General features: G+C 75.4%; 54 protein-coding genes and 1 pseudogene (1 of these 55 running past the window's edge). 26 read left to right on the top strand and 29 right to left on the bottom strand.

Features of this window, described 5'->3' with window-relative positions:
- Positions 1–2027, top strand: the 3' portion of a protein-coding gene (locus ACGFIZ_RS17870; RefSeq protein WP_393420500.1) for an elongation factor G-like protein EF-G2. Its footprint begins 136 nt before the window's first position; only the last 2027 of its 2163 coding nucleotides appear in the window; the start codon falls outside the window, past its left edge; its stop codon occupies positions 2025–2027.
- A gap of 129 nt (positions 2028–2156) precedes the next feature.
- On the opposite strand, the gene ACGFIZ_RS17865 is transcribed toward ACGFIZ_RS17870, so the two are convergent.
- Positions 2157–2669 carry an HIT family protein gene (locus tag ACGFIZ_RS17865; protein WP_393420595.1) on the bottom strand — a complete coding sequence of 171 codons (513 nt, stop codon included), beginning with the start codon at positions 2667–2669 and terminating at the stop codon, positions 2157–2159.
- A gap of 186 nt (positions 2670–2855) precedes the next feature.
- Between ACGFIZ_RS17865 and ACGFIZ_RS17860 the strand changes: the two genes are divergently transcribed.
- Entirely contained in the window at positions 2856–3593 is a 738-nt protein-coding gene (locus ACGFIZ_RS17860; RefSeq protein WP_393420498.1) for a D-Ala-D-Ala carboxypeptidase family metallohydrolase, read from the top strand.
- Between the two features lie 51 nt (positions 3594–3644).
- Here the strand turns inward: ACGFIZ_RS17860 and thrS are convergent, their stop codons facing one another.
- Together thrS and ACGFIZ_RS17850 are read right to left on the bottom strand one after the other, a co-directional pair.
- On the bottom strand, positions 3645–5651 hold the full coding sequence (gene thrS / locus ACGFIZ_RS17855) for a threonine--tRNA ligase (RefSeq protein WP_393420496.1): 2007 nt from the start codon (positions 5649–5651) through the stop codon (positions 3645–3647).
- A gap of 239 nt (positions 5652–5890) precedes the next feature.
- The gene (locus ACGFIZ_RS17850) at positions 5891–6811 is read right to left on the bottom strand and encodes an ADP-ribosylglycohydrolase family protein (protein WP_393420494.1); all 921 of its coding nucleotides are present in this window, start codon (positions 6809–6811) and stop codon (positions 5891–5893) included.
- Positions 6812–6884: 73 nt separating this feature from the next.
- On the opposite strand from ACGFIZ_RS17850, the gene ACGFIZ_RS17845 reads away from it, so the two are divergent.
- Both ACGFIZ_RS17845 and ACGFIZ_RS17840 read left to right on the top strand, forming a co-directional pair.
- On the top strand, positions 6885–7574 hold the full coding sequence (locus ACGFIZ_RS17845) for a response regulator transcription factor (RefSeq protein WP_393420492.1): 690 nt from the start codon (positions 6885–6887) through the stop codon (positions 7572–7574).
- 29 nt (positions 7575–7603) lie between these two features.
- Positions 7604–9007, top strand: coding sequence for an ATP-binding protein (locus tag ACGFIZ_RS17840; RefSeq protein WP_393420490.1), 1404 nt, complete (start codon positions 7604–7606; stop codon positions 9005–9007).
- 242 nt (positions 9008–9249) lie between these two features.
- Here ACGFIZ_RS17840 and ACGFIZ_RS17835 read toward each other — a convergent pair whose 3' ends face one another.
- Together ACGFIZ_RS17835 and ACGFIZ_RS17830 are read right to left on the bottom strand one after the other, a co-directional pair.
- Positions 9250–10272, bottom strand: a complete 1023-nt coding sequence (locus tag ACGFIZ_RS17835) for an adenosine deaminase (protein WP_393420488.1) — start codon at positions 10270–10272, stop codon at positions 9250–9252.
- The gene (locus ACGFIZ_RS17830; protein WP_393420486.1) at positions 10269–11063 is read right to left on the bottom strand and encodes a trans-aconitate 2-methyltransferase; all 795 of its coding nucleotides are present in this window, start codon (positions 11061–11063) and stop codon (positions 10269–10271) included. Before ACGFIZ_RS17830 ends, ACGFIZ_RS17835 begins: the two co-directional genes overlap by 4 nt.
- Before the next feature lie 238 nt (positions 11064–11301).
- Between ACGFIZ_RS17830 and ACGFIZ_RS17825 the strand changes: the two genes are divergently transcribed.
- Positions 11302–11499, top strand: a complete 198-nt coding sequence (locus ACGFIZ_RS17825) for a hypothetical protein (protein WP_393420484.1) — start codon at positions 11302–11304, stop codon at positions 11497–11499.
- A 288-nt stretch (positions 11500–11787) separates the two neighbouring features.
- Here ACGFIZ_RS17825 and ACGFIZ_RS17820 read toward each other — a convergent pair whose 3' ends face one another.
- The 7 genes from ACGFIZ_RS17820 to ACGFIZ_RS17790 form a co-directional block, all read right to left on the bottom strand.
- Positions 11788–11991 carry a cold-shock protein gene (locus ACGFIZ_RS17820; RefSeq protein ID WP_011905669.1) on the bottom strand — a complete coding sequence of 68 codons (204 nt, stop codon included), beginning with the start codon at positions 11989–11991 and terminating at the stop codon, positions 11788–11790.
- Positions 11992–12320: 329 nt separating this feature from the next.
- On the bottom strand, positions 12321–12593 hold the full coding sequence (locus tag ACGFIZ_RS17815) for a DUF4235 domain-containing protein (RefSeq protein WP_347669182.1): 273 nt from the start codon (positions 12591–12593) through the stop codon (positions 12321–12323).
- Positions 12590–12931, bottom strand: a complete 342-nt coding sequence (locus tag ACGFIZ_RS17810; protein WP_347669183.1) for a DUF3618 domain-containing protein — start codon at positions 12929–12931, stop codon at positions 12590–12592. Before ACGFIZ_RS17810 ends, ACGFIZ_RS17815 begins: the two co-directional genes overlap by 4 nt.
- Complete coding sequence (locus ACGFIZ_RS17805) at positions 12928–13362, bottom strand: phage holin family protein (protein ID WP_347669184.1); 435 nt, start codon at positions 13360–13362, stop codon at positions 12928–12930. Before ACGFIZ_RS17805 ends, ACGFIZ_RS17810 begins: the two co-directional genes overlap by 4 nt.
- Before the next feature lie 252 nt (positions 13363–13614).
- On the bottom strand, positions 13615–14808 hold the full coding sequence (locus ACGFIZ_RS17800) for a mechanosensitive ion channel family protein (RefSeq protein WP_393420481.1): 1194 nt from the start codon (positions 14806–14808) through the stop codon (positions 13615–13617).
- Positions 14809–14887: 79 nt separating this feature from the next.
- Positions 14888–15706 carry a DUF1206 domain-containing protein gene (locus ACGFIZ_RS17795; RefSeq protein WP_393420479.1) on the bottom strand — a complete coding sequence of 273 codons (819 nt, stop codon included), beginning with the start codon at positions 15704–15706 and terminating at the stop codon, positions 14888–14890.
- A 60-nt stretch (positions 15707–15766) separates the two neighbouring features.
- A complete protein-coding gene (locus ACGFIZ_RS17790; protein WP_393420477.1) occupies positions 15767–16135 on the bottom strand; it encodes a hypothetical protein in 369 nt (122 codons plus the stop codon).
- A gap of 84 nt (positions 16136–16219) precedes the next feature.
- On the opposite strand from ACGFIZ_RS17790, the gene ACGFIZ_RS17785 reads away from it, so the two are divergent.
- On the top strand, positions 16220–16504 hold the full coding sequence (locus ACGFIZ_RS17785; RefSeq protein ID WP_393420475.1) for a GNAT family N-acetyltransferase: 285 nt from the start codon (positions 16220–16222) through the stop codon (positions 16502–16504).
- Here the strand turns inward: ACGFIZ_RS17785 and ACGFIZ_RS17780 are convergent.
- Positions 16491–18032 carry a glycoside hydrolase family 3 protein gene (locus tag ACGFIZ_RS17780; RefSeq protein WP_393420474.1) on the bottom strand — a complete coding sequence of 514 codons (1542 nt, stop codon included), beginning with the start codon at positions 18030–18032 and terminating at the stop codon, positions 16491–16493. The two genes, ACGFIZ_RS17785 and ACGFIZ_RS17780, sit on opposite strands and share 14 nt — an antisense overlap.
- A 148-nt stretch (positions 18033–18180) precedes the next feature.
- Between ACGFIZ_RS17780 and ACGFIZ_RS17775 the strand changes: the two genes are divergently transcribed.
- From ACGFIZ_RS17775 to ACGFIZ_RS17750, 6 genes are all read left to right on the top strand, one after another.
- The gene (locus tag ACGFIZ_RS17775; protein ID WP_393420472.1) at positions 18181–18303 is read left to right on the top strand and encodes a hypothetical protein; all 123 of its coding nucleotides are present in this window, start codon (positions 18181–18183) and stop codon (positions 18301–18303) included.
- Positions 18304–18414: 111 nt separating this feature from the next.
- Positions 18415–19365 (top strand): TIGR03557 family F420-dependent LLM class oxidoreductase, encoded by a 951-nt coding sequence (locus ACGFIZ_RS17770; protein ID WP_393420470.1) that lies wholly within the window; start codon positions 18415–18417, stop codon positions 19363–19365.
- A 309-nt stretch (positions 19366–19674) separates the two neighbouring features.
- The gene (locus ACGFIZ_RS17765; RefSeq protein ID WP_393420468.1) at positions 19675–21303 is read left to right on the top strand and encodes a RecQ family ATP-dependent DNA helicase; all 1629 of its coding nucleotides are present in this window, start codon (positions 19675–19677) and stop codon (positions 21301–21303) included.
- Between the two features lie 56 nt (positions 21304–21359).
- Positions 21360–21863 (top strand): hypothetical protein, encoded by a 504-nt coding sequence (locus ACGFIZ_RS17760; RefSeq protein WP_393420466.1) that lies wholly within the window; start codon positions 21360–21362, stop codon positions 21861–21863.
- Between the two features lie 182 nt (positions 21864–22045).
- Positions 22046–22723, top strand: coding sequence for a helix-turn-helix domain-containing protein (locus tag ACGFIZ_RS17755; RefSeq protein WP_393420464.1), 678 nt, complete (start codon positions 22046–22048; stop codon positions 22721–22723).
- A 73-nt stretch (positions 22724–22796) separates the two neighbouring features.
- Entirely contained in the window at positions 22797–23855 is a 1059-nt protein-coding gene (locus tag ACGFIZ_RS17750) for a helix-turn-helix domain-containing protein (RefSeq protein ID WP_393420462.1), read from the top strand.
- A 198-nt stretch (positions 23856–24053) separates the two neighbouring features.
- On the opposite strand, the gene ACGFIZ_RS17745 is transcribed toward ACGFIZ_RS17750, so the two are convergent.
- Genes ACGFIZ_RS17745 through ACGFIZ_RS17710 form a run of 8 tightly spaced genes read right to left on the bottom strand, consistent with a single transcriptional unit; the run spans position 24054 to position 32868 of the window.
- Complete coding sequence (locus tag ACGFIZ_RS17745) at positions 24054–25037, bottom strand: DNA topoisomerase IB (protein ID WP_393420460.1); 984 nt, start codon at positions 25035–25037, stop codon at positions 24054–24056.
- On the bottom strand, positions 25021–26019 hold the full coding sequence (locus ACGFIZ_RS17740; RefSeq protein WP_393420458.1) for a glycosyltransferase family 9 protein: 999 nt from the start codon (positions 26017–26019) through the stop codon (positions 25021–25023). Before ACGFIZ_RS17740 ends, ACGFIZ_RS17745 begins: the two co-directional genes overlap by 17 nt.
- On the bottom strand, positions 26016–26717 hold the full coding sequence (locus ACGFIZ_RS17735; protein WP_393420456.1) for an SDR family oxidoreductase: 702 nt from the start codon (positions 26715–26717) through the stop codon (positions 26016–26018). The genes ACGFIZ_RS17740 and ACGFIZ_RS17735 overlap by 4 nt, the downstream gene beginning before the upstream one ends.
- Entirely contained in the window at positions 26714–28180 is a 1467-nt protein-coding gene (locus ACGFIZ_RS17730) for a PfkB family carbohydrate kinase (protein WP_393420454.1), read from the bottom strand. The genes ACGFIZ_RS17735 and ACGFIZ_RS17730 overlap by 4 nt, the downstream gene beginning before the upstream one ends.
- On the bottom strand, positions 28177–28983 hold the full coding sequence (locus tag ACGFIZ_RS17725) for an SIS domain-containing protein (RefSeq protein WP_347669204.1): 807 nt from the start codon (positions 28981–28983) through the stop codon (positions 28177–28179). The genes ACGFIZ_RS17730 and ACGFIZ_RS17725 overlap by 4 nt, the downstream gene beginning before the upstream one ends.
- Positions 28983–30197, bottom strand: a complete 1215-nt coding sequence (locus ACGFIZ_RS17720) for a glycosyltransferase (protein ID WP_393420452.1) — start codon at positions 30195–30197, stop codon at positions 28983–28985. The genes ACGFIZ_RS17725 and ACGFIZ_RS17720 overlap by 1 nt, the downstream gene beginning before the upstream one ends.
- Positions 30182–31156 carry a glycosyltransferase gene (locus tag ACGFIZ_RS17715; protein WP_393420450.1) on the bottom strand — a complete coding sequence of 325 codons (975 nt, stop codon included), beginning with the start codon at positions 31154–31156 and terminating at the stop codon, positions 30182–30184. Before ACGFIZ_RS17715 ends, ACGFIZ_RS17720 begins: the two co-directional genes overlap by 16 nt.
- A complete protein-coding gene (locus tag ACGFIZ_RS17710) occupies positions 31153–32868 on the bottom strand; it encodes an HAD-IIIA family hydrolase (RefSeq protein WP_393420593.1) in 1716 nt (571 codons plus the stop codon). Before ACGFIZ_RS17710 ends, ACGFIZ_RS17715 begins: the two co-directional genes overlap by 4 nt.
- Positions 32869–32992: 124 nt before the next feature.
- Between ACGFIZ_RS17710 and ACGFIZ_RS17705 the strand changes: the two genes are divergently transcribed.
- The 3 genes from ACGFIZ_RS17705 to ACGFIZ_RS17695 all read left to right on the top strand — a co-directional run bounded on the left by ACGFIZ_RS17705 (position 32993) and on the right by ACGFIZ_RS17695 (position 35332).
- The gene (locus tag ACGFIZ_RS17705) at positions 32993–33442 is read left to right on the top strand and encodes an SRPBCC family protein (RefSeq protein WP_393420448.1); all 450 of its coding nucleotides are present in this window, start codon (positions 32993–32995) and stop codon (positions 33440–33442) included.
- Positions 33439–34440 carry an SDR family oxidoreductase gene (locus tag ACGFIZ_RS17700; protein WP_393420446.1) on the top strand — a complete coding sequence of 334 codons (1002 nt, stop codon included), beginning with the start codon at positions 33439–33441 and terminating at the stop codon, positions 34438–34440. Before ACGFIZ_RS17705 ends, ACGFIZ_RS17700 begins: the two co-directional genes overlap by 4 nt.
- A 124-nt stretch (positions 34441–34564) precedes the next feature.
- Positions 34565–35332, top strand: coding sequence for a polyprenol monophosphomannose synthase (locus ACGFIZ_RS17695; protein WP_347669209.1), 768 nt, complete (start codon positions 34565–34567; stop codon positions 35330–35332).
- 614 nt (positions 35333–35946) lie between these two features.
- Here the strand turns inward: ACGFIZ_RS17695 and ACGFIZ_RS17690 are convergent.
- The gene (locus ACGFIZ_RS17690) at positions 35947–37587 is read right to left on the bottom strand and encodes a phytoene desaturase family protein (protein WP_393420444.1); all 1641 of its coding nucleotides are present in this window, start codon (positions 37585–37587) and stop codon (positions 35947–35949) included.
- Between the two features lie 72 nt (positions 37588–37659).
- Here ACGFIZ_RS17690 and ACGFIZ_RS17685 point away from each other — a divergent pair, with 72 nt between their 5' ends.
- Entirely contained in the window at positions 37660–39093 is a 1434-nt protein-coding gene (locus ACGFIZ_RS17685) for an aldehyde dehydrogenase family protein (RefSeq protein WP_393420442.1), read from the top strand.
- Between the two features lie 17 nt (positions 39094–39110).
- On the opposite strand, the gene ACGFIZ_RS17680 is transcribed toward ACGFIZ_RS17685, so the two are convergent.
- Positions 39111–39512: a ChaB family protein gene (locus tag ACGFIZ_RS17680; RefSeq protein WP_393420440.1), complete on the bottom strand. Its 402-nt coding sequence runs from the start codon at positions 39510–39512 to the stop codon at positions 39111–39113.
- Between the two features lie 299 nt (positions 39513–39811).
- On the opposite strand from ACGFIZ_RS17680, the gene ACGFIZ_RS17675 reads away from it, so the two are divergent.
- The 4 genes from ACGFIZ_RS17675 to ACGFIZ_RS17660 all read left to right on the top strand — a co-directional run bounded on the left by ACGFIZ_RS17675 (position 39812) and on the right by ACGFIZ_RS17660 (position 42218).
- Complete coding sequence (locus ACGFIZ_RS17675; protein ID WP_393420438.1) at positions 39812–40792, top strand: YihY/virulence factor BrkB family protein; 981 nt, start codon at positions 39812–39814, stop codon at positions 40790–40792.
- A 114-nt stretch (positions 40793–40906) separates the two neighbouring features.
- Positions 40907–41323, top strand: a complete 417-nt coding sequence (locus ACGFIZ_RS17670) for a DUF2795 domain-containing protein (protein ID WP_393420436.1) — start codon at positions 40907–40909, stop codon at positions 41321–41323.
- Positions 41324–41377: 54 nt separating this feature from the next.
- Positions 41378–41839, top strand: a complete 462-nt coding sequence (locus tag ACGFIZ_RS17665; protein WP_393420434.1) for an SRPBCC family protein — start codon at positions 41378–41380, stop codon at positions 41837–41839.
- 118 nt (positions 41840–41957) lie between these two features.
- Positions 41958–42218 (top strand): hypothetical protein, encoded by a 261-nt coding sequence (locus ACGFIZ_RS17660; protein WP_347669216.1) that lies wholly within the window; start codon positions 41958–41960, stop codon positions 42216–42218.
- Positions 42219–42279: 61 nt separating this feature from the next.
- Here the strand turns inward: ACGFIZ_RS17660 and ACGFIZ_RS17655 are convergent, their stop codons facing one another.
- Positions 42280–43476 carry an MFS transporter gene (locus tag ACGFIZ_RS17655; RefSeq protein ID WP_393420432.1) on the bottom strand — a complete coding sequence of 399 codons (1197 nt, stop codon included), beginning with the start codon at positions 43474–43476 and terminating at the stop codon, positions 42280–42282.
- Between the two features lie 162 nt (positions 43477–43638).
- Here ACGFIZ_RS17655 and ACGFIZ_RS17650 point away from each other — a divergent pair, with 162 nt between their 5' ends.
- Positions 43639–43851: a hypothetical protein gene (locus ACGFIZ_RS17650; protein ID WP_393420430.1), complete on the top strand. Its 213-nt coding sequence runs from the start codon at positions 43639–43641 to the stop codon at positions 43849–43851.
- Between the two features lie 295 nt (positions 43852–44146).
- Complete coding sequence (locus tag ACGFIZ_RS17645; protein ID WP_393420428.1) at positions 44147–44521, top strand: DUF6401 family natural product biosynthesis protein; 375 nt, start codon at positions 44147–44149, stop codon at positions 44519–44521.
- 120 nt (positions 44522–44641) lie between these two features.
- On the opposite strand, the gene ACGFIZ_RS17640 is transcribed toward ACGFIZ_RS17645, so the two are convergent.
- Complete coding sequence (locus ACGFIZ_RS17640; RefSeq protein WP_393420426.1) at positions 44642–45487, bottom strand: hypothetical protein; 846 nt, start codon at positions 45485–45487, stop codon at positions 44642–44644.
- A gap of 213 nt (positions 45488–45700) precedes the next feature.
- On the opposite strand from ACGFIZ_RS17640, the gene ACGFIZ_RS17635 reads away from it, so the two are divergent.
- From ACGFIZ_RS17635 to ACGFIZ_RS17625, 3 genes are all read left to right on the top strand, one after another.
- Positions 45701–47824, top strand: coding sequence for a SpoIIE family protein phosphatase (locus tag ACGFIZ_RS17635; protein ID WP_393420425.1), 2124 nt, complete (start codon positions 45701–45703; stop codon positions 47822–47824).
- 40 nt (positions 47825–47864) lie between these two features.
- On the top strand, positions 47865–48542 hold the full coding sequence (locus ACGFIZ_RS17630; RefSeq protein ID WP_393420424.1) for an HAD family hydrolase: 678 nt from the start codon (positions 47865–47867) through the stop codon (positions 48540–48542).
- A 114-nt stretch (positions 48543–48656) separates the two neighbouring features.
- Complete coding sequence (locus ACGFIZ_RS17625; protein WP_393420422.1) at positions 48657–49949, top strand: cation:proton antiporter; 1293 nt, start codon at positions 48657–48659, stop codon at positions 49947–49949.
- A 576-nt stretch (positions 49950–50525) separates the two neighbouring features.
- Here the strand turns inward: ACGFIZ_RS17625 and ACGFIZ_RS17620 are convergent.
- Genes ACGFIZ_RS17620 through ACGFIZ_RS17610 form a run of 3 tightly spaced genes read right to left on the bottom strand, consistent with a single transcriptional unit; the run spans position 50526 to position 53699 of the window.
- Positions 50526–51029: a metallophosphoesterase family protein gene (locus ACGFIZ_RS17620; protein ID WP_393420420.1), complete on the bottom strand. Its 504-nt coding sequence runs from the start codon at positions 51027–51029 to the stop codon at positions 50526–50528.
- A gap of 40 nt (positions 51030–51069) precedes the next feature.
- Positions 51070–51849, bottom strand: a complete 780-nt coding sequence (locus ACGFIZ_RS17615; RefSeq protein ID WP_347670519.1) for a glucose 1-dehydrogenase — start codon at positions 51847–51849, stop codon at positions 51070–51072.
- Positions 51846–53699: a glycoside hydrolase family 15 protein gene (locus ACGFIZ_RS17610; RefSeq protein WP_393420418.1), complete on the bottom strand. Its 1854-nt coding sequence runs from the start codon at positions 53697–53699 to the stop codon at positions 51846–51848. Before ACGFIZ_RS17610 ends, ACGFIZ_RS17615 begins: the two co-directional genes overlap by 4 nt.
- Positions 53700–53902: 203 nt before the next feature.
- Between ACGFIZ_RS17610 and ACGFIZ_RS17605 the strand changes: the two genes are divergently transcribed.
- Entirely contained in the window at positions 53903–54490 is a 588-nt protein-coding gene (locus tag ACGFIZ_RS17605) for a general stress protein (protein ID WP_393420416.1), read from the top strand.
- A 16-nt stretch (positions 54491–54506) separates the two neighbouring features.
- On the opposite strand, the pseudogene ACGFIZ_RS17600 reads toward ACGFIZ_RS17605, so the two are convergent.
- Positions 54507–54602: pseudogene (locus ACGFIZ_RS17600) on the bottom strand (N-acetyltransferase); the annotation flags it as partial.
- Positions 54603–54827: the final 225 nt, after the last annotated feature.

Here is a 54827-nt window from a genome sequence, read left to right as displayed (position 1 = left end):
CGAGCGGCACCATCGGCCGGGCCGGCACGGTCACCGACGGCACCACGGTGTGCGACCACGATCCGGCGGCCGTCCGCCAGCAGCGGTCGGTGAGCCTGGCCTGCGCGCCGCTGCTGCACCGGGACGTGAAGATCAACCTGCTGGACACCCCGGGCTACGCCGACTTCGTCGGCGAGCTGCGCGCCGGCCTGCGGGCCGCCGACGCCGCGCTCTTCGTGGTCTCCGCGGCGGGTGGGATGGACGCCGCCACCGTCGCGCTCTGGGAGGAGTGCGCCGCGGTGGACATGCCCCGGGCGGTCGCGGTGACCCGGCTGGACCACCCGCGCGCCGACTTCGACGAGACCGTGGCGCTGTGCCAGCGGGTCTTCGGCGACAACGTGCTGCCGCTGTACCTGCCGATGCTGGACGACTCCGGCGAGTCCGTGGTCGGCCTGCTCGGCCTGGTCACCCGCCGGGTCTTCGACTACACCGCCGGCCTGCCGGCACAGGTCCGCGAGCCGGACCCGGAGCACCTGCCGGCCATCGCCGAGGCCCGCGACGAGCTGATCGAGGGGATCATCGCCGAGAGCGAGGACGAGTCCCTGATGGACCGCTACCTCGCCGGCGAGGAGCTCGACACCGAGCTGCTGATCGCCGACCTGGAGAAGGCGGTCGCCCGGGGGCACTTCTACCCGGTCGTGCCGGTCTCCGTCGACACCGGGGTGGGCCTGGACGCGCTGCTGGACGGCCTGGTCTCCGCGTTCCCGTCGCCGCCGGAGCACGAGCTGCCCGCCGTCGCCGGGCTGGACGGCTCGCCCCGGCCGCCGCTGACCTGCGACCCGGACGGCCCCCTCGTGGCCGAGGTGGTCAAGACGACTGTCGACCGGCACGTCGGGCGGGTCTCGCTGGTCCGGGTCTTCTCCGGCACGCTGCGCCCGGAGCTGACCGTGCACGTCGCCGGGCACGGCATGGCCGAGCGCGGGCATCCCGACCACGACGCCGACGAGCGGGTCGGGCACCTCTACAGCCCGCTCGGGGCGGCCCTGCGCGAGGTGCCCCTGTGCGTGGCCGGCGACATCTGCGCGATCACCAAGTCGGGCAGCGCGGAGACGGGCGACACGATCTCCGCGAAGGACGACCCGCTGCTGGTGGCGCCGTGGGACATGCCCGAACCGCTGCTGCCGGTGGCGGTCGTCGCCCGCAGCCGGGCCGACGAGGACGCCCTCGCCCGCAACCTGGCCCGGCTGGTGGCGGGCGACCCGACGCTGCGGCTGGAGCGCAACCCGGAGACCCACCAGCTCGTCCTGTGGACGATGGGCGAGGCGCACGCCGACGTGGTGCTCGACCGGCTGCGCGGCGGCGGCGCCGAGCTGGACACCGAGCCGGTGCGGGTGGCGTTCCGGGAGACCCTGACCGCGCCCGCGAAGGGGCACGGCCGGCACGTCAAGCAGTCCGGCGGCCACGGCCAGTACGCGATCTGCGACATCGAGGTGGAGCCGCTGCCCCCGGGCGGCGGCTTCGAGTTCGTCGACCGGGTGGTGGGCGGCGCGGTGCCGCACAATTACATCCCGTCGGTGGAGAAGGGCGTGCGGGCCCAGCTGGAGCGCGGCCTCGTCGCCGGCCACCCGGTGGTGGACCTGCGGGTGACCCTGTTCGACGGCAAGGCGCACAGCGTGGACTCGTCCGACGCCGCGTTCCAGACCGCCGGGGCGCTGGCGCTGCGCGACGCCGCGGAGCGGGGCCAGCCGACCCTGCTGGAGCCGGTGGACGAGGTGGCCGTCCGGGTGCCCGACTCCGCCGTCGGCGCGGTCATGGGCGACCTGTCCGGCCGGCGCGGCCGGGTGCTCGGCACCGAGCCCGACCCGGAGGCGGACGGCCGCACCCTGGTCCGCGCCGAGGTGCCCGCCACCGAGCTGCTCCGGTACGCCATCGAGCTGCGCTCGCTGACGTCGGGGACCGGCACGTTCCGCCGCGCCTTCGCCCGCTACGAGCCGATGCCGACCCACCTCGCCGAGCAGGTCCGCAAGGAGCACAACGGCGCCTCCTGACGCCCGCGCGCCCCACTGATCTTGCACTTTCGGCCCTGACAGAAGCGGCATGGCGCCCATTCGAGGGGCCAAACGTGCAAGATCGCGCACGGGGAGGAGGAGGCGCGGGGGCGGGAGCGCGCAGGGGGGTCAGCTGGGCCAGGCGCGGACGAACAGGTCGCGGGTGTCGGCGAGCAGCTGCGGCAGGACCTTCGTCCGCCCGATGACGGGCATGAAGTTGGCGTCCCCGCCCCAGCGGGGCACCACGTGCTGGTGCAGGTGCGCGGCGATCCCGGCGCCGGCCACGCCGCCCTGGTTCATCCCGAGGTTGAACCCGTGCGCGTTGCTGACCTTGCGCACCACCCGCATCGCGGTCTGGGTGAACACGGCCAGCTCGGCGGTCTCCGGCTCGTCCAGGTCGGTGTAGTCGGCGACGTGCCGGTACGGGCAGACCAGCAGGTGACCCGGGTTGTACGGGTAGAGGTTCAGCACCGCGAAGACGTGCCGCCCCCGCGCCACGACCAGGCTCTCCTCCGGCGCCAGCCGGGGCGCGCGGCAGAACGGGCAGCCGGTCGGCTTCTCGTAGCCCTCGGCGGGGCGGTCCTCGCCGGAGATGTACGTCATCCGGTGCGGTGTCCAGAGCCGCTCCAGGCCGTCGGTCATCCCGCCACCGTCCGCGTGCCGCTCCGCCCCAGTCACAGACGCGATCCTACGGACCGTCCCGCCGGCCTGCGAGCGTCGCCTGTCGCTGCAAATTTCCGCCACTCGTTGCGCAACTTGTTGACGAATCCACGCCCAGCTATGAAAATCCCAAACATTGAAACACTTGCATTCAATGATGGGGGACCCGTGATTCGACGAATCGGCAAGATCCTCGCGGCCCTCGCGCTGACCGCCGCCAGCACGGTGATCGGCGTCACCGCCACCGCCGGGGCCGCCCACGCCGACGGCTGCTACACCTGGGGACGCACCCTGTCGGAGGGGATGTCCGGCGAGGACGTCCGGCAGTTGCAGATCCGCGTCTCCGGCTACCCCGGCTACGGCGCCGTGCTCGGCCTCGACGGGGCGTACGGGCCGGCCACCAAGGCGGCCGTGACCCGCTTCCAGCAGGCCTACGGGCTGGCCGCCGACGGCATCGCCGGACCGAACACGTTCAACAAGATCTACGCGCTGCAGGACGACGACTGCACCCCGATCAACTTCAGCTACGCCGAGCTGAACAGGTGCAACAGCGACTGGTCGGGCGGGGCGGTGTCGGCCAGCACCGCCAAGTTCAACGCGCGGGTGACGATGTGGAAGCTCCAGGCGATGCGGCACGCCCTCGGCGACCAGTCGATCGTCGTGACCAGCGGGTTCCGTAGCTACGCCTGCAACAGCGCCGTCGGCGGGTCGTCGACCAGCCGGCACCTCTACGGCGACGCCGCCGACCTCGCCGCCGGGCCGCACTCGCTCTGCCGGCTCGCCCAGCAGGCCCGCAACCACGGCTTCAACGAGATCCTGGGCCCCGGCTACCCCGGGCACGACGACCACACCCACGTCGCCGACAAGTCATACCGGACCTGGTCCGCGCCCAGCTGCGGCATCTGATCCCGGCGCCCGGGTCCCTCCCGCCTGCGCGGCGGGAGGGACCCGGGCGGCTCACGCCTTGGCGGAGGGCCCGGAGTTGCTGCGGGAATTGACGACGTCGAGCACGTGGACGACCGCCTCGCCGACCGGCACCCCGTTGCGCTGGGAGCCGTCGCGGTAGCGGAAGGAGACCGTGCCGGCGGCCACGTCGTCGTCGCCGGCGATCACCATGAACGGGATCTTCTGCTGCTGGGCGGTGCGGATCTTCTTCTGCATCCGCTCGTCGCCCGCGTCGACCTGGGCCCGGACGCCCTCGGCGCGCAGCGCCGCCACGAACCCGCGCAGGTAGTCGGTGTGGTCCTCGCGGATCGGGATGCCGACCACCTGCACCGGAGCCAGCCAGGCCGGGAACGCGCCCGCGTAGTGCTCGGTGAGCACGCCGAAGAACCGCTCGATCGAGCCGAACAGCGCCCGGTGGATCATGACCGGCCGCTGCCGCGAGCCGTCGGCGGCCTGGTACTCCAGCCCGAACCGCTCCGGCTGGTTGAAGTCGACCTGGATCGTCGACATCTGCCAGGTCCGGCCGATCGCGTCGCGGGCCTGCACCGAGATCTTCGGGCCGTAGAAGGCCGCCCCGCCCGGGTCGGGCACCAGGTCCAGCCCGGACTCCTCGGCCGCGGTCCGCAGCGCCTCGGTCGCCTCGGCCCAGTCGGCGTCGCTGCCGATGAACTTCGGCGAGTCGTCGCGGGTCGACAGCTCCAGGTAGAAGTCGTCCAGGCCGTAGTCGCGCAGCAGGTCCAGCACGAAGGTGAGCAGGGTCGACAGCTCGCCCGCCATCTGCTCCCGGGTGCAGTAGATGTGCGAGTCGTCCTGGGTCAGCCCGCGCACCCGGGTCAGGCCGTGCACCACGCCGGACTTCTCGTACCGGTAGACCGTGCCGAACTCGAACAGCCGCAGCGGCAGCTCCCGGTAGGACCGCCCGCGCGCCCTGAAGATCAGGTTGTGCATCGGGCAGTTCATCGCCTTGAGGTAGTAGTCCGCCCCCTCGAACTGCATCGGGGGGAACATGGTGTCGGCGTAGTAGGGCAGGTGCCCGGAGGTCTCGAACAGCTGCGCCTTGGTGATGTGCGGGGTGTTGACGAACTCGTACCCCGCCGCCTCGTGCCGACGGCGCGAGTAGTTCTCCAGCTCCCGGCGGATGATGCCGCCCTTGGGGTGGAAGACCGCGAGGCCGGAGCCGACCTCGTCGGGGAAGCTGAACAGGTCCAGGTCCGCGCCGAGCTTGCGGTGGTCGCGCCGGGCGGCCTCCTCCAGGAGCTTCAGGTACGCCTTCAGCTCGTCCCGCGTCGGCCAGGCCGTGCCGTACACGCGCTGGAGCTGCGGGTTCTTCTCCGACCCCCGCCAGTACGCGGCGGCCGAGCGCATCAGCTTGAACGCGCCGATCAGTCGGGTGTTCGGCAGGTGCGGGCCCCGGCACAGGTCCGACCAGCAGACCTTGTCCTCGCTCGCGGCGAGGTTGTCGTAGATGGTCAGCTCGCCCCCGCCGACCTCCATCACCTGCGAGGAGTCCAGCCCCTCGCCCTTGACCTCGATCAGCTCCAGCTTGAACGGCTCGTTGGCCAGCTCGCCCCGGGCCTCGTCCAGGCTGTTGAACCGCCGCCGCCGGAACCGCTGCCCCGACTTGACGATCTCCTGCATCCGCTTCTCGAGCTTGGCCAGGTCGTCGGGCTGGAACGGCTTGTCGACGGCGAAGTCGTAGTAGAAGCCGTTCTCGATGGGCGGGCCGATGCCGAGCTTCGCCTCGGGGAAGACGTCCTGCACCGCCTGGGCCAGCACGTGCGCGGTCGAGTGGCGCAGCACGTTCAGCCCGTCCGGGGTGTCGATGCCGACGGGCTCGACCGTGGTGTCCTCGGCCGGCGTCCAGTCCAGGTCGCGGAGCTGGCCCTGCGGATCGCGGACCACGACGACCACCTTCGGGCCGCTGGTGGGCAGCCCGGCCGCGGCCACCGCGTCGGCCGCCGTCGTCCCGGCGGCGACGACGACGGGGTCGGCCACGACGGGGGTACGGGGTGCGGACACGGTGACTCCTCCAGCAGACGACGGACGCGGCCGAGCGACCGCCCTGCTGATGCTATAGGGCGGGGCAGGGCGACTTCTTGTCGCATTCGGTAGAGGAAGGGGCCCAGCCCTTGATCGACTCCATGTCGGCGACATGGCGCCATCCGACCCGCGTGCACCCCGCCATGGCGCCGACATGGCGTGATCCGGCCCCGCCCCGGCCCCGCGCCCCGCGCCCCGCGACCCGGCAAAGCAGGCGGTCAGCCGGCCCAGTCGGGCAGCGGCTCCCGGGCGGCCAGCCAGTCGGCGGGCACCCCGCCGGGCGTGCCGACGCCGGTGCGGGCGGCGACGATCGCCCCCACGATGGCGGCGGTGGTGTCCACGTCCCCGCCCGCCGCCACGCAGGCGCGGATCGCCGCCGGGTAGTCGTCGAGGTGGGTGGCGGCCACCCAGAGCGTGAACGGGACCGTGTCCTGCGCGGTGACCCGGGAGCCGTTGCCGAGCGCGTCGGCGGCCACCGCCGCCGGGTGGCCCAGCAGGGCGGCGGCCCGGCGTACCCCCCGGTGCACCTCGGCGCCGGGGTCGAGGGCGGCGGCCACCGCGGCGAGCAGGCGCGACGGCGACCGGTGGTCCCCGTCGAGGCGGGCGCGCGCGGCCAGGGCGGCGGCCACCGCCACCGCCACCGCCCCGGCGATCCCCTCGGGGTGGGCGTGGGTGACCTCGGCGGAGGCCCGGGCCTGGGCAGCCGCGCGCCGGGTGGAGTCGGCGAACCACGCCCCGAGCGGGCCGACCCGCATCGCCGCCCCGTTGCCGCACGAGCCCTGCCCGTCGAACGCGGACGCGGCGGCGGCCGGCCACGGGGTGCCCGTTCGAATCAGGCGCAGGATGGTCACGGCACCGGGGCCGTAGCCCCGGTAGGGCTCGCAGCGCTCGGCGAAGGCGAGCGCCAGCCGGTCCCGGTCGATCGCTCCGGCTGCGGCCAACTCGACCACCACCGAGCACGCCATCTCGGTGTCGTCGGTCCACTGCCAGGGCGGCGGCGGCAGCCGGCCGGCCGCGAGGTCGGCGGGCGCCCGCCCCGGGACGAAGAACTGGGAGCCCAGGGCGTCGCCGACGGAGAGGCCGGCGAGACTGTCCCGGGCGAGCGCCAGGCGGGTGTCCGCGAAGAGCGTGAACGACATGGTCGTACCAGCTTGCCCGGTTCGCCCGTACGCCGCAACGCGATCAACTTGCCACGCCGAGTACCGTGCTGACGTGGCCACCGTGCTCCTGGTCGAAGACGATCACGTCGTACGCGGCGCGATGCTGCGGTCCCTCGCCGACCGGGGGCACGCCGTGCACGCCGTGGGCACGGCGCTGGACGCGCTGCGCCGGGTGGCCGCGGAGGCCCCCGACCTGGTGGTGCTGGACCTGGGCCTGCCCGACCTGGACGGCTCCGACGCGCTGCGCATGCTGCGCGGCATCACCGACATCCCGATCATCATCGCCACGGCCCGTGACGACGAGCAGTCGGTGGTCCGGCTGCTGCGGGCGGGCGCGGACGACTACATGGTCAAGCCGTTCACCGGCGCGCACCTGGACGCCCGGATCACCACGGTGCTGCGCCGGGTGGGCCGGGCCAGCCGGACGGTGCAGCCGGCCGTGCACACCGTCAGCGGCCTGCGGGTCGACGTCGGCGAGCGCAGCGCGACGCTCGACGGGGTGCCGCTCGCGCTGACCCGGAAGGAATTCGACCTGCTGGCGTATCTCGCCGCGCGACCCGGGCGGGTAGTGTCCCGCCGGGAACTCTTGGAGGAGGTATGGCGGCAGCCGTCGGTCGGCGAGGACCAGACCATCGACGTTCACCTGTACTGGCTGCGCCGCAAGATGGGCGAGTCCGCGGCGAGGCCGCGCTACCTGCGCACCGTGCGGGGGGTGGGATTCCGGTTGGTGGCCCCGGACTGAGGGCGACGCTGGCCTGGCTCACCGCCGGCGTGTGCGCCCTCGCCGCGGCGGCCTTCCTCGTCCCGCTCGGGATCACCCTCGGCGACGGCCCCCGGGATGCCGCCCTCGCCGACGCCGCCCGGCGCGCCGCGCTGGTCACCGGGGCGCTCGCGGTGAGCACCGAACCGGCCGCCGTACGGCGCGCGGTGGAGGCCAGCGGCGACGACCCGGCCACCCGGGCGGTGGTGCACGGGCTGGGCGGGGACGCCCCGGCCGGGCGCGCCGACGCGGCGGCGCTGGCCCGGGCCGCCGCCGAGCGCCGGTCCGTGGTCACCGACACCCCCGGCGGAGTGCTGCGGCTCGACCCGGTGGTGCTCGGGGACACGGTGGCCGTGGTCGAGGTGTTCGTCCCGGACTCCGCGCTCGACGCCGGGGCGGGCAGCCGCTGGCCGCTGCTGGGCGCGGTGGCGGCGGCGCTGGTCGGGGCTGCCGTGCTGGTGGTGGACCGGGTGGCCGCGCGGACCGCCGACTCGGCCCGGGGCCTGGTGCGCGCCGCGGCCGCCGTGGGCGAGGGCGACCTCGGGGTACGCGTGGAGCCCAGCGGCCCGCGCGAGCTGGCCGAGGCCGGTCACGCGTTCAACCGGATGGCGGAGCGGCTGGTGGCGGCCCGCACGGACGAGCGGGAACTCGTCGCCGACCTGTCGCACCGGCTGCGTACCCCGCTGACCGTGCTGCGCCTGGACGCCGAGGGGCTGGACTCCGACGACACCAGCGTGGGCTCGTTCAGCGAGGCGGAGCTGGACCGGCGGCGGACGATCCGGCGCATCCGGCAGGCGATCGTCACCCTCGAGGGCGAGATCGACGTACTGATCAAGACGACCCGCAAGGCGGTCACGCACGAGCCCGGGCCGGCGATGTGCGACGTCAGCGAGGTGGTCCGCGACCGGATGGTGTTCTGGGCGGCCCTCGCCGGCGACCAGCACCGGCCGCACCGGGTGATCGGGGCGCAGCTGCGCATCCCGGCGCCGGTCCCCCGGGCCGAGTTGGCCGCCGCGCTCGACGCGGTGATCGGCAACGTGTTCCGCTACACCCCCCAGGGCACCGCGTTCGAGGTCGCGGTCTCCCGGCGGGACGGGTACGTGGCGATCCGGGTCGACGACGCGGGGCCGGGCATCGCCAACCCGGACCGGGCGCTGCGCCGCGGCGCCAGCGACCAGGGGTCGACGGGGCTGGGCCTGGACATCGCCAAGCGCGTGGCGGTGCAGGCCAGCGGGTCGGTGAGCATCGACCGGGCCCAGCTCGGCGGCGCCAGCGTGGTGATGCTGCTGGCCGACCCGGACGCCGCCCCGCGGCAGGTCAACCGGTTCGGCCTGGTCGGCCGGATGGCCCGGGAGGCGCGTGAGCAGAAGACCACGGGTCGCCGCTGGCCCCGGCAGCGTCCCGCCGGGGACTGACCGGCCCACGGCGCCGGGCCGGGGCCCCGCCCCGGCGGTCGCGCGGTTGTGCGCAGCCGCAAGTCTTCCTTAGGTCTGCATTAACCACCGCCTCGCGCCGGGGCCGGGCTGGCAGGATCCGGTGCAGAACCATCAGCACCACCGGCCACTGCCCCGGACCCTCCCCCTGGCCGGTGGAGCCGTGCGCGCGGCGGGAGCCCGATCCCCCCACAATCGTCTCCCGCCGCGCGCGCCGCCTCCGTTCAGCCTGCCGCCGCCAGGTACGCGTCGATCTCGGCGGCGATCCGCTCCTTCTCCGCCAGCTCCAGGAACGACGCGGTCACCGCGTCCCGGGCCAGCGCCGCCACCCCGTCCGGGCCGCGGTCGAGCAGCCGGGCGGCCACCGCGTACTCGTCGTTGAGGGTGGTGCCGAACATCGGCGGGTCGTCGGAGTTGACGGTGACCAGCACGCCCGCCTCGACGAGGCGGGGCAGCGGGTGCTCGTCGAGCGAGGCGACCGCCCGGGTGCGCACGTTGGAGGTGGGGCAGACCTCCAGGGCGATCCGCCGCTCGGCGAGGTACGCGAGCAGCTCCGGATCGGCGGCGGCGGAGATGCCGTGGCCGATCCGCTCCGCGCCGAGGTCGCGCAGCGCGTCCCAGACGGTCTGCGGGCCGGTGGTCTCGCCGGCGTGCGGTACCGAGCGCAGCCCGGCCGCCCGGGCCCGGTCGAAGTACGGCTTGAACTGCGGCCGGGGCACGCCGATCTCGGGGCCGCCGAGGCCGAAGCTGACCAGCCCGGCGGGGCGGTCCTCCAGGCAGATCCGCAGCGTCTCCTCGGCGGCCGGCAGCCCCGCCTCCCCGGGGATGTCGAAGCACCAGCGCAGGGCGATGCCGAAGTCGGCCTCGGCGCGCTTGCGGGCGTCCTCGATGGCCTCGCAGAACGCCGGGGACGGGATGCCGCGGCGCACGTGCGAGTACGGCGTGACGGTCAGCTCGGCGTACCGGACCTGCTGGCGGGCCAGCTCGCGGGCCACCTCGTGGGTGAGGATCCAGACGTCCTCCGGGTCGCGGATCAGGTCCACGACGCTCAGGTAGACCTCGATGAAGTGGGCGAAGTCGCGGAAGGCGAAGTAGTCGGCGAGCTTGTCCGGGTCCGCCGGCACCGGGCCGCGCCCCTCGTGCCGGGCGGCCAGTTCGGCCACGATCCGGGGCGAGGCGGAGCCGACGTGGTGCACGTGCAGCTCCACCTTGGGCAGTCCGGCGATGAAGGTGGACAGGTCGGTCACGAGTTCTCCTCTGCGCGGGCGCCCGTGCGGGCGACGACGAAGACCCGCCGGAACGGGAAGTACACCCGACCGCCCCGGACCGGGTACGCCGCGGCGAGGCGTACGCCCAACTCGGCGCGGAAGTCGGCCCAGCGCGCCTGGTCGAGGGCGGCCCGGACGGGGCGCAGCGCGGTGCCCTCCATCCAGGACAGCACCGGGTGGTCCGCGTCGGCGGGGGCCGGCAGCAGGTGCACGTACGTAGTCTCCCAGGCGTCGACCGCGCAGCCGGCACCGGCCAGCAGCGCGGCGTAGCCGACCGCGTCGTCGACCGGGGCCTCGCGCAGCAGCGGCGTCAGCTCGGCGGCCCACGGGCCGTCCCCGGCCACCTCGCGCAGGGCCCGGTGCGAGGGGGCGGCGAAGTTCCCCGGCACCTGGACGGCCAGGCACGCGCCGGCGGGCAGCTCGGCGGCCCACCGGGTGAGCAGCTCCCGGTGGCCCGGCACCCACTGCAGCACCGCGTTGCTGACCAGCACGTCGACGTCCGGCGCGGGCCGCCAGTCGCGGACGTCGCCGACGGCGAACTGGACCGGGGCGCCCAGGGCGGCGGCCCGCTCGACCATCTCCGGTGAGGAGTCGAGCCCGGTGATCCGGCTGGCCGGCCAGCGCGCGGCGAGGGTCGCGGTCAGGGTGCCCGGCCCGCAGCCGAGGTCCACCACCGCCCGGGGTCGCTCGGCCGGGATCCGCGCCACCAGGTCGTGGAAGGGCCGCGACCGTTCGTCGCCGTAGCGCAGGTACGTCGCCGGGTCCCACATGGTCAACCTCCAAGCCACCACGGCGGGCGCCGCAGCAAACCGTACGTTCGTCTTGCAACACCGTACGGCCGACGGCCGCGCCGGACAAGCGGGTCACTAGGCTTCCGGGTATGGAGCGGCGCGACCAGCCCCGGCATCCGGCGGCGACCGCGCCGGCGACGGTGCTCGCGCGCCCGGGCGACGCGGCGCATGCTGGACCGGGCGGTCGGGCCCGGGCCGCGGGCGCAGGAGGAACACGATGAAGGAATGGCTCCCGCTCACCCTCGGCCTGCTCGCCGTGGTCGTCGGCGCCGTCTGGACGGTGCAGGGTCTGGGCTACGTGGCCGGCAGCCTGATGACCGACCAACGAATCTGGGTCCTCATCGGCCCGTTGGTGCTCCTGGTCGGACTGGTCGCCATCTGGCGCGGCCTACGCGCCCGGCGCCACCGTTCCTGACCCACCCGCCGACGATCGGCGATCCGGCGGCGACCGACGATCCGGCGACGGACCCGCCCGGCCGGCGCCGGCCGATCCGCCCGGCCGCCGGCTGGCCGTTCCGCACGGCCGGCACCGGGGCGGGCCCATGAGTGCCTTGGTGGCGAGCCGGATGTCGCAGATGGTCTCGATCTTGCCGCCGGCGCCGTATCGCGCAATGCGGAAAGCCCCGCATCCCGGAGGGACGCGGGGCTTCACTTCGATCCGGATGGATCGCCCCCTCGGCCGACGCCGCCGGCCGGGACTGGCTCAGAGCGGGCGGACCTGCTCAGCCTGCGGGCCCTTCTGACCCTGGGCGATCTCGAACTCCACCCGCTGGTTCTCCTCCAGCGTGCGGTAGCCGCTGGTCTGGATGGCCGAGAAGTGGACGAACACGTCAGCACCCCCGCCGTCGACGGTGATGAAGCCGAAGCCCTTGTCTGCGTTGAACCACTTCACGGTTCCCTGCGCCATGTGTATCTCCTTCTAAAACTGGCGGCCGAGCACGCCGTGCGGCCGATTGGCCGTTTTCGAGCAGCGGCGCCTGAGGCGGCCCCCTCGTGAAGGAGACTTCTCTCAACCCACGCCATCTCTCAACAGCGTGGAACAGCAAACCACGTAGCGAAAACTCTGCACAGCCTACCTGACGAAATTCTCCGACATGTGACCTGACGGACGCCGGAATTCCGCTGGGTGGGCCGATCCCCACCATGCGAAAGGCCCTTACCCGGCCGTAGCCGGTCAGGGCCCCACACGCGAATTTCCGCGGGTCGGCCGGCCAGGGCCGACAGCTTCCCGCCGGGTCAGTCGGGCCAGCGGCCGGTCAGCTTCCGGACACCGACGGCTCCGCCCCGGTCCACGGCCGCCCGCACCACCGCGAAGATGGCGCCCTGCAGCGCCGCGGCGGCCAGGATCTCGCCCCAGCCGCGGTCCTCGTCGGTCGCGCTCGGCGCCTCGCCGTCCCCGGCGGTCACCTTCCACACCTGCCGGAAGATCACGCCCGCCACGGCGCCGGCGGCCAGCCCGAGCACCACCCCGACCGGCTTGTACGCGACCTTGCCGATGGCCTTGCTCACCTGCGCCTCCCCCGGACGACCAACAGCACGATCATGGTAGCCACCGCGCCGGCCGCGAGTGCCGCCCACGGCGCGGACCCGCCCCACAGGTTCGCCTTCCCGTGGCGCGCCTGGGCGCGGACGGACTCGGCCCGCTGCGCCGCCTGACCGCGCACCCGGGCCAGGGTCTGCGCCGCCTGCCCCCGCATCCGCGCCTTCGCCTGCTCCGTCGAACTCCGCAACCGGGCCTTGACGTCGGCCTTGGCGGCCAGCGCCTCCATCGTCTCGCCCAACTCCACGCGGGTCCGTCGGATCTCCTCCCGCAACGCCTCGGTGTCCCCGGTCCCGTTGCCCGTCATACCCGTCCCCTGTCCTTCACCGCGGCGGTGACGGTGTCCACGTCCGCCCGGACGCTGCGTACCGTCGCCGTCGGAACCGGCGGGACAGCCTGGCTGACCTGCTTCTTCCCGACCAGGGCGAGGATCCCGGCGACGGCGAAGAGCAGCACCGCCACGACCAGCGCGGCCGCCCAACCGGGGATGACCAGCGCCAGCAGCAGGATCGCAGCCGCGACCAGCGCGCCCAGCCCGTACACGGCGAGCCCTCCGGCGCCGCCGAACAGGCCGATCCCGATGCCGGCCCGCTTGCCCTTCTGGGTCAACTCCGCCCGGGCCAGCGCCAACTCGTCCCGGACGAGACGGGAGATCTGCTCCGTGGCCCGCTGCACGAGTTCGGCGGTGGACGGCTCGCTCCCGTTCCGTGACGTGCGGTGGTTCACGACGTCAGCCATGCTGTCCTCCTTTCGTCATCACCGCGCTGTATGCCCGGAGTTCCCGCCCGTCAATCCTGCGCGGGAGCGGCCAGCCGCACTGGCCGCGCCGCGCAGCAGTCCCCCGGAAACCGCCCGTCAAACCCCCTGCCGGCCACACTCACCCGCCAGGTGCAACGCGCAGACGCCGCCGGAGGTCACGTGCCCCCGCCGGACGCCGACGGCCCCCGTCGCCGCCCACGCGGGGCGGTACGGGGGCCGCGGGCCGCGTCCTCAGCGGCGCGCCTCGACGGGCTCCTCCGGGCCGACGAACGTCTCGCTGCGCGCGTCGCCGTCCTCGCTGCCGCCGAAGAGCCGGGCGTCGGGCACGTCGGCCTCGGGCAGCCGACGCGCCGGCCGGCGGGGCGCCACCGACTGCCAGGGCAGGGCGCCCGCGGCGTCGCCGACCTCGGCGCGCATCCGGGGCAGGGCGGTGGGCCGGTGGTCCCGCACCCAGCCGACGAGGTGCTCCCGCACCAGGCAGCGCAGGTCCCACAGGCTGCCCGCGTCCGCCGCGCTGACCAGCGCCCGCACCTTGACCAGGCCGCCGGTCGCGTCGGTCACCTGGAGCACGCAGACCCGCCCGTCCCACAGGTCGCTGCCCTCCACCAGCCGGCGCAACTCCTCCCGCATGGCCTGCACGTCGACCGACCAGTCGACGTCGAACTCGGCCGTGCCGAGCACCGCCGCCTCGGTCCGCGTCCAGTTCTGGAACGGCGTGCTGGTGAAGTACGAGGTGGGCAGGATCAACCGCCGGTCGTCCCAGATCTGGACCACCACGTAGCTGAGCGTCAACTCCTCGATCCGGCCCCACTCCCCCTCGACGACCACCACGTCGTCGAGGCGCACCGCGTCGCTGAAGGCGAGCTGGAGGCCGGCGAGGACGTTGCCGAGCAGGCTCTGCGCGGCCAGCGCCGCCACCACACCGACGACGCCGGCGGAGGTCAGCACGCCGGCCCCCACGCCACGGACGCTGGGAAAGGTCATCAGCATCACGCCGACCGTCAGCACCACGGTCACCGCGATGGTCAGCCGGCGCAGCAGCACCACCTGGGTGCGTACGCGGCGGGCGTGCCGGTTGTCCGGCACGTCGACCCGGAACCGGGCCAGCGCCACGTCCTCGACCACCACCAGCAGCGAGGCGACCAGCCAGGCGACGGCCGTGATGACGGCGAGCACCAGCGCGTGCAGCGCCACCTGCCGCCACCGGGCGTCGGCCGCGTAGCCGGTGCCGAGTCGGACGGCGAACTGCACGGCGAGGACGGTCGCCGCCACCTGGAACGGGCGGTGGGCGTGCTCGGTCAGCTCGGTCATCAGCAGCGATCGCCGCCCGAGCCGCCCGGTCAGCCGGTGCGCCACCGCGACGGCGAAAAGCGCGATCGCCGCCGCGGCGAGCGCGGCGACGACCGTGGTGAAGTAGTTCTGCAAGGTGTCTGTCCCCCTCCAGCCGGGCACGTCGTCGCGGGCAAAAGCCCAATGATGCCCGTCCTAACCCGATACGACCAGGTCACACCCTGCGGTAGCGGGACTGGAGGAAACAGTAGACGCCGAAGGCGGCGATGCCGAGGGCGACGAGGGTGAGCAGCAGCGGGCCGTAGGACTGCTGCTGCAACAGGCGCAGGGCGGCGTCCAGGCCGCGGGCCTTTTCCGGGTCGTACGTCAGCGCCGCCACCACGATCAGCAGGCCGGCGATGCCGTACGCGACGCCCTTGGCGACGTAGCCGGCCGTGCCGAGCCGCCGGGCCAGGGCGCTGGTGCGCGGGGTCATCTCCCCCGTCCTCAGGTGCCGGAGGAACTTCTTCCTCGCCCCGTAGACCACGAGCCCGACGCCGATCGCGGCGAGCACCAGCCCGGCCAGGCCGACCAGCCAGCGCCCGCCGGAGGAGGTCATGAGCCTGCCGGTGAGCGCCTCCTGCTGGTCCGCGCTGGACCCGGCGCCGGAGAAGACCTTCCAGGCGATCCAGGCGAAGTAGAGATAGACCAGCGTGCGCCCGACGGAGGCGAGCCGCTCGGCGACCCGCTCGCGGCCCTGCTCGGGCCGGTGCCCGAGGGCGGCCTCCAGCGCCTGCCACACGGCCATGGCGAGCAGGCCGACGGCGATCGCCGCGCAGAGGAACCGGCCCAGCGGCTCGTCCGCCAGGGTGCGGAGCGCCCCGGACTGGTCGCCGCTGGCGCCGGACGACCGGCCGAACGCGATCTGCAGCGCCAGCCAGGCGAAGAGAAGATGCACGACCCCGTAGCCGATGAAGCCGGCCCGGGCGAGGAGTTCCAGCCACCTGCTGTTCGCGGCCCGCGCGGCGGTGGCCTCGGCATGGGTGAGTGACATGGCGTCACAATCTCCGTTCGCGAAGATTCCCAAACGTCGCCCACCGCCGGCGGGGCGGCCTCAGTTGCTGGGGTTACGCGAGACCCGGATCTTCACCTGGTCCTCGGTGACGCTGTCCAGCGTCACCGCGAAGCCGCCGACCTCGGTGGCCTGCTGGCCCACGGTCAGCGACAGCTGCTCGCCGGCGACCTCGACGGTCACCTGGTCGCCCTGGGCACCGACGAGCTTGGCCTCGACGCCGAGGATCGTGGCGTTCGCCTCGACGCCCCGGTCGAACGTGACCGTGCAGGCGTCCAGGCCGCAGTCGGTGGAGGCGCCCTCGGAGCTGCAACCGGCGAGCAGGGCGACGCCGAGCGCCAGGCCGGCCAGCAGGCCGCCGGCGCGGCGGGTGGGGATGCGCGGGGTGGTGGTACCGGGTCGGTTCGTCACGCGATCAAGCGTACGAGGTGCGAGGTGGACGGGGTTGCTCGCGGAACTGGACCGGCTGGCCCCGGCCGGCGGCACAATGACGGGGTGAGCTTCCTGGTCGAGGACAACTCCGCCCGCAGGCGGTTCGAGATCCTGGTCGACGACGCGCTGGCCGGGTTCGCCGCGTACGTCCCCCGCGGCGACGTCCTCGTGTTCACCCACACCGAGGTCGACCCCCGCTTCCGGGACATGGGCGTGGGCTCGGCGCTGGTGCGGGCCGCCCTCGACCAGGTACGCGAGTGGGGCGGCCGGGTGGTGCCGGAGTGCCCGTTCATGACGGCCTTCATCGAGCGCCACCCGGAGTACGCCGACCTCGTCACGGCCGCCTGACGGGTTGTTCCGGCGGCGGGCCGGCGGCGGCCCGGACGCCCGCGAGCAGTTCGGCGGCGGCCCGGGCGCCGGCCCGGGTGGCGCCGTGCGTGGCGACGTGCACCGCCCCGGTGACCAGGGCCGGCACCCCCAGCTCGACCACCACCGCGTCCGGCCGGGCGGCGAGGGCCCGCCGCACGGCGGCCCGCATCCAGTCGTGCCGGTGCAGGTCGCGGACGACCAGCACCAGCGGTCGCCCGGCCGCTCCCGCCGCCGGATCGGCGGGCGGGTCCGCCGCGCCGACGCGTACGGAGGTGGTGCCGGGGAGCAGGTCCGTGAGGGGGGCGGCCACGCCCCAGGGGGTCTCCGCGCCGATCGCGATGTTGCGCGGGGGCTCGAACTCGACCACGTGCGGGGCGGCGGCCAGCGGCAGTCCCGGGGCGTACGGGCCGGCCGTCACCCGGACCGCCCGGCGGGCCGCGGCCAGCCCGACCGGGGAGCCGTCGGGGTTCCCGGCGGGACGGGTGGGGGCGCCGGCGCGGGCGGCCACCGTCCAGGCGGCGAGCTGGGCGACCCGCTTGGCCGCCTCGGCCAGCCGTTCCTCGGGCAGCTCCCCGGAGAGCACCGCGGCGACGATCGCGGCGCGCAGCTCGTGGGCGGCGTCCTCGCCGGCCCGCTCGCCACCGACGCAGATCGCGTCGGCCCCGGCGGCGAGGGCGCGGACGGCCGCGCCGGCGAAGCCGTACCGGTCGGCGACCGCCCGCATCTCCACCGCGTCCGTGACCACCACGCCCTGGAAGCCCATCTCGTCGCGCAGCAGGCCGCTGAGGATGCGGGGGCTGAGGGTGGCCGGCAGCCCGGGGTCCAGCGCCGGTACGAGCAGGTGCCCGGTCATCACCGCCTGCACCCCGGCCGCCACGGCGGCCCGGAACGGCACCAGCTCGGCGGCGTGGAGCCGCTGGCGGGTGCCGCCGATGCGGGGCAGGTCGTGGTGCGAGTCGACGCGGGTGTCGCCGTGGCCGGGGAAGTGCTTGGCGCAGGCGGCCACCCCGCCGGCCTGCAGACCGGCGACCCAGGCCGCGGTGTGCCGGGCGACCAGGGCCGGGTCGGAGCCGAAGGAGCGTACGCCGATCACGGGGTTGTCCGGGTTGGAGTTGACGTCGGCGTCCGGCGCGTAGTTGAGGGTGACGCCCACGGAGGCCAGCTCCCGGCCCAGGTCGCGGGCGACCTCCGCGGTCAGCTCGGGGTCGTCGATCGCGCCGAGCGCCAGGTTGCCCGGCCGGGAGCTGCCCCGGGCGGACTCGATGCGGGTGACGTCGCCGGCCTCCTCGTCGATGCCGACGACGACGTCCGGCCGCTCGGCGCGCAGCGCGGCGGTCAGCGCGGCGACCTGGTCGAGGTCGACGATGTTGCGGGCGAACAGCACCACCGAGCCGAGCCCCTCACCGAGCCAGCGGCGGACCCACGGCGGTGGGGTGGTGCCCACGAAGCCCGGTTGCAGGACGGCGGCGGCCAGGCTCGCCAGGTTCCCCGTCGGTGCGCTGCTCATGCGGCTGCCGTACCCCCGTCTGTTTCCGTCTCGGATCCCGGCCGCGGGCCGCGGCGGTGCTGCCATGGTCACACCGCGCCACACAATAGTCAATAAACCTTACTGTTACGGGCTGGCGTCGCCGGGGCCCTCGTGGAAGAGTTCCGGCATGTCCCCCTCGACGCTCGCCGACGCCACGAGCGCGGCCGACGTGCCCGGCGTACGCCTGCTCGGCCTGGTCGTCGGCGGCCTGCTCCTGCTCGTCGCCATCCGGGCGATGTTCCGCCGCTGACAGTCGCCGCCTCCCCGTCGGCACGGTCCGGCGGGTTGAGCCCGGCGCGCCGGGGTACGGCCTCGTTGTCCACCCGGTGCGACCGGCACCGCGACACGGCGAGGGGGAACGATGAAGATCGGCTATTTCCTGTCCTGCGAGGAGTACACCCCGGCGGAGCTGCTGGAGCAGGCGCGGAGCGCCGAGCGGGCCGGCTTCGAGGCGCTGTGGATCTCCGACCACTACCACCCGTGGACGGACGCCCAGGGCCAGAGCCCGTTCGTCTGGTCGCTGATCGGGGCGCTGAGCCAGGTCTGCTCGCTGCCGGTCACCACGGCCGTGACGTGCCCGACCATGCGCATCCACCCGGCGGTGGTCGCCCAGGCCGCGGCCACCAGCGCCGTCCTGCACGAGGGCCGCTTCGTCCTCGGCGTCGGCAGCGGCGAGGCGCTCAACGAACACATCCTCGGCGCGGCGTGGCCGCAGGCCGACGTCCGGCTGGAGATGCTGGAGGAAGCCGTCGAGGTGATGCGGAAGCTGTGGCGGGACACGTTCGTCAACCACCACGGCAGGCACTACACCGTCGAAAACGCCCGGATCTACACCCGGCCGGACACCCCGCCGCCGGTCTACGTCTCCGGCTTCGGCCCCAAGTCCGTCGACCTGGCCGCCCGCGTCGGCGACGGGTTCGTCTGCACCATGCCCGACGCCGACCTGGTCCGCCGGTTCCGCGACAACGGCGGCGGCGACAAGCCGTGCCAGGCCGGCTTCAAGGCCGCGTACGCCGACAGCGAGGACGAGGGCGCGCGGATCGCGTACGAGAAGTGGCCCAACGCGGGCGTGCCGGGCGAGCTGTCCCAGGTGCTCCCCTCGCCCCGGCACTTCGAGCAGGCCGGGCAGCTCGTGCAGCCGGAGATGATGAAGAAGTCCTTCGTCTGCGGCAACAGCGCCGACGCGCACCTGGAGATGATCGAGCAGTACGCCAAGGCCGGCTTCGACGAGGTCTACGTGGCCAACACCGGCCCCCACCACCAGGGCCTGTTCGACCTGTACCAGCGCGAGGTGCTCCCCCGGCTGCGCTGACCACCGGCCGGGTGGTGCTGTCATCCCCTGTGGAGCTGCCCCGTTCGTGCTACCGCTTCCGCGGCCGGCCCGGGCCGGCCGCCGCCCGCCGGGGGTGGGGCGATGTCGTGGAGATCCAGACCCCACGCTGCCCCACCTACGCGGGCAACTCCACATGCCGCAGCCCGCCGACCCACTCCTTCGGGCGGTGCGGGCCCGGTCGTGGCACACCCCGACGACCAGCGCGGCCACGCGGGCCGACGTCAACCGCCCGCGCCGCCCGGCGGGCCCGGTTTCGGCGGAGCCGGCCCCGGGTACCTCCGGCCCTCGATGAAGCTGTCCACGCACTCCACGACGCTGCGCCGTGCCGCGCGCAGGCTGTTCGGCTGGACCACGCTGCGGCCCCACCAGCTCGCCGCGATGCGCGCCGTGATGAAGCGCCGCGACGCCCTGGTGGTGCTGCCCACCGGCGCCGGCAAGTCGGCGATCTACCAGATCCCGGCCAGCCTGATCCCCGGCCCGACCGTGGTCGTCTCCCCGCTGCTCGCCCTCCAGCAGGACCAGATCGCGGCGCTCAACGAGCGCCGGCGCCCCGAGCTGCGGGCGGTGCGGATCAGCTCGGACGAGACCCCCGCCCAGCAGGCGGAGGCGGTCGCGGAGGTACGCGCCGGCCGGGCCGAGTTCCTGTTCATCACGCCCGAGCAGCTCGCCAACCCCGAACGGACGGCCGAGGTCCGGTCGCTGCGACCGGGCCTCGTCGCGGTCGACGAGGCGCACTGTATCTCCGCCTGGGGGCACGACTTCCGCCCCGACTACCTGGCGCTCGGCCACCTCGTCGAGGGCATCGGCCGGCCGCCCGTGGTGGCCCTGACGGCCACGGCGTCACCCCCGGTACGCGACGACATCGTCGCCCGGCTGCGACTGCGCGACCCCGAGATCGTGGTCTCCGGGCTGGATCGGCCCAACCTCTTCCTGGAGGTCGCCCACTGCCCCACCGAGGACTACCGCTGGCGACGGCTGATCGCGCTGCTACGCGAGGACCGGCGGCCCGGAATCGTCTACGTGCCGACCCGCCGCGCGGCCGAGGAGCTGGCCGCACGGCTCACCGACACCGGCTTCCCCGCGAAGCACTACCACGGCGGGATGCCCGCTGGAGCGCGCGGCGAGCTGCACGAGGCGTTCCTCGCCGACCGGGTGCCCATCATGGTCGCCACCTCGGCGTTCGGGATGGGCATCGACAAGCCCACCATCGCGTGGGTGGTGCACATGGCGCTGCCCGACTCGCCGGACAGCTACTTCCAGGAGATCGGCCGGGCCGGCCGGGACGGCGAACCGGCCCGGGTGCTGCTGCTCTGGCAGGCCGAGGACGTCGGACTGCGGCGGTTCTTCACCGGCGGGCTGCCCGACGCCACCGAGCTGCGGGACCTCGCCGCCCTGCTGCGCCGCGAGCCGCACACCAAGGGCGAGCTACGGGAGCTGACCGGGCTGGGGCCACGCAGGCTCGGGCAGTACCTGTCGCTGCTGGAGCAGGTGGGCGCGGCCGAGCCGCGGGGTCAGTGCCTGGGGGCGCCGCGGTACTCCCCGAAGCCCGTCGAGGCCGGGCGGGCCGCCCTCGCCGAGGCCGAGCGCCAGCAGGCCGTCACGCGGTCGCGTACGGACATGATGCGCGCCTTCGCCGAGACGACCGGCTGCCGCGGGCAGGCGCTGCTGGCCTACTTCGGCGAGCAGATGACCGAGGTCTGCGGGCACTGCGACAACTGCCTCGCCGGCACCAGCGTCGCCGACGACGGGGCCCGCGGGCCGTTCCCGGTGCACAGCCAGGTGCGGCATCCGGAGTGGGGCGGCGGGCTGGTGCTCAGCTACGAGGACGACCGGATGACGGTGCTCTTCGACGAGGTCGGGTACAAGACCCTGTCGGTGCGCGTGGTGTCGGAACAGGGACTGTTGACCCTGGACTAGCCTGAGCCCGGCCCCGCGCGCCGGGGTCCACAGCAGAGAGCGAGAGGAGCGTTGTCGTGATCGAGCAGCCGGCGTACACCGGGTTCGGTTTCTCCGACGAGGAGTGGGGGCTGCTGGTCGGCCTGCCGCAGTCGGTGCTGACCGCGGCGAGCGCCGCCGAGCACGACGGCGCCCGCCGCACCATGGCCGAGAACGCCGCGGGCCTGGAGACCATCTCCGCCGGCCGGGAGTCGGCCAGCCCGCTCGTGGCCGCCGTCGCCGGCGAGATCGTCGTGCGGGTGGGCGACCCGGAGGCGGGCGAGGAGCTGCCGCTGATCGAGCCGGCCGATCCCCGCGCCGCGATCGAGGACGTGCTGAACCGGGCCGCCGAGGCCGCCCGCCTGCTGGCCGCCAGGGTGGACGAGGGCGAGGCCGGGGCGTACAAGCACTGGCTGGTGGAGATCGCCGAGCACGTCGTGAGCGCGGCGTCCAGCGGGGGCATCCTCGGCCTCGGCGGCGACGTCGTCAGCGACTCGGAGCGGCGCTTCCGCGACCGGCTCGCCCAGGTCCTCAACGACTGAACAGCGGACGCCCAGGCGGCTGCCGCCGGGACGCCCGGGGCGTCCGAGGCGCCCTGGGCCGCTGAGCCGTCCGGGGCGCACTCGGCGTCGGCGGGCGGCACGGTGCGGGCAGGGCGTCGGTCATCTCCCGAGTTCGCGGGGTCCCCTACGTCGAGAATGAGGGACTCAAGAGGAGGCCGGTGATGAGCACGTTGCGGGTCGAGACGATGGACACGACCCTGCTGCCGCCGCCGGAGCGGTGGCCGTTCTGGGTGGACGTGAGCGCCCGGGTCTCCGCGCCCATCGCCATCACCAGCGACCACGCCGCGGACTTCCAGGGCCGGGCCCGGCTCGTCGCGCTCGGCGGCGGGGTCGCCCTCACCCGGTTCCGCTACCAGTCCCTGGCCGGGCGGCGGACGCACCGGCTGATCCGGCAGGCCGACCCCGAGGTCTACCAGGTGGCCCTGCCCCTGTCCGGAGCCAGCGCGATCAGCGCCCGCCGGCGGGACACGATGTTGGGCAGCGGGGACTTCACCCTGGTCACCCAGGTACGGGACTTCATCGACCGGCACCTCGGCGACCCCGACCTGTCACCCCAGGCCGTCGCCGACGCCCACCACGTCGCCCTGCGTACCCTGCACCGCCTCTTCGCCGACGAGGAGGAGACGGTCGCCGGCACGATCCGCCGCCGCCTCGAACGCTGCCGCCGCGACCTGACCGACCCGCTGCTGGCCGACCGGCCCGTCCAGGCCATCGCCGCCCGCTGGGGCTTCCGGGACAAGGCCCACTTCAGCCGCGCGTTCCGCGCCGCGTACGGGACGAGCCCGCGGGCGTACCGGGAGGGACGGCGTGCCGGCACGGGCCCGGCGCCATCGGAGTAGCCTCCCCGGACCGGCCCGTTCCACACCCCCGACCGGTCCGGCTGGCCAGGCCCCCGACCCGGAGGAAGAACGCATGTTGCAGCGACACACCGTCGACACGACGGTGGTGGCACCGGCCGACCGGTTCGGGATGTGGCTGGACCTGATCGCCCGGACGTCCGCTCCGCTGCGGATCCACAGTGACCACACCGCGGACTTCGCCGCCCGCGCGGACCTCATCGAGCTGGGGCCGATCCAGCTCATCAGCTACCGCTACCCGTCGCTGCACGCGGTCCGGACCCGCAAGCTGATCCGCTGCTCCGACCCGGAGGTCTACTCGCTCGCCCTGACCACCGCCGGCCGCAGCGGGATCAGCCAGCACGGGCGCAGCAGCGGGTTCGACACCGCCGACTTCACCTTCTACGACTGCTCCCAGCCCCACGAGGTCTCGCACGTGAGCCGGGACGCCGGCCGGGAAGCGGCCACCACCGTCGCGGCGCTCATCCCGCACGCCGCGCTGCCGCTGCCGGTGGACCGGCTCGCGCCCCTGTTCGCCGGCCGGCTCTCCGGCTCCGCGGGGCTGGGGGCGCTCCTCGCGGACTACCTGGTCCGGATCACCCGGCACCCCGAGCAGTACCACGCCGCCGACGCCGACCGGCTCGGCACCGTCGGGCTGGACCTGATCTCCACGATGCTCGGCCGGTACCTCGTCTCCGAGGACGAGGTGCCGGCGGAGGTCCGGCGCCGGGCGCTGCTCACCCGGATCCGGGCGTTCGTCCGGGAGAACCTGGACGACCCCGCGCTCGACCCCCGGACGATCGCCGACGCCCACCACGTCTCGGTCCGGTCGCTGCACCGCCTCTTCGAGGCCGAAGAGACCACGGTCGCCGAGTACGTGCGGACCAGCCGGCTGGAGCGGTGCCGGCGGGACCTGGCCGACCCGATGCTGCGCGACCGGCCGGTCCAGGTGCTCGCCCTGCGCTGGGGCTTCCGGGACAAGGCCCACTTCAGCCGCGCGTTCCGGGCCGCGTACGGCACCACGCCGCAGGCGTACCGCAGGGAACAGGCACGGATCGTCAACGAGCAGGCGTCCACGGTCAACTCGGACGGCGGGAAGCCCCCACATACTGGGGACGGGCCGGTCACCGGGTAGCACCGGTGGGACGGCCCACAGGTAACGGGGGGCCGTGGCGAGGCGCCCGCGACCGGTAGCGTCGCGGGCGGCCGCCCGGTGCCGTGGCCCGTGCCCGCGACGTCGGCGCGGGACGGTCACGCCCTCCCCGCGTGGGCGGTCACCGCCTCGCCCCGGCTCCGGCCCCGTCGCGTCCCCCAGGACCGGCGGCGGGGCCGGTCACAACTCCTCCAGCAGCTTCAGCACGCTCCGCTCGGCCTCCTCGCGCGGCGTCCGGGACCGCACCGGCGCCACCATTCCGTCGTGGAACAGGTCGACCACCCGGGGGTCCACGTAGGAGGTCCGCGCGACGGTCGGGGTGTTGCCGAGCAGCTCCGCCACCTCCCGCATCACCGCGGCCACGGCTCTCCTCCGGGCGGTCGCCGAACGGGCCGGGCCGGCGGCGGCCAGCTCGGTCGCGGCCAGGACGGTGGCGTGCCAGGTACGGAAGTCCTTCGCCGTCATCTCGCCACCGCTGGCGTCGCGCAGGTACTCGTTGACCTCGTCGCTGCGCACGTCCCGCCAGTCCCGCCCGTCCCAGTAGCCGAACAGCCGCTCCGCCCGGCGCCGCCGCCGGCGCAGGTCGAGCAGGACCTGGCACAGCTCCGGGTCCTCGATCCGCCGAACCTGCTCCACCCCGCCCTTGGCGGGGAACTCGAAGACCACGCAGCCGCCCCGGCTGCGGGCGTGCTCCGGGCGCAGGGTGGCCACGCCGAAGGTGGCGTCGTCGCCGACGGCGTACTGGTCGCTGCCGACGCGGAACATGCCCATGTCGAGCAGCCGGGTCACCGTGGCGAGCACCCGGTCCCGGTTCAGTCCCCGGCCCGCCAGGTCGCGGGCCACCCGCTCGCGCAGCACGGGAAGGCGGTGGGCCACCTCCAGCACGTGGTCGAACTTCGCCTCGTCGCGCCTGCGCCGCCACTCCGGGTGGTAGAGGTACTGCTTGCGGCCCGCGGCGTCGATCCCGGTCGCCTGGATGTGCCCGTTGTGGTGGGGGCAGATCCACACGTCCCGCCACGCGGGCGGGATCACCAGGTCCCGCAGCCGGGCCAGCTCGTCCGGGTCGCGGACGGGCGCGCCGTCGGGGCCGAGGAAGATCCAGCCCCTGCCGCGGCGGCGGCGGCCGTACCCCGCCCTGCCCGGATCGCTACGCCGTAACCGCACCGGAGATCCGCACCGCCCGTTCCGCCTCGTCCACCGCGGCCAGCACCTCGTCCAGCCCGACGGCCGCCAACACCGGCTCGGTCCTACCCCCGTCGCGCCCCGGCCAATCCCCCGCCGAGCTGCGCTCCCGGCCGAGGTCGGGGGCCGGGTGCCCGCGGTCGCCGGCCCAGAGCACCCGGTGCCGGGGGCGGTCGGCCGGCGGGCCCCACCGCGCCGGCGGCACCGGGCCGAAGAGCACCACGGACGGCGTGCCGTACGCGGTGGCGAGGTGGGCGATCCCCGTGTCGTTGCTGACCACCAGCCGGGCGTACGCCACGAGGGCGGCCAGGTCCCCGAGGTCGGTGCGGCCGGCGAGCACCGCCTCCGGCGCGAGCCCGCCGTGGTCCGCGACCCACCCCGCCAGCTCCCGCTCCTCCGCCGATCCGGTGACCACCACCCGGTGCCCGCGCCCGGTCAGCCGGCGGGCCAGCGCCGCGTACCGCTCGGCCGGCCAGCGCTTGGCCGTCAGCTTGGTGCCCGGGTGCAGCACGGTCACCCCGGTCGGCGCGGGGCCCGGCGCGGGGCGGCGCAGGGCCAGGTCGTTGCGGTCGGCGGGGACGCCGTACCAGGCGAGCAGGCGGACCCAGCGGTCGACCTCGTGCTCGTCGTCGCGCCACCGCGGCCCGTCGACGTGGCCGGCGTCCGGGTTGGCGAAGGCGAGCAGCCGCCCGGGGCAGGTGGCCGCGAGCACCCGGTGCGAGCGCGGGCCGCGCCCGTGGAGGTTGACGGCGAGGTCGGGGGGCGGGCCGGCCCAGGGCAGCGGGCCGAGGCCGGAGACCGGGACGAGGAGGTCGACGCCACCCACCAGCGCGACCAGGGGGCCCAGCCACCGGGGGGCGACGAGGGCGAGCTCGCTGTCGGGCGCCGTGGCGCGCAGGGCGCGCAGCGCGGGGACCGCGGTGGCGAGGTCCCCGACGCCGAGGGCGCGCAGCACGAGGATCACGGGTACGAGGTCTCCCGCTCGGCGCAGACGACCAGCTCGCGTACGGCGCAGCCGGCCGGCTGGGACAGCGCGAACATGACGGCGGCGGCGGTGTCGGCGGGGTTGTTGAGCACGGCGTCGGGCCCGGGCCGGTACTGCGGGTCGCGGTCGTCGAAGAAGGCGGTGCGCATGCCGCCGGGGACGAGCAGGGTGACGCCGACGCTCCCGGCGAGCTCGGCGGCCAGCGCCCGGGTGAAGCCGACGACGCCAAACTTGGCGGCGCAGTACGCCGTGGCGTCGCTGACGGCCTTGACGCCCAGCGTCGAGGCGATCGTGACGATGGTGCCCCGGGAGGCCTCCAGCCACGGCAGGGCCGCCCGGATCACCGCGGCGGTGGCGAGCAGGTCGACCGCGACGACCCGCTCCCACGTCTCGGCGGGGACGTCGGCGAGCCGGCCGGGGACGTCGATGCCGGCGGCGGTCACCACGGCGTCCAGCCCGCCGGAGCGTTCGGCCAGCTCGCGGGTCGCCGCCTCGGCGGATCGGGTGTCGGCCAGGTCGCACTCCACCCACGGCACCCCGTCGGCCGGGGCGTGCCGGTCCAGCACCAGGGGCCGCCCGCCGGCCCGGGCCACGGCCGTCACCACCGCCGCCCCCAGCCCGCTGGACCCGCCGGTGACCAGGACGGTCGACCCCGCCCCGGGGAGATCGCCCGTCATCGCGCCCCCTCCGCCGTCGCGCGGTCCACGCCCGCCCCGGGCCCTCGGCCGCCGGCCCCGCCGCCGCGGGCGGCGGCGATCATGTCGGTGGTCGAGCGCCCGTTCAGGTACGGCACCACGACCGTGTGCCCGCCCCAGCGGCGCAGCAGCTCCGCCTCGGGCAGCGCCGGCTCGCCGCCGGTGGCGTAGTCGCCGCCCTTGACCCAGATGTCCGGCCGCAGCCAGGTCAGCGCCGCCTCCGGGGTGGCCTCGTCGAAGATGACCACCGCGTCGACGCAGCTCAGCGCCGCCAGCAACCGCCCGCGGTCGCCGTGCGGCACCACCGGCCGGTCCGGCCCCTTCAGCCCGGCCACGCTCGCGTCGGAGTTCAGGCAGACGACCAGGCAGTCGCCGAGCTGGCGGGCCGCCTCCAGGGTGGCGACGTGGCCGGCGTGCAGCAGGTCGAAGCAGCCGCCGGTGGCGACCACGGTGCCGCCGGCGGCGCGCACCTCGGCGACGACCGCCGCGGCGGCCCCCACCCCGATCCGCTCGCCGCCGGGCCGGGACACCGCCACGGGGGCCGTCCGGACGGGCGGCGGCAGGGCGGCGGCCACGCCCCCGGCCGCCACGTACGCCGACGCCTCCTCGACCGCCGCCTGCACCGCCTCGGAGACCAGCGCCCCCCGGGACAGCGCGATGCTGGCCGTGGCCGCGAACCGGTCCCCCGCGCCACAGGTGTCGCCCTCGGCGCTGGCCGGCGCGGGCACCACCAGCGGGGTCGAGCCGGCGTGGCAGAGCAGCGCCCCGTCGCCGCCCAGCGTCACCGCGACCGCCCCGGCCTGCCAGCGCCGGCGCAGTCCCTGCGCGCCCCGCGACGCGGTGGCCAGCCGGGACACCCCCGGCGCGGTCTTCGCCAGCTCGCGCACCTCCGACTCGTTCGGCGTCGCCAGGTGTACGCCGGGCACCGCGGCCGGGCCGCGCGGGTGCGGATCCCACACCACCGGGGCGCGGGTCGCGGCGAGCGCCGCCCGCAGCGCCGGCTGCCGGGCCACCCCCCGCCCGTAGTCGCTGACCAGCACCGCGGACGCGCCGGCCAGCAGCCGCAGCACGGCGTCGCCGGGCTCCCCGGGCTCCCCGGGCGGCCCGCCCCGGTCGTGCCGCAGCAGCACCCGACCCCGGGCGCGCAGCCGGATCTTCTCCGGGGTGGCGCCGCGCAGCGGCAGCGGGTACACCCGCACCCCGGCGGCGGCGAGCAGCGTGCTCAGCCGGGCGGCGCCCTCGTCGTCCGCGAGCGCCGTCACCAGGGCCACCTCGACGCCCTGCGCGGCGGCGAAGACCGCCGCCAGGCCCGCCCCGCCGGGCCGGTCGACGGCCGCGGACTCGTCGAGGACCGGCACCGGTGAGTCCGGACAGAGCCGGTTCACCAGCCCCTCCACGTCCCGGTCGAGCAGGATGTCGCCGACCACCACCACCGGTCCCGTCATGCTCGCCTCCCCCGTCCGGTCTCGACCTGGGCGTCGCCGTCGCCGTCCAGCACCACCTCGACGCCGGCGCGCACCGGCTCCGCCCCGTCGGGGACCGGCGGCCCCGCCGGCACGGCCGGCTCGGGGCCGGCGGGGGTCGACGTCCCGGGCCGGCCCGCCGCCCGGCCGGGCCGCGTGGCGGTCGTCCGACCCGCGGCCGCGAGCGCCGCGGGCAGCACCCGGTCGACGTACTCGCAGAGCACATGGGCGGAGACCAGGTGCAGTTCCTGGACCACCTGGCTGTCCGGCGAGGCGATGGCCAGCGCGTCGTGGCAGGCGTCGGCGAGGGGGTTCGGGGCGGGTCCGGTGAACGCCCAGCAGCGCAGGCCGGCCTCCCGTCCGGCGCGGGCGGCGGCGAGCAGGTTCGCGCTGACGCCGCTGGTGGACAGCAGCAGGAGGATGTCCTCGGGCCGGCCGTGGGCGCGTACCTGCCGGGCGAAGACCTCGTCGTAGCCGTAGTCGTTGCCGATCGCGGTGAGGGCGGACGTCTCGGCGTGCAGCGCGATGGCCGACAGCGGCTGCCGCTCGTCGCGGAGCCGCCCGACGAGTTCGGCGGTCAGGTGCTGCGCCTCGGCGGCGCTGCCGCCGTTGCCGGCCACCAGCAGCCGACCCCCGGCCGCCAGCCGATGCGCCAGCTCGCCACCCCAGCGGGCCAGCAGCTCCTCGCAGCGCCGGTACGGCAGCAGCGCCGCCGCGAGGCTCGCCAGGTGGGCGTCGAGCACCGACGGGGCGGCCCGGTCGGGGCCGGCCGGCGCGGCGGCCATCAGGCGACCACCCCGGTGGCCGGGCGCACCGCCACCTCGTCGTACAACCCGGCCAGCCGCTCCGCCGTGGTGGCCCAGGAGTAGCCGCGCCGGGCCCGGTCGCGGGCCGCCGTGGCGTACGCGAAACGGCGGACGCGGTCGTCGAGCAGGCTCCGGAGCGCGGCGCCCAGGGCCTGCGGGTCCCGGGGCGGCACGAGGTCCCCGGTCACCCCGTCCAGCACCGTGTCGATCAGCCCGCCGACGGCGGTGCCGACCACCGGCACGCCGCAGGCCATCGCCTCCAGGGGGGTCAGCCCGAACGGCTCGTACCAGGGGGCGGCGACCAGCACGTCGGCCGAGCGGTACCAGCGGCCCATCTCCTCCCGGGGCACCGCGCCGACCAGCGTCACCCGGTCGGCGACCCCGCACGAGGCGGCGAGAGCCCGCAGCCGGCGGGCGTGCGGGTCGGTCTCCAGCAGGCCCTCGGGCGGGCCGCCGACGATCACGCACTCGGCGTCGGGCACCAGCGGCATGGCCCGTACGACGTCGGCGAAGCCCTTGCGCTCGACCAGCCGGCCGACGGTGAGGATGCGCGCCCGGCCGGGGGCGCGCTCGGCGGCGGGACCCAGCGGCGCGAACGTGGCCAGGTTCACCCCGGACGGCACGACGGTCATCCGGGACCGGGGCACGCCCATCCGGACCAGCTCGCCGACCTCGTCCTGGCACTGGGCGACGACCCGGTCCACGGACCGGCCCAGCTGGAGCTCGTAGCCGATGCGGCGGGCCGGGCTGGTGTCCTGCACGCCCTGGTGGCGCCGCTTCACCGTGCCCAGCGCGTGGTACGTCTGCACCACCGGCACCCCGGTGCGCCGGCCGGCGGCGAGCGCGGCCAGGCCGCTCATCCAGAAGTGCGCGTGGATCACCTCGGGCAGCCAGTCCCCGGCGCGCCACCGGTCGACCAGCCACCGGCCGAACGCCCGCATGTGCGGCAGCAGCGCGTCCTTCGCGACCGGCTCGGCCGGCCCGGCGGGCACGTGCACGACGTCGTACCCGTCGGGGCTGCGGACCGTCACCGGCAGGTCCACGGCGTCGCGGCGGGTGTAGACCCGCACGTCGTGCCCGGCGGCGACCAGCGCGGCGGAGAGCTCCGCGACATGCGTGTTCTGGCCGCCGGCGTCCTCGCCGCCGAGGACGGCGAGCGGGCTGGCGTGCTCCGAGATCATCGCGATCCGCATGTTTCCTCCTCCAGCAGCCGGTCCCAGTCAGCGAGGAAGCGGTTCAGGCCGTAGCGGTCCCGGGTCGCCCGCCGCGCCGCCGCGCCCGCCCGGGCGGCGGACGCCGGATCGTCGACGAACCGCCGGGCGGTCTCCAGCAGCGTGTCGATCCGGGTGGAGAGCGCGCCGGCCTCCGGCGGGACGGCGGCCACGGCCTCGGTGCTGGCCAGCGCGACCACCGGCATGCCCATGGTCATCGCCTCGACGAGGCTGAGCCCCAGCGAGGTCCACCGGCACAGGTGCAGGTACGCCCGCCGCCGGGCCAGCTCGGCGTGCATCCGCTCCTGCGGCACGTCGTCGTGCTCGGCCAGCCGGTCGGCCGGCAGCCCCAGCCGCCGCGCGAGGCCGGCGACGCCCATGCCGAAGACGTCCAGCGGGGCGACGGCGGCGAACCGGGGCAGCAGGTCCGTGCCGGTGACCCGCCACCGGCGTACCGGCTCGTTGATCACCACGGCGAGGCGCTCCAGCTCGCCGGTCCACTCCGCGTCCGGGGCGACGACGCCGTGCTCGACGACGGCGGTGCGGGTGGCGCCGTTGTCCCAGAACAGCTCGTTGAAGTGGGTCACGTGGGTCAGCAGGAGGTCGTCCCGGTCGGCCATCGGGTGGCGGGTGTTCGGCACGTCGCCCTTGGGCGTGTTGTGCTCCACGTACACCGCCGGGACGTCCCGGCCGACCCGCCGGCCCAGCCACTCGCACGCCAGGTCGAACTCCTCGGGCCGCTGGAGGACGACGACGTCCACCTCGGCGCGGCGCAGCTCGGCGGGGGCGACCTCGACGGCGCTGCCGGGCCACCGGTAGGTGCGGGCCCGGCCGAGCCCGTAGGGGCCCCGGTCCGGGGTGACCGGCACCAGGTACCGGTGCCGGCCGTGCACGAAGGACGTGGTCCACGACCCGTGCACGTGCCACACCAGGACGTTCATCGGCCGCTCCCGCGGCCGCCGGCCGGCACGGCCGACCCGCCGGCGTGCGGCCGGACGACGCCGTACGGCCCGGCGTCGGGGGCGTCGGGCCGTACGGCGGGCACGCCGAGCAGGCGTACCGCGTCGAGGACCGCGCCCGGGTCGAGGCCGGCCAGGCAGGGATGTCCGGGAACCGGGCAGGCGACGGCGCGGGTGTCCCGGCACGGCGCGTCGGCGTCGCCGAGCCGGACGGTGGGCACCCGGTAGGGCCCCCACTGTCCGAACGGGACGGTGGGGGCGAAGAGGCTGACCACCGGCACGTCGAGCGCGGCGGCCAGGTGGGCCGGGCCGGTGTTGCCGACCACCAGCGCCCCCGCGCGGGCGACGATGCCGGCCAGCTCCGTCAGGCCGGTGTGCCCGCCGAGGTCGAGACCCCCGGCGGCGGCCACCCGGGCGGTCAGCCCGCGCTCGGCCGGCCCGCCGGTGACCACCACCCGGTACCCGGCCTCGGCGAGCACCCGGACGATCCCGGCGGCCACCTCGGGCGGGCAGGCCCGCGCCGAGGCCGACGAGCCGGGGTGCACGACGACGTACCCGGGCCGGTCGAGCCCGGGCGGCGGCGGGGGCACCGCGTCCGGGCGCAGCCGCAGCCGGGGCTGGTCGTGGGCGGGCAGGGCGTACCCGGCGGCGGCGGCCAGGGACAGGGCCCGCTCGGGCTCCGGCACGCCCACCGGTACGCGGTGCCGCACGTCCAGCAGGCTGCCCGGGAAGTCGTCGCTGATGGCGCTGACCCGGCGCAGTCCGGCCATCCGCAGCAGCAGCGCCAGCGGCAGCGGCGACTGGTGGAAGCTGGTGAACACCACCGCCTCGTCCGCGCCCGTGGCCGCCAGCCGGTCCACCAGGCGGCGGGTGCGCTCCGGGTCGACCGGTCCCGCGTCCGGGTCGATCCACTCCAGGGGCCACTCGACGATCTCGTCGACTCCCGGGAGCAGGTCGGCGGCGGCCCGCCCGCGCGGCCCGCACAGCAGCACCACCCGCTCGGCGTGCGCCGCCACCGCCCGGATGCCCGGCCCGGTCACCAGCACGTCCCCCGCCGAGTCGCTGCGCACCACCAGCACGGTGCCGGCCGTACGGGGCGCGGCCGGCACGACGGCGCGCTGCCGGCGCAGGATCTCGTCGACGGCGGCGGTGAGGGTGGCGGCGGTACCCGGGGCGGCGGCCACCTCCTCGCCGCGGGTCACCGGGGTGGGCACCAGGATGCCGCTCGCCCCGGCGGCCAGCGCCGCCGTCATGTCCCGGCCGATGTCCCCCACCATGACGCACCGGGCGGCGGTGGTGCCCAGCCTGGCCGCGGCGGCGTGCAGCAGGCCCGGCGCGGGCTTGCGACAGCGGCATCCGGCCTCGTCGTCGTGCGGGCACACCAGCCACGCGTCGAACGGTCCGAGCAGCTCCTCCACCCGGGCGTGCACCCGCGCCATCTGCGCGGCCGTGAAGTACCCCCGGGCCAGGCCGGACTGGTTCGTCACCACGGCCAACCGCAGGCCGGCCGCCCGCAGCCGGTCCAGCGCCGCCCGCGCCCCCGGCACGGGGCGCACCTTCTCCGGGTCGCCGTTGTACGGGACGTCCTCGATCAGCGTCCCGTCGCGGTCCAGCAGCACCGCGTCGAACAGGACGCCACCGGAGCGGCCAGAACCCGGGTCCACCCGGGCTGACCTGCGCTGATCCGGCTCCATCTGGTCCCGTCGCACGGGCCGCGGGTTCCCGGCGCCCCGGGGAGTAAACACGGCGATACCCGCCGCCCCGGAGAAGCTAACCCGCCGGTCGTTAGCGCGGGCGCCCGCAGGGTAAGGGAAACCAGTGGCGATTGTGGAGAAAGTGATCGGGGCTTCCCCGCAGCAGGTGTTCGACGTCCTCGCGGACGGCTGGACGTACAGCGACTGGGTGGTGGGCACCGCGCACATGCGCGACGTCGACGACGCCTGGCCGGCGGTGGGCGCCCAACTGCACCACCGGGCCGGGCCGTGGCCGCTCTCGATCCAGGACGCCTCCACCGTGCTGGCCTGCGAGCCGCCGCACCGGCTGGTGCTGCGGGCCGGGCTGTGGCCGGCGGGCGAGGCGGTCGTGTCCTTCACCCTGGAGCCGGTCGACGGCGCCGCCGCGACCCGGGTCCGCATGGCCGAGGACTTCGCCGCCGGCCCGCTGCGCCTGGCCCGCAACGCGCTCGGCCACCTGGTGTTGCGCCAGCGCAACAGGGAGACGCTGCGCCGGCTCGCCGACATCGCCACCCGACAGAAGGCGGACCGATGACCAGGACGGTGATGATCACGGGGGCCAGCGCCGGGGTCGGTCGGGCGGTCGCCCGGGCGTACGCCGAGCGGGGCGCCCGGCTGGGGCTGATCGCCCGGGGCGCGGCGGGGCTGTCCGGCGCCGAGCGGGACTGCCGGGAGCGGGGCGCCGCCGACGTGCGGGCGTACCAGGTGGACGTGGCCGACGCCGGCGCGGTGCAGCAGGCCGCCGACGACCTGGTGCACCACGCCGGCGGGTTGGACGTCTGGGTGAACGACGCGATGGTGTCGGTCTTCGCCCCCGTCTGGGAGATCACCGCCGCGGAGTTCCGGCGGGTCACCGAGGTCAACTACCTGGGCACCGTGCACGGCACGCTCGCCGCGCTGCACCACATGCGCCCGCGCGGGCGCGGGGCGATCGTGCAGGTGGGTTCCGCGCTGGCCTACCGGGGCATTCCGCTGCAGTCGGCGTACTGCGCGAGCAAGCACGCGATCCAGGGCTTCAACGACTCGCTGCGCGCGGAACTGCTGCACGACAGCCCGGGGGTGAAGCTGTCGATGGTCCAGCTGCCGGCGGTCAACACCCCGCAGTTCTCCTGGGTGCGTACCCGGCTTCCCCGACATCCCCAGCCCGTGCCGCCGATGTTCGCCCCCGAGGTCGCCGCCCGGGCGGTGCTCTGGGCCGCCGAGCACAACCCCCGCGAGCTGAACGTCGGCGGGCCGACCTGGCAGGCCCGCGTCGCCAACGCTCTGTTCCCCGGCCTGCTCGACCGCAAGCTGGCCCGGGACGGCTACGACAGCCAGCAGACCGACACCCCGATCGACCCGGCGACCTGGCGGGACAATCTGGACCGCCCCCGCGACGAGCACACCGACCACGGCGCCGACGGGGTCTTCCCGGACCGGGCCCGCACGCGGTCGGCGGCGCTGTGGGTGAGCACCCACAAGCCCGTCCTGTCCGCGGCGGGCGTGCTCACGGTCGCCCTCGCGACCGCCGGCCTGGCCCGCCGCCCACGCTAGCCCGGCGATACCGGAGGCGCGCCGCCGAAGGCGTCACGCGTGTGCATGGGGAGCCGTTATGACCCGGAAGGGCCAACTGGCTACCCTCTCAGGTGACCCTGTCGGCAAACCGAGGATGTCCGTCATGATCGAACCCGTGCAGTTGCCCGCCCCCTGGCGGGACGCACGCCTGACCGTCGTGGTGCCCACCTACAACGAGGCGGGAAACCTGCCGGTGCTGGTCGAGCGGCTCCTCGCGCTGCCCCTGCCCGGCCTGAAGGTGCTGGTCGCCGACGACAACTCCCCGGACGGCACGGGCGAGGTCGCCGACAAGCTCGCCATCGAGCACCCCGACCGGATCGAGGTCGTGCACCGCGCTGGCAAGGAGGGCCTCGGCCGGGCGTACGTGGACGGAATCGGCCGCGCGCTCGACGGCGGGGCGGAGTACGTCGCGCAGATGGACGCGGATCTGTCCCACCCGCCGGAGGCGCTGCCGGGCATGCTCGGCGCGCTGCTGTCCACCCAGGCGGGCGTGGTGATCGGCTCCCGCTACGTCCCCGGCGGCGAGCTCGACGAGGCGTGGCCGCTGTACCGCCGCGCGCTCAGTGGCTGGGCCAACCTCTACGTGCACACGCTGCTGCGGGTGCGCATCCGCGACCTCACCGCCGGCTTCAAGATCTGGCGGGCCGACGCGCTGCGCGACATCGGTCTGGACCGGGTCCAGTCGAACGGCTACAGCTTCCAGGTGGAGATGCACTACCTGGCCACGAAGCTCGGCCACACCATCCTCGAGGTGCCGATCCGGTTCGAGGAGCGGCGCGACGGCATCTCGAAGATGACCACCGCCACCAAGATCGAAAGCGCCCTGATGCCGTTCAAGCTCCGCACCCGCCACCGCAACATCCAGCGCTGACGCCCGCCGCGCGCCGCCGGCCGGGTCCACCCGCCCTGCCGGCCGCCCCGCCTGCCCGCCGCTCGGCCTGCCCGCCGCCCTTCCGGCGGCCGGGTCTGACCGACGGCGGGCGGGCGCGGACCGACGGCGGGCGGGCGCGGACCGACGGCGGGCGGGCGCGGACCGACGGCGGGCGGGCGCGGACCGACGGCGGGCGGGCGGGCGGCATGGAACCGCTTGCTATTGGCGCTACCCTCCGCCACCACCGCACCCGCCCCTCGCCGCCACTACGCACCGTCGCCGACGCTGCCGGCACCCACACGCCCTGCCGCTCCCTTTGCTCTGCACCCGCCACCGCAGCACGGCTCCATACTGGGCCTCCGACGTCCAACCGTGGCGGCACGCGCGCGGGCGGCAATGACGGAGGGTGACTGTTGCGCCCACGGGTGCAGAGCAAAGGGGCCGCACGTCCAGGTGGCATGCACGCGGTCGATGACACCGTGTAATCGGTACACATCGGTGGGGCGGGCGGGCAGCCGCGCGCGGGAGACCGGGCGGGTCGAGGGCCGGAGCCCGCGGGAGGACCAGGCCGAGCCGCCGGGTGAGGCCAGCGGGAAGCGCCGCCCGGGCCGGCGTCAGCGGTAGATCACGTCGTGGGCCGCGGCGATCGTGCGCGCGTACAGGGCGCCCGTGACGGCCCGGTCCCGGGCCAGCGCGGCCCGCGCGGCGTTCGCGCCCGGCGCGCCGTGTACGCCCCCGCCGGGGTGCGCCGAGGAACTGGCGAGGTACAGCCGGTCGACCGGCGTGTCGGCGCGACCCAGGCCGGGGATCGGCCGCAGGAACAACTGCTGGTACGCCGCCGAGGTGCCGCCGCCGATCGCCCCGCCGACCAGGCTCGGGTCGCCCCGCTCCAGGTCGGCCGGGCCGGCGACGTGCCGCCCGACGATCCGGTCGCGGAAGCCCGGGGCGGCGGCCTCCAACACGTCCTCCATCCGGTCGACGTGCGCGGCGACCTCCTCGGCCCGCCAGGTCCGCCGGAACGGCAGGTGGGTGTACGACCAGAGCGACTCGGTGCCGGCCGGCGAGTGGCTCTGGTCCGCCACGGTCATCTGCCCGACCAGCAGGAACGGATGCTCCGGCAGCTCGCCCCGGGCAAGCGCGGCGGCGTACGTGGTCAGGCCGTCCAGATCGGCGCCCACGTGCACGGTGCCGGCCCCGGCCACGGCCGGGTTGGTCCAGGGCACCGGTCCGGACAGCGCCCAGTCGACCTTGAGGGTGGAGCCGTCCCAGCGGAAGTGCGCCAGATCCGCCACCAGCCGGGGCGGCAGCGCCGCCGGGCCGACCAGGTCCAGGTAGAGCGCCGGGGCCGGGACGTCGGCGAGCACCGCCCTGCGGGCCCGCCAGGGGGTGCCGCCGACGGTGCGCACGCCCATGGCCCGGCCCCGCGCGGTCAACACCCGCTCCACCCGCGCGCCGTAGAGGATCCGCCCGCCCCGCCCGGTGAGCCGGGCGACCAGCGCGTCGGTGATCCGCTGCGCCCCGCCGACCGGCACCGGCCAGCCGACCTGCTGGCCGAGCATGGCCAGCAGCCACCCGTACACCCCGGAGCCGGCCTCCTCCGGGGACAGGTCGGTGTGCAGCGCGCAGCCGGCCAGCAGCAGCGGCCCGCCCTCGCCCTCGAACAGCTCCTCGCCGAGCCTGCGGGCCGGGACCAGCAGCCGGCGGGCCAGCCGCAGCGCCCCGCCGACCCGCAGCCGGCGCAGCACGCCGACCCCACCGCGGATCGGCGGGAACGGGCTGGTGACGGCCTCCAGCATCGACTCGGCGACGCGGCACCAGTCGGCGTACGCACGGCGCCAGCGCTCGGCGTCGGCCGGGGCGAACTGCGCCAGCGAGGCGGCGGTGGCGTCGACGTCCCGGTTGAGCACCGCCGCCCGCCCGTCGGGCAGCAGGTGGGCCAGTACGTCGGGCGCGTGGGTCCAGGTCAGGCCGTACCGGTCGAGGCCCAGGGCCGCCAGCACCGGGGAGGCGTACCCGAGGGGGTAGAAGGAGCTGTACAGGTCGCTGAGGTAGCCAGGGGCGGTCACCTCGGCCGAGCGCACCGCCCCGCCCGGCGCGGCGGTGGCCTCCAGCACCAGCACGTCCCAGCCGGCGTCGGCCAGCAGGTTCGCGGCCACCAGCCCGTTGTGCCCCGCCCCGACGACGACGGCGTCCGCGCTCTGCGCGCCGGTCGGGGCGCTGGTCGGGGCGCTGGTCGGGGCGCCGGTCGAGTTCATCCGGTCCGGCTACCCTGCCCGTCCCGCGGCGAAACGCGTTTGCCCGGCGGGCGCCGGGGCATCCACCGCCGCATGTACAACGTTGCGCAGCTCATCGGTGGAGTGTGGGGCGCGGGTGGCCAGGGGGGCGAACTGGTCGTGCACGACCCGGCCGACGACAGCCCGGTCAGCACCGTGCCGGTGGCGACGGCGGACGAGGTCGGCAAGGCGGTGGAGGCGGCGCGGGGCGCGGCGACGGAGTGGGCTGCGACGGACGCCGCGGAGCGGGCGGCGGCGCTGCGCCGGGCCGCGGACGCGGTGGAGGCCGCCGCCGAGGAGCTGGCCGAGGCGGTCACCGCCGAGATGGGCAAGCCCGTCGCGGACGCCCGGGGCGGCGTCGAGGCGGGCATCGGCACCCTGCGGCAGTACGCGGAGCTGGCCCCGGTGCGCGGCGGCCGTACCCTGCTCGGCGGGGGCCACGCCATCGACTTCATGACCCCACAGCCGCGCGGCGTGGTCGCCGCGATCACCCCCTGGAACGACCCGGTGGCGGTCTCCTGCGGGCTGCTCGGCGCGGCCCTGGTCACCGGCAACGTGGTGCTGTACAAGCCGAGCGAGCGGACCCCCGCGACCGGGTGGCTGCTGGCCCGGGCGCTGGACTCCGCGCTGCCCGCCGGGGTGCTGTCGCTGCTCACCGGCGGCGGGGAGGTCGGGGCGGCGCTCGCCGGGAGCGAGGTGGACGTGGTGGCGCACGTCGGTTCGACGGCGACCGGCCGGACGATCGCTGCGGCCACGGCCCGCACCGGGGCGAAGGCGCTGCTGGAGAACGGCGGCAGCGACCCCCTCGTCGTCGACGCCGACGTCGACCCGGTCTGGGCCGCCGAGCAGGCCGCGCTGGGCGCGTTCGCCAACGCCGGGCAGATCTGCGTGGCGGTCGAGCGGATCTACGTGCACCGGGACGTCGCCGAGGACTTCGTGGCGGCGCTCGTCGGGCGGGCCGAGGCGCTGCGGACCGGCCCGGGCCGGGACCCGGAGACACAGCTCGGGCCGCTGGTCGACCGGCGCCACCGCGACCACGTGCACGGGCAGGTGACGGCGGCCGTGGCCGAGGGGGCCCGGGTCCGCACCGGCGGCACGATCCCCGACGGACCGGGCGCGTTCTACCCGGCGACCGTGGTCACCGACTGCCGGCACGAGATGCCCCTCGCCCGGGAGGAGACCTTCGGGCCGGTCGCCCCGGTGGTGGTCGTCGACTCGTTCAGCGAGGCGCTGAAGTGCGCCGCCGACTCCCCGTACGGGCTGGCGGCGACGGTCCTCACCGGCTCGATGAGCCACGCCCAGCGGGCCTGGCGGGAGCTGCCGGTCGGCACCGTGAAGATCAACGCGGTCTTCGGCGGGGCACCCGGCGGAGCCGCCCACCCGCGTCGGGCCAGCGGCCAGGGCCACGGGTACGGGCCGGAGTTGCTCGACGAGTTCACCGCCACGAAGGCCGTCCACATCGAGGCCCCCGGCGGGGGCCACTGGTGACCCCCGCCGGGCGTCGGTCAGTCGCCCCGGGCCCTGCGGGTCTCCCGGTCGTTGGCCTTCTGGATGGCCTTGACCAGCTCGGGCTTGGTCATCCTCGAACGCCCGGGGACGTCGAGCTTGCGGGCCACCCCCATCAGGTGCTCCTTCGGGGCGTTGGCGTCCACGCCCGCCGCCGTCGGGGCGCGCCGGGCCGGACCGCCGCCGGCCGCCTGACGGTCGCTGGGGCCCTTGCGACCCTTGGGCTCCCAGTGGTCGCCCACCTTCTCGAACTCGTGCTTCAACGCGGCGAACGCGGTGCGGTGCGCCCGCTGTCCCTCGCCGTACGTCTGCACCGCCGAGTCGTGCGTCTTCGCCCAGGTACGCTGCGCCTTCGCCGGAGAGCGTCGCAGCGTGCTGGGCAATACCTCGCGCCCAGGCATGTCTCCTCCTTCTCGTCCGACGTCTCTTCGGATTGACCGTTCCCCCAGCCCGTACCGGCAAACCGGCCGGCGCGGCCCGGTACGGGTTTGTCGGTGTCCGCCCCCGGGTACCGGCCCGGCCAGGCACGCCGGGTGAGCGCACGCCGGGTGAGCGCACGCCGGGTGAGCGCACGCCGGGTGAGCGCACGCCGGGTGAGCGCACGCCGGGTGAGCGGGCGACCGGGGCGCCGGGTACCGGCCGGGCGAGGCGAGCGAGCAGGCGGCCGGCGAACGGGCGGCCGGGGTTTCAGGGGGCGGGCATGGCGACGACGGCGGAACCGGGCACCGCGCCCGGCGGGCAGCGGGTACGACTCCCCCGGAGGATCCGCCAGCTGAGCTGGCGCACCTGGCGCGGCGTGCTGGTGCGCAGCGGACGCAACTTCGTCACGGACAACTGCGCGGACTGGGCCGCCGCGCTCACCTACTACGGCGTGCTCGCGCTGTTCCCGTCCGCGATCGTGGTGGTGGCCCTCGTCGGCCTGGTCTCCGACGGCGAGCGGACGGTGGACACGGTCATCGGCCTGGCCCGGGACGTCGGCGCCGGCTCGGTGGTCGGCAACGACGCCTTCGTCGGCGTGGTGCGGGGCGTGGTGGACAAGCAGGGCGGCACGTCGGCGTTGCTCAGCTTCGGCCTGCTCGGCGCGCTGTGGTCGGCCTCCGGGTTCATCGGCGCGTTCACCCGGGCGTCCAACGCCATCTACGGGGTCGTGGAGGGCCGACCGTTCTGGCGGCTGCGACCGCTGCAGATCGGCCTGGCGGCCGTGTCGCTGGTGCTGCTGGCCGTGGTGGCCACCGGGCTGATCGTCAGCGGTCCGGTCACCGACGCGGTGGGCGACCTGCTGCACGCCGGCGGCCTCGCCCGTACGGTGTGGAGCGTCGCGAAGTGGCCGGTGCTGGCCGCGGTGATGATGGTGCTGCTGTCGCTGCTGTTCTGGATCGCCCCGAACGTGCGGCAGCCGCGGTTCCGCTGGCTCACCCCGGGCGGGGCGGTCGCCCTGCTCTCCTGGGCGCTCGTTTCCTTCGGCTTCGGCCTGTACGTGGCCAACTTCGGCTCGTACGACGTGACGTACGGCAGCCTCGGCGCGGTGATCGCGTTCCTGGTCTGGCTCTACCTGTCCAACTCGGCGCTGATGCTCGGCGTGCAGATCAACGCCGAGGTGCAGCGGGGGCGGGCGCTGCAGGCCGGCGACCCCGACCCCACCGAGCCGGTCCTGCCGCCCCGAAGCAAGGCCTCCCCCTGACCCGCCCGCCGGCGGCAGCCGCGCCGTTCCGTTCGAACCAGGGCCTCCCCCTGACCCGCCCGCCGGCGGGCCTACCGCGGTTTACCGGCGGTCCCCCCGGGTAGCGCAGAAGGCATGGAACGTGGCAGCAGCAAGCACGCCCCCAGGGTGGACGAGCAGATGAGCCAGGAGGTCAGCGGCCTCGTGCAGGGGCCGGGGACCGGTGGCTCCCGGGTCGAGGAGTCCCGGGTGCCGGAACCGGCGGGCGAGGACCAGCCGGAGGCCACCACGGCGCCGGCGGGCGAGCTGCGCAGCGGCGCCCCCAAGGGGATGAGCTCCCGGGACGTGGAGGAGCGCAGCCGGTTGGGGCGGTTCATCACGATGACGGCGCTGCCGGGCGACCGGGAGGTGCTGGTCGCGAACGCGCTCGCCAACGCCGCTCCGGACGACCTGGTCACCGCCCTGCGGGGCCTGCCGCCCGACACGGTCTACCAGACGGTGTCCGAGGTGTGGGCCGCGCTCGGGAACAAGAACGAGACGACGCGCTGGTGACCCGGGTCGCCGCCCGACCCGACGAGGCGCCGGCGCAGGAAGGAGGGACCGCCGATGAGCGGTGTCACCGAGCACGTGGACGTGGCCGTCCCGGTCCGGACCGCGTACGACCAGTGGACCCAGTTCGAGGAGTTCCCGCACTTCATGGAGGGGGTGCGGGAGGTCCGGCAGCTGACCGACACGATGACCCACTGGACGGTCGAGATCGCCGGGGTCAAGCGGGAGTTCGACGCCGAGATCACCGAGCAGCTCCCGGACGAGCGGGTCGCCTGGCACTCCACCGGCGGCACGCGGCAGGCGGGGGTGGTGACTTTCCACCGCCTCGACGAGGGCAACACCCGGGTCACCCTCCAGCTGGAGTTCGAGCCGCACGGCGTGGTGGAGCAGACCGGCGACAAGCTGGGCCTGGTCGACCGCCGGGCCAAGGGCGACCTGGAGCGGTTCAAGCAGTTCATCGAGCGCCGCGGTCAGGAGACGGGCGCCTGGCGCGGCACCGTCGCCCGCCCGCAGCCCTGAGATCCCCCCGACCCGAGCCGAAGGTGGCCGCCGGCATCCGGCGGCCACCGCCGTGTCCCGGTCCGGCCCCGGAGCCGGGCGGCCGTTTGCGATCACCCGGCCGGGGTACCGCGAGAGCATGACGGACAACGACAGCCACGTGTGGCGCGACGAGGACGACCTGCCCCTGGAGCAGCTGGACCGGGTGGTCGCCCGGTCGACGCCCGACGGGCAGGCCGACGACGTGACCGGCGGCGACGCGGGCGGGGAGGCGGCGTTCGGGCACGGCCCGGAGGCGGTCGACCGGGGCGCGGCGCCGCCCGGGCGGGAACGCCAGCGGACCGACCCGGACCGGGCGTACCGGCCGTCGACGACGGGCCGCACCGGACCGGACGTCTGAGCCCGCCGCCCGCCCCGCCCGGTCGGCGCGGGCGGGACGGGACGGGAACGCCGGCCGGCCCTCAGGGTCGCGGGCGGGACGCCACGCGGTGCAGGACGACCAGGGCCACGGCGAGCACCAGCAGCGCGGGCCCGAGCGCCTCGACCGAGGTGCGCCCGAGCAGTACGCCGATCCCGGTGGGCACCACCGATCCGCCCAGCCCGGCGGCGGCGGTCTGCACGCCGATGGTCCGGTCCGCGTGCGCGGCGCCCACCCGCTCGGCCGTGTTGAGCGTGAGCAGCGGGAAGACCGGGGCGGCGGCGAAGCCCAGCACCAGCAGCCCGGTCACCGCGACCCAGGCGGGCGCGGGCAGGGCGACCAGCGCCGCACCGGCGGCCATCCCGAGCAGGCTCCCGCGCAGCACCCGCGCCGGGCCGAGCCGCTCGGCCCCGATCCCCTGCACCACCCGCCCCACGAACAGGCTCCCCCAGTACCCGGACACGGCCACCCCGGCCACCCCGGCGGTCAGCCCCCGCCCTTCGGTGAGCAGCAGGAACGCCCACAGTCCGGTGCCGATCTCGATCGCCACGTACACGACGAAGGCAACCGCGCCCAGCCACACCGCCGGCAGGCGCAGGGTGTCGCGGGCCCGGACGGGGGCGACCGCCGCGGCGGGTGCGTCCCCGTCCGGGCCCGCCGGCCCCCGGTTCCGCCAGGCCCGCACGGTCAGGGCGAACGCGGCCGCGAGGGCGAGCTGGACGGCGGCGACCACGCCGTACCCCCAGCGCCAGCCGAGGCCGGTGCCGAGCACCCCCGTCATGATCAGCGGGCCGACGGCCACGCCGAGGCCGAAGAAGGCGTGCATCCAGTTCATGTGCCGCGGGCCGTACACCCCGGCCGCGTACGCGTTGAGTCCGGAATCGATCGCGCCGGAGCCGAAGCCGAGCAGCAGCGCACAGCCGGTCGTGACGGCCACCGCGGGACTGGTGGCGTAGCCGGTGAGGGCGAGGCTGGTCAGCAGGGTGCTGCCGGCGAGCAACGCGCCGACGCCGAGGCGGGCCAGGGTGAACCCGGCCAGCACGCTGGAGGTCAGGTAGCCGGTGGTCCCCGCCATGAGCAGCAGACCCACCGCCTCGGTCGGCACGCCGAAGTCCGCGCGGATGGACGGCCAGCCGACGCCGAGCAGCCCGTCGGGCAGGCCGAGGCTGGCGAACGCGAGGTAGGCGAGCAGAAGCAGGGACGCACGGGGCGAGGAGGCGCGGGGCGGGGAGGGGGCCACGGGGCACCATCCTGCCCCAGTTCCGCAGCAAGGTCAGCCCCGGTGTCCACCTCCCCCGAAACGACAAGAATCGCTGGCCGAACGGTCAGGAGAACGGACAGGTCAGCCAGAATCGCCTGATGGGCTGACGGCGATCAGGGGCCGTCGCGTAAGACTTTCGGGATGCAACAGGGCTCCGGCTTCCTCACCCCTCGTCAGCGCCGCCTCGCCTGGCTCGGCTTCCTACTCGCCGCCGTCCAGGCGCCGATCGCCGCCAAGCTGGTCTCCGACGACTCGTGGCTGTTCAGCCTCTGCGTCGCCCTGATGGTGGCCACCCTGATCATCGCGGACGACACCGCCCGGCGCCGCCCGGCCGGCGCGCGCTCCTCGGACTGACCTCCGGCGGCGGCGCCCCGGATCGGGCTCAGCCCTCCGCGCCCGGGCGCGCCTCGTGACCCGGGCGGCCCGGGGTGCGCCGCCGCTCGTCGGGTCCGTCCTGCCGTCCCATCCGTACCTCCTGTCGGCCGCGCCGCGCGGTTCGCGTGGTTCCCGTCCCGCCTCGCCGCGTTTCCCTTCTGCCCCACGGCGGCCGGGTCAATCCCCTCGGCCGGGACCGAGCGATGGGTGGGCGACCCGCTACCGGCCGACCGGCCGACGCGGCTCCTGGACCGGCCGGATAGCCTCGATCCTCATGCGTGTGCCGTTCAACCGGGTGGCTGCCCCCTCCGTCACGGACCCCGCCGGCGCCGTCCTCGCCGCGCTGGCCGCCTCCCTCGGCACCGCCGGGCTCGCCGCCGCGGCGACCCGCCCCGGGCTGCACGCCGAGATCGACCAGCACGCCGCGGCCGTGCGCGACAGCCTCGCCGGGGACGTCCGGCCGCTGACCCGCGCCGCGCTCGCCGGGTACGCCGAGGGCGTCCGGTCGGCGGCACGGGAGCACGGCTGGCAGCCGCCCGTCGGCCCGACCGACTGGTCCGCGCCGGACTGGCTGCTCACCCGCCTGCTCGCGGTCTGCGCGCTGGCCGAGTCCCTGCCCACCCGCCCCCCGGCGCTGCCGCCCCTCTGAGCCGGCCCCGGAGGGGAGGGCACCGAGCCCGAGCGGGACGCCCGGAGCGCCCGCCCCGACCCGGCCGCACGGCGAGGAGGGCGCCCGCGCCTCGCGGACACCCTCCTCGCCTGGCGCTGCTCAGCCGGCCGGGCGCGGGAACTGCTGGGTTTCCTCGCCCCGGGCCCCGGACATCGACTCGGGCCGCGACATTGCGCGGGTGCGTTCGGCCGCCACCCGGTCGGCCATCTGCCGCTCCACGTCGCCGCGCCCGGCGGCCCGGGCCTCCCGGCGCTCCCGGATCGCGTGGGATTCCTCGGCGGCGCGGTTCAGCCAGTTCTCCCACCGGCTCTGCATCGGCTTCACCAGGCCGCCGCCCACGCCGACGACGAGGATGCCGGCCACCGTGGCGAGCACCGCGATCAGCACCGGGGTGGTCACCGTGGTGGCGATGCCCACCTGGTTCAGGGCAGCGATGATGCCGAGCGCCAGGATGAAGACCGCCGCCAGGTCGGCCAGGACCCGGCCGTAGGACAGCCCGCCCAGCGCGCCGGTGACCAGCTCGCGTACGGCGTTGGCGATGGCGGCGGCGATCACCACGATGACGATCGCGACGAACGCCCGCGGCAGCCAGGCGACCACGCCGCGGATCAGGTCGCCGATCGGATTCGGGCCCCACACCCCGAAGGCGAACTGCAGGGTGAACAGCAGGACGGCGTAGTACGCCAGTCTCGCCAGGATGTCGCTGGCGTCGTATCTGGTGCGTTCCAGCGCGCGCTTGACGCCGCCGCGTTCCACCCACCGGTCGAACCCGACCCGTTCCAGCACCCTGTCCACGATCTTGAGCACCGCTTTGGCGATGAGCCAGCCCACCACGAGGATCACGACGAACGCGACGGCCCTCGGGATGAACAGCAGCACGGACCTCCAGAAGTCGGTCAGGGCGGTCCCGATGTTGACCTGCCCGACCGCGAGGGTTGTCGGCATGGTGTCCCTCCTGATCGCACGAAACTTCGGCGGGCGCATACCCCGCCCGTCGGGCGACACGCGGCCCGATCCGCCCGAATTTCCCGACATCTCCTCCGAAAGGGGCCGTGACCTGCCCCGACATGGCTCGGGGGTGGCCGAACCCGCGGCCGTCGCACGCCGCTCGGCGACGCGATCGGACCGTTCGGCGCAGCGTCCAGCTAGGCTGCGGACATGCCAGGCACCGTCGGGCGAGTCCCCACGCCAACCACGCCCGCCGGGGAGCCCGCCGGCTCCGACGCGGCCGGCGTCGTTCCCGGCCACCGCTGGGCCGGCACGGCGTTCGGCCCGCGGCAGGGGTGGGACCCGGCGGTACGGGTGGTCGTGGACCTGGTCCTCGCCTCCCCGGTCCCGATGGCGTTCGCCTACGGCGACGACCTCCGGCTGCTGTACAACGACGGGTACGCCGCGCTGCTCGGCGACCGGCACCCGGCCGCCATCGGCCAACCGGCGGCCGAGGTTTTCGGCGAGTCCTGGCACGAGCCGGGCGTCGGTGACGTGATCACGCGCGCGTACCGGCACGGGGAGTCGTTCCTGGACCGGGAGGCGGTGCTCGCGCACGACCGGCATCCCCCCGACGCCCGGCAGCAGGCCGCCTTCTCCCGCGGGCACTCCCCGGTCCGGGACGGCGCCGGGCGGATCGTCGGGGTGCTGACCGTCGCCGCCGAGACCAGCCAGGTCACGGAGCAGTTGCAGAGCCTGGGCGAGTTCGCCGCCGCGCTGGCCGGCACCCTCACCCTCGACGACGTCGCCCGCGTCGCCCTGCGCTACGCGCTCGCCTCGTTCGACGCCGACCGGGTCGCCTTCGGGGTGGACGACGGCGCGGGGTGGCGGACGGTCCGGCGGGTACGCGGGGAGCTGCTCGACGAGGCCGACGAGCGGCTGCCCCCGCTGTGGCGGCGACCACCCGCCGACTCCGCCGCCCCGCTGGTCGTGGCCGCGCGGAGCGGCGTGGCCCAGTACGTCGCCGACGGCCAGCCGCTGCACGGCATCGCCGCGGACCGGCACGACCAGAAGGTGCGGTCTCTGGCGGCGCAGCCGCTGCGCACCTCGGCGCTGCGCGGCGCGCTGACCGTCGGCCACCACCGGGCGCACCCGTGGTCGGCCGCCGAGCGGGCCCTGCTGGCGGCCTCGGCGGAGCTGATCGGTCAGGCCGCCGAGCGCGCCCGCCGGTTCGAGACCCAGCACGGCACCGCCCAGCTGCTGCAGCGCAGCATGCTCCCCGCGCGGCTGCCCGACCTGCCCCGGCTGCGCATCGCCGCCCGGTACGACCCCGGCGTCGACGGCAACGCCGCGGGCGGCGACTTCTACGACGCGTTCCTGCTGCCCACCGGGCAGCTCGGCGTCGTGCTCGGCGACGTGGCCGGCCACGACGTGCAGGCCGCCGCCCGGATGGGCCAGGTCCGGGCCGCGCTGCGCGCGCTGGCGCTGACCGACCCCCGCCCGGACGCCGTGCTCGCCGGCCTGGACCGCCTGGTGGACAGCCTCAGCACGGAGACCGGCACGCAGGAGCTGTTCGTGACGGTGGTGTTCGGCGTGATCGACGCGGACCGCGAGTTGCTCGCCCTGGCCAGCGCCGGGCATCCCGCCCCGCTGGTGCGGCGCTGCGCGCCCGACGGCGAGCCGGTGGCCGAGTACGTCGACCTGCCGCCCGGGGCCCCGCTGGGGCTGGGCTGCGCCCCGCGCACCGCCACCGTCCGCTTCGCCCCGGGGGACACGCTGCTGCTGTTCAGCGACGGGGTGGTGGAGCGGCGCTGGCAGGGCCTGGCGGCCGGGCTGACCGGTCTCGCCGCCGCCGTGGCCGGCGCCGCCAGCGGCGATCCGCGGGCGCTCTGCGCGGTGGCCACCGCCGCCGTGGACGGCGCCACCGAGGACGACGTGGCGGTGCTGGCCGTCGAGCACGCGCTGATGCCGAGCCGCTCGGCGAGCATGGAGGTGCCGGCGGAGCCGACCGCGCCGAGCCGGGTACGGCACTGGATGACCGCGCAGCTCACCGACTGGCAGGTGCCCGAGTCGGTGGTCGGCGCCGCCGTGCTGTGCACCAGCGAACTGACCACCAACGCGCTGCTGCACGCCGGCACGGCCGCCCGGGTCGACATCGACCTCAGCCCCGAACGACTGCTGGTGTCCGTGGCCGACTCCGGCACCCGGGGCACGGTGACCCGGGCGCAGACGGACACGTTGAGCAGCCGGGGGCGCGGGCTCGGCCTGATCGAGCAGCTCAGCGACGCGTGGGGCACCGACCCGACCGTACGCGGCTCGACGGTCTGGTTCGAGATCCTCATTCCGCCGCCGTAGGCACGCGTCGGCGCACTGCCGACCGGGTAGGAGGGGACGCATGAGCGCGGAGAAACCCTGCGGCGTCCTCCTCGACGTCGACGGCACCCTCGTCGACACCACCTACCTGCACACGGTGAGCTGGTGGGAGGCGCTGCGCCAGGCCGACCGGCCGGTGCCGATGGCGCTGATCCACCGGTCCATCGGCATGGGCTCGGACAATCTGCTCGATCACCTGCTCGGCCGGGAACGGGACCGGAGCGCGGACGCCCGGCTGCGCGACGCCCACGACAGCCTGTACGCCGAGTACTGGCAGCGGCTGACCCCGCTGCCCCGCGCCGCCGACCTGCTGCGGGCCCTGGCCGCCCGGGGCCTGCGGGTCGTGCTGGCCACCTCCGCCGCCGAGCACGAGGTCGGCGCGCTGCGCCGGGCGCTCGCCGCCGACGACGTGATCGACGAGGTGACCTCCTCGGCGGACGCCGACCGCAGCAAGCCCGCGCCGGACATCCTGGTCGCGGCGCTGGAGCAGTCCGGCCTGGAGGCATCCCGGGTGGTCTTCGTGGGCGACTCGGTCTGGGACGTCGCCGCGGCCGGCAAGCTGAACATCCCCTGCGTCGGCCTGACCTGCGGCGGCACCAGCCGGGGCGAGCTGGCCGGGGCCGGCGCGGTGGCCGTCTACGACGACCCGGCCGCGCTGCTGGACGCGCTGGAGGACTCCCCGATCGCCGCGCTGACCTGACCGTACGGCGGTCCGGGGATCGATTCCGGACACCGGCGCATACCGCGACGGCGGACGGGGCAAGGTCCGTCACCACCTGCCCGCGCGTCGCGGGCGCGGCCGGGAGGTGGTGTCGTGGAGCCGGTAGACGTCGCGTTCGCGGTGGTGGGCCTGGGCGCCCTGCTCGCCGGGATCCTGCCCCGGCTGCTGGAACGCCGGCCGTTGTCCATGCCGATCGCCTTCCTCGGCCTGGGCATGGTGGTCTTCCTGCTCCCCACCGGGCTGCCCAGGCCCGACCCGCTCGCCCACCCGGCGGTCGCCACGCACCTCACCGAGATCGGCGTGATCGTCGCGCTCATGGGCGCGGGCCTGAAGATCGACCGGCCGTTGAGCCGGGCACGGTGGTCGTCCGCCTGGCGCCTGCTGGCGGTGGCGATGCCGCTGTGCATCGCGGCGGTGGCGCTGCTCGGCTGGTGGTGGGCCGGGCTCGTGCCGGCCGCCGCGCTGCTGCTCGGCGCGGCGCTCGCCCCGACCGACCCGGTGCTCGCCTCGGACGTGCAGGTCGGCGAGCCGACCGACGTGGAGGACTCCGAGGACGAGGTGCGCTTCGCGCTGACCTCGGAGGCCGGCCTCAACGACGGGCTGGCGTTCCCCTTCGTGTACGCGGCCGTCGCGCTCGCCGCCGCCGGCCCCGCCCCGGCCGACTGGCTGGGCCGGTGGCTGGCCGTCGACGTGCTGTACAAGCTGGCCGTCGGCGTCGGCGGTGGGCTGCTGGTCGGCTGGCTGCTCGGCAAGCTGTTCTTCCGCGCACCGAGCAACCTGCGGCTGGCCCGGCACGCCGAGGGCTTCCTGGCCCTGGCCGCCACGTTCCTGGCGTACGGGCTGGTGGAGGTCGTCGGCGGGTACGGCTTCCTGGCCGTGTTCGTCGCGGCGCGGGCGATCCGGGCCGCGGAGCGTACCCACGAGTTCCACACCGTGCTGCACGACTTCGCCGAGCAGACGGAGCGGCTGCTCACCGTCCTGTTGCTGCTGCTCTTCGGCGGAGCGGTGGTCGGCGGCCTGCTGGCCCCGCTGACCTGGCCGGCGGCGCTGGTCGGGTTGGCCCTGCTCCTGGTGGTCCGGCCGCTGACCGGCTGGCTGTCGCTGCGGGGCGCGCCGGGCCGGCCGGCGGAGCACTGGGTGATCGCGCTGTTCGGCATCCGCGGCGTCGGCTCGTTTTTCTACGTGGCGTACGCGACGACCGAGCTGGACTTCCCGCAGGCCGACCTGGTCTGGGCCACCGTCGGGCTGGTGGTGCTCGTCTCGGTGGTGGTGCACGGGGTGGCCGCCACCCCGGTCATGCAGCTCCTGGACCACAGGGCCACCCGCACCCCCACCCACCCCTCCTCCCCGACCCATCCCTCCTCCCCCACCCCCACCCCCGCCTGACCTCCGCGATCTTGCGGTTTCGGCCCCGACGAACGGGGCAAATGCCGCGAACCAGGGGCCACAAGTGCAAGATCGCCGGGGGCGAGGGGCGGGGGCACGGGCACGCCCGCCCGCACCAGCTCGGCCGCGCATGCCACGCCGGCGATCCCCGCCCCGACCACCACGACCCGCGCCCGTTCGGCAACCACCGGGCGATGGTATGCGCGCCGGATGGATGCGCCGCCGAGCGGGGCGCGTGTCGGCCGCCCCACCTGGTATGCGCGCCGGACGGATGCACGCCGAACGGGGCGCGTGTCGGCCGCCCCACCTGGTATGCGCGCCGGACGGATGCACGCCGAACGGGGCGCGTGTCGGCCGCCCACCGAACGCCGGCCCCTGTGGAGCTGCCCCGCCTGTGCGCCCAGGACGCCGTGCCCCGTCTGTGCGGGCAGCTCCACAGGCAGCGGACCAGGCAGACCGCGCCGCGGACCAGGCAGCCCGCGCCGCGGACCAGGCAGCCCGCGCCGCGGACCAGGCAGCCCGCGCCGCGGACCAGGCAGCCCGCGCCGCGGACCAGGCAGCCCGCGCCAGCCGCGCTCAGCGGCGCGGTGGCAGGCGGTGCAGCTCGACCCGGCCGAGCCGCCCCGCCACCACCTCCGCCGTCAGGTAGGTGGCGTACGGCTGCCGGCGCCGGTCCGTCGGCGAGCCGGGGTTGAGCAGGCGCAGCCCGCCCGGGGCGACGCTGTCCCAGGGGATGTGCGAGTGGCCGAAGACAAGCAGGTCGCAGTCCCCGTACGCGGCGGCGCAGCGCTCCTCCCGGCGGGCGCTCGGGCCGGTCTCGTGCACCACCGCCACCCGGAGGCCGGCGAGGTCGACCCGGGCCACCTCGGGCAGCCGCGCCCGCAGCTCCGGCCCGTCGTTGTTGCCGTACACGCCGACGAGCCGGCGCGCCCGGCGCTGCAGCGCGTCCAGCAGCGCGACGTCGACCCAGTCTCCGGCGTGCAGCACCACGTCGGCGGCGTCGATCGCCGCCCAGAGCTGTTCGGGCAGGTCCCGGGCCCGCTTCGGGACATGGGTGTCGGCGGTGACCACCAGGCGCACGCCCACCATTGTCGCCCGAGCCGGGTGGGCGCGCGCCGCGTCACGCGCCCTGGCCCTGGTTCTGCATGAGGCCGCCGTCCATGAAGTACGTCGACCCCGTGACGTAGTCGGCGTCGTCGCTGGCCAGGAAGACCGCCAGCCTGCCGATCTCCTCGGGCTGGGCGGCCCGCTTCCATGGGATGCTCTGCACCTGTTCCTCCAGGTACTTCGGGTTGTCGATCGCCTCCTGGTTGAACGGCGTCAGCACCATACCGGGGCCGATGTTGTTGACGTTGAGATGCATCGGCGCCACCTCCAGGGCGAGGCTCTTGGCGAACTCCAGCAGCGCCCCCTTGCTGGCGTCGTAGTCGGCGCCGCCGGCCCGGGCCACCTCCTGGTGGATGGACGTGATGTTGATGATCTTCCCCCGACCACCCTGGTCCCTGCGGTGCCGCACGAAGCGGCGGGAACAGAAGAAGGCGCCGTACACGTTGGTCCGGATCGCCCGGTCCCAGGTCTCGGTGTCCAGGTCGGCGACGGGGATGCCGGAGGCGTCCACGCCGGCGTCGTTCATCAGCACGTCGAGGGTGCCGAACTCCGCCAGGGCCTCGTCGAACATAGCCTCGACCTGCCGCTCGTCGCTGATGTCGCCCTGCACCACCACGGCCCGCCGGCCCGCCTCGGCCACCTTGTCCCGGGTGTGGTTGGCGCCGGCGTGATCGTGCAGGTAGTGCACCACCACGTCGGCGCCCTCGCGGGCGAACTCGATCGCGGTCGCCTGGCCGATGCCCGAGTCCGAGCCGGTGATCAGGGCGGTCTTTCCCGCGAGCCGTCCGGTCATCGCTGCTCTCCCTCCGTACGTCCCGTACCGACGGGCACGGGCCGGCGCGGACGGTCCGCGCCCTGGCGTCGCCGCTCCGCCGCGTCGGTCAGCAGCCCCGCGGCGTTGATCAGTCCGATGTGCGAGAACGCCTGCGGGAAGTTGCCCAGCTGCTCCCCGCTGACCTGGTCGATCTGCTCGGCGTACAGCCCGAGGTCGTTGACCCGCGCCGTGAGCCGCCCGAACAGGGCGTCGGCGCGCTCCAGCTCGCCGGCCAGCGCCAGGCAGCCGACCAGCCAGAACGAGCAAATGACGAAGCCGGCCGGGTCGGTGTCCCAGCGGCGCAGCAGGCCGTCGCGGGACAGCGCGGCCTCGACCATGTCCATCGTCGAGCGCATCCGCGGGTCGTCGGCCGGCAGGAAACCCACCAGCGGCATGATCAGGACGGAGGCGTCCAGCTCGTCGGAGTCGAAGGCCCCGGTGTACGCGCCGAGCCGATCGTTCCAGCCCCGGCTCAGCACCGCCTCGCGTACGGCGTCGCGCGCCGCCGCCCAGCGGGCCACGTCCGCCGGGTCGCCGATGCGGGGGCCGAAGCGCACCGCCCGGTCCAGCGCCGTCCAGCACTGCACCTTCGACGACACGTAGTGCCGCTCGGCGTCCCGCGCCTCCCACATGCCGGCGTCGGGCCGGCGCCAGTCGGTGACCGCCTGGTCGGCCAGGTCGCGCAGCAGTTGGCGCACCTCCGGGGCCATCGGGTCGAGGTAGTGGCGCATCAGCCAGGCCGCGTCGAGGATCTCGCCGAGCACGTCGGTCTGCCGCTGCCGCCAGGCGTCGTTGCCCACGTAGACCGGCCGGCTGTCGGCGTACCCGGAGAGGTGGTCGAGGGGGTGCTCGGTGAGGTCCCGCTCCCCCTGGACGCCGTACATGATCGGCACCGGCTCGTCACCGATCCGGCCCATCGCCCGGGCCACCCAGGCGAACTGCCGGTTGGCCTCGTCCGGACAGGCCGCCCGCCAGAGCGCCTGGAGGGTGAGGCTGAAGTCGCGGACCCAGACGAAGCGGTAGTCGTAGTTACGGTCCCCGCCCAACTCCTCGGGCAGTGACGTGGTCGCCGCCGCGACGATCGCGCCCGTGGGCTGGTACGTCATGCCCTGCACCACCAGCGCGCTGCGCCGCACCTGCTCCGGGTACCGGCCGTGGTAGGGGTGCAGCCCCGCCCACGACCGCCAGCACTCGGCCGTCTCGGCGACCGCCCGCGCCGCGTCGGGAACCTGCGGCGGGCCGGAGTCGTACGTCGGGGCGTACCCGAGGGTGAAGCCGTACGACTCGCCGGCCCGGACGGTGAACCCGGCGGTCGCCTCCGCCTGTCCGCCCTCCACCGCAACGGGCACGTCGCCGCGCAGCCGCAACCGCTCCGCCCCGGCCGTGGCGTCGACCCCGCCGTCGTCCGCCATCAGGTAGGGGGTGACCCGGCCGTACTCGAAGCGCGGTCGGTACCGCAGCCGCACCGGCACCGCGCCGGACAGGCCCTCCACCAGCCGCGCCAGCACCCGGGGCGAGCGCAGCCCGATGTCGTGCCCGCGCGCGCCCGGCTCCAGCGCCAGCGCGTCCGTCACCGCCACCGACCCCGTCCGGGTCGTGAACACGGTACGCAGCACCAACGTGTCGTCCAGGTACGCCCGCTCGGCGCCGAAGTCGTCCTCGGGCCGGATGGACCAGTGCCCGGCGTCGTCGTCGAGCAGCCGCCCGAACACAGCCGGCGAGTCGAACCGGGCCGGACACCACCAGTTGACCGAGCCGGCGCGGTCCACCAGGGCCGCGCTGCGGCCGTCGGCCAGGAAGCCGTGCTCGGCGATCCGTCCGCTGTCCACGGCGGTGCCTACCCGTCAGCCCGCCGATCAGGCGCGATGGCGGCGACATGGCGGCGTTAGCGTGCGCCGGTGCGCGCTATGTCGGCGACATGGCGGTGTCCACGGATGTCCGGACGCCCGGTCCGCGCGGTGGCGGTATCCGGGCGAGGTGTTAACGCCCCGGCGGGGGCGGGAACCCGGGCGGCTGACGAAGGAGGAAGCTCATGGACAGACCCTCGAGCCAGACCGCCGCCTGGCGTCCCGGGATGCCGGGCCGCGACAACCTCCCGTCCGGTCCGGGGGGCCAGCCGGCGCCGCCCAGCGCCGACGGCCACGGGCCGGAGACCGGGGCGCCCACGGTGACGATCGGGTCGTACCCGGACTACCCGTCCGCCCAGCGCGTGGTGGACTACCTGGCCGACAACCGGTTCCCGGTGGAGCGCAGCAGCATCGTCGGGACGAACCTCACCCTGGTCGAGACGGTGCTCGGCCGGATGACCACGGGCCGGGCCGCCCTGATCGGCGCGGGCACCGGGGCCTGGTTCGGCCTGTTCATCGGGCTGCTGTTCGGCGTCTTCACCGGCGGGAACTGGGTCGCCGTGATCCTGGTGGGCCTGGTGGTCGGCGCGATCTGGGGCGCCGTGTTCGGCGCGGTGGCCCACGCTATCACCGGCGGGCAGCGGGACTTCACCTCGGCCAGCGCCCTGCGTGCCGGCCAGTACGCGGTCATCGTCGACGCGGACCTGGCCGACCAGGCCCGGCAGTTGCTGGGCCGGATGCACCTGACGCCGACCGGCGCCACGGCCCGCTGACCCCGCCGCGCCGCACGGGGTCAGCCGTCGTGGCGAGGCGGGCGTGCAGGTGTTCGTCGTACCGGATGCCGTCGCCGTAGCGGTACGACTCGCGCAGCGTGCCCTCGGCGGCGTAGCCGGGTCCAGTAGCAATGCCACGTAGCCTAATTTGATCATGGGGTTGGGCTGGGTCTTTGTGGATGGTCGGCGTGGTGGCGTGACCGGCGGGTCGGGTGCTGGTGTGCTTGCCGGTCATGTCCGAGACGGTGGCGGTGATGGCGGATCAGGTGTCGTTGGGGGTGCTGGTGTCCGCGGTGCCGCGGGATGCGGTGGACGCGGCGGTGGCCCGTTTTGGGGT

Source organism: Micromonospora sp. NPDC048830 (assembly GCF_043198215.1).
Taxonomy (GTDB): Bacteria; Actinomycetota; Actinomycetes; order Mycobacteriales; family Micromonosporaceae; genus Micromonospora.
This window is presented reverse-complemented; position numbering and strand designations above follow the sequence as displayed.

Excerpts from the sequence above, each read along its gene's own strand:
- ACGFIZ_RS17865 (WP_393420595.1), bottom strand. The coding sequence starts at position 2,669 with ATGACCGACGGCCTGGAGCGGCTCTGGACACCGCACCGGATGACGTAC.
- ACGFIZ_RS17850 (WP_393420494.1), bottom strand. The coding sequence starts at position 6,811 with ATGTCGTTCACGCTCTTCGCGGACACCCGCCTGGCGCTCGCCCGGGAC.
- ACGFIZ_RS17830 (WP_393420486.1), bottom strand. The coding sequence starts at position 11,063 with ATGTGGGACCCGGCGACGTACCTGCGCTACGGCGACGAACGGTCGCGG.
- ACGFIZ_RS17825 (WP_393420484.1), top strand. The coding sequence starts at position 11,302 with ATGAAGGAATGGCTCCCGCTCACCCTCGGCCTGCTCGCCGTGGTCGTC.
- ACGFIZ_RS17820 (WP_011905669.1), bottom strand. The coding sequence starts at position 11,991 with ATGGCGCAGGGAACCGTGAAGTGGTTCAACGCAGACAAGGGCTTCGGC.
- ACGFIZ_RS17810 (WP_347669183.1), bottom strand. The coding sequence starts at position 12,931 with ATGACGGGCAACGGGACCGGGGACACCGAGGCGTTGCGGGAGGAGATC.
- ACGFIZ_RS17805 (WP_347669184.1), bottom strand. The coding sequence starts at position 13,362 with ATGGCTGACGTCGTGAACCACCGCACGTCACGGAACGGGAGCGAGCCG.
- ACGFIZ_RS17795 (WP_393420479.1), bottom strand. The coding sequence starts at position 15,706 with ATGTCACTCACCCATGCCGAGGCCACCGCCGCGCGGGCCGCGAACAGC.
- ACGFIZ_RS17780 (WP_393420474.1), bottom strand. The coding sequence starts at position 18,032 with ATGAGCAGCGCACCGACGGGGAACCTGGCGAGCCTGGCCGCCGCCGTC.
- ACGFIZ_RS17775 (WP_393420472.1), top strand. The coding sequence starts at position 18,181 with ATGTCCCCCTCGACGCTCGCCGACGCCACGAGCGCGGCCGACGTGCCC.
- ACGFIZ_RS17770 (WP_393420470.1), top strand. The coding sequence starts at position 18,415 with ATGAAGATCGGCTATTTCCTGTCCTGCGAGGAGTACACCCCGGCGGAG.
- ACGFIZ_RS17765 (WP_393420468.1), top strand. The coding sequence starts at position 19,675 with ATGAAGCTGTCCACGCACTCCACGACGCTGCGCCGTGCCGCGCGCAGG.
- ACGFIZ_RS17755 (WP_393420464.1), top strand. The coding sequence starts at position 22,046 with ATGAGCACGTTGCGGGTCGAGACGATGGACACGACCCTGCTGCCGCCG.
- ACGFIZ_RS17750 (WP_393420462.1), top strand. The coding sequence starts at position 22,797 with ATGTTGCAGCGACACACCGTCGACACGACGGTGGTGGCACCGGCCGAC.
- ACGFIZ_RS17735 (WP_393420456.1), bottom strand. The coding sequence starts at position 26,717 with ATGACGGGCGATCTCCCCGGGGCGGGGTCGACCGTCCTGGTCACCGGC.
- ACGFIZ_RS17730 (WP_393420454.1), bottom strand. The coding sequence starts at position 28,180 with ATGACGGGACCGGTGGTGGTGGTCGGCGACATCCTGCTCGACCGGGAC.
- ACGFIZ_RS17725 (WP_347669204.1), bottom strand. The coding sequence starts at position 28,983 with ATGGCCGCCGCGCCGGCCGGCCCCGACCGGGCCGCCCCGTCGGTGCTC.
- ACGFIZ_RS17720 (WP_393420452.1), bottom strand. The coding sequence starts at position 30,197 with ATGCGGATCGCGATGATCTCGGAGCACGCCAGCCCGCTCGCCGTCCTC.
- ACGFIZ_RS17715 (WP_393420450.1), bottom strand. The coding sequence starts at position 31,156 with ATGAACGTCCTGGTGTGGCACGTGCACGGGTCGTGGACCACGTCCTTC.
- ACGFIZ_RS17710 (WP_393420593.1), bottom strand. The coding sequence starts at position 32,868 with ATGGAGCCGGATCAGCGCAGGTCAGCCCGGGTGGACCCGGGTTCTGGC.
- ACGFIZ_RS17700 (WP_393420446.1), top strand. The coding sequence starts at position 33,439 with ATGACCAGGACGGTGATGATCACGGGGGCCAGCGCCGGGGTCGGTCGG.
- ACGFIZ_RS17695 (WP_347669209.1), top strand. The coding sequence starts at position 34,565 with ATGATCGAACCCGTGCAGTTGCCCGCCCCCTGGCGGGACGCACGCCTG.
- ACGFIZ_RS17690 (WP_393420444.1), bottom strand. The coding sequence starts at position 37,587 with ATGAACTCGACCGGCGCCCCGACCAGCGCCCCGACCAGCGCCCCGACC.
- ACGFIZ_RS17685 (WP_393420442.1), top strand. The coding sequence starts at position 37,660 with ATGTACAACGTTGCGCAGCTCATCGGTGGAGTGTGGGGCGCGGGTGGC.
- ACGFIZ_RS17680 (WP_393420440.1), bottom strand. The coding sequence starts at position 39,512 with ATGCCTGGGCGCGAGGTATTGCCCAGCACGCTGCGACGCTCTCCGGCG.
- ACGFIZ_RS17675 (WP_393420438.1), top strand. The coding sequence starts at position 39,812 with ATGGCGACGACGGCGGAACCGGGCACCGCGCCCGGCGGGCAGCGGGTA.
- ACGFIZ_RS17670 (WP_393420436.1), top strand. The coding sequence starts at position 40,907 with ATGGAACGTGGCAGCAGCAAGCACGCCCCCAGGGTGGACGAGCAGATG.
- ACGFIZ_RS17665 (WP_393420434.1), top strand. The coding sequence starts at position 41,378 with ATGAGCGGTGTCACCGAGCACGTGGACGTGGCCGTCCCGGTCCGGACC.
- ACGFIZ_RS17660 (WP_347669216.1), top strand. The coding sequence starts at position 41,958 with ATGACGGACAACGACAGCCACGTGTGGCGCGACGAGGACGACCTGCCC.
- ACGFIZ_RS17650 (WP_393420430.1), top strand. The coding sequence starts at position 43,639 with ATGCAACAGGGCTCCGGCTTCCTCACCCCTCGTCAGCGCCGCCTCGCC.
- ACGFIZ_RS17645 (WP_393420428.1), top strand. The coding sequence starts at position 44,147 with ATGCGTGTGCCGTTCAACCGGGTGGCTGCCCCCTCCGTCACGGACCCC.
- ACGFIZ_RS17640 (WP_393420426.1), bottom strand. The coding sequence starts at position 45,487 with ATGCCGACAACCCTCGCGGTCGGGCAGGTCAACATCGGGACCGCCCTG.
- ACGFIZ_RS17635 (WP_393420425.1), top strand. The coding sequence starts at position 45,701 with ATGCCAGGCACCGTCGGGCGAGTCCCCACGCCAACCACGCCCGCCGGG.
- ACGFIZ_RS17630 (WP_393420424.1), top strand. The coding sequence starts at position 47,865 with ATGAGCGCGGAGAAACCCTGCGGCGTCCTCCTCGACGTCGACGGCACC.
- ACGFIZ_RS17615 (WP_347670519.1), bottom strand. The coding sequence starts at position 51,849 with ATGACCGGACGGCTCGCGGGAAAGACCGCCCTGATCACCGGCTCGGAC.
- ACGFIZ_RS17605 (WP_393420416.1), top strand. The coding sequence starts at position 53,903 with ATGGACAGACCCTCGAGCCAGACCGCCGCCTGGCGTCCCGGGATGCCG.